Origin of the sequence: Sphaerochaeta pleomorpha str. Grapes, from assembly GCF_000236685.1 — a bacterium.
GTDB classification, from domain to species: Bacteria; Spirochaetota; Spirochaetia; order Sphaerochaetales; family Sphaerochaetaceae; genus Sphaerochaeta; species Sphaerochaeta pleomorpha.
In genome coordinates, this window is record NC_016633.1 from 2352463 (window position 1) to 2409654 (window position 57192).

Annotated in this window: 55 protein-coding genes (1 of these 55 only partly in view); 45 read left to right on the plus strand and 10 right to left on the minus strand. The window is 46.6% G+C overall.

Annotation, left to right across the window (positions count from 1 at the left end):
• The 11 genes from rplO to SPIGRAPES_RS10775 all read left to right on the plus strand — a co-directional run.
• On the plus strand, window positions 1-356 hold the 3' portion of the coding sequence (rplO, locus tag SPIGRAPES_RS10730; protein ID WP_014270770.1) for a 50S ribosomal protein L15. 76 nt of this gene lie to the left of the window's left edge; 356 of the gene's 432 nt are visible here — the last part of the coding sequence; its start codon lies beyond the left edge, outside the window; it ends in the stop codon at window positions 354-356.
• 14 nt (window positions 357-370) lie between these two features.
• Complete coding sequence (gene secY / locus SPIGRAPES_RS10735) at window positions 371-1687, plus strand: preprotein translocase subunit SecY (RefSeq protein ID WP_014270771.1); 1317 nt, start codon at window positions 371-373, stop codon at window positions 1685-1687.
• Window positions 1688-1704: 17 nt separating this feature from the next.
• A complete protein-coding gene (gene rpmJ / locus SPIGRAPES_RS16860) occupies window positions 1705-1818 on the plus strand; it encodes a 50S ribosomal protein L36 (protein WP_014270772.1) in 114 nt (37 codons plus the stop codon).
• A gap of 53 nt (window positions 1819-1871) precedes the next feature.
• Window positions 1872-2237: a 30S ribosomal protein S13 gene (gene rpsM, locus SPIGRAPES_RS10740; RefSeq protein WP_014270773.1), complete on the plus strand. Its 366-nt coding sequence runs from the start codon at window positions 1872-1874 to the stop codon at window positions 2235-2237.
• Between the two features lie 14 nt (window positions 2238-2251).
• Window positions 2252-2629, plus strand: coding sequence for a 30S ribosomal protein S11 (gene rpsK, locus SPIGRAPES_RS10745; protein ID WP_014270774.1), 378 nt, complete (start codon window positions 2252-2254; stop codon window positions 2627-2629).
• 17 nt (window positions 2630-2646) lie between these two features.
• The gene (rpsD, locus tag SPIGRAPES_RS10750) at window positions 2647-3288 is read left to right on the plus strand and encodes a 30S ribosomal protein S4 (protein ID WP_014270775.1); all 642 of its coding nucleotides are present in this window, start codon (window positions 2647-2649) and stop codon (window positions 3286-3288) included.
• Between the two features lie 9 nt (window positions 3289-3297).
• Window positions 3298-4350, plus strand: coding sequence for a DNA-directed RNA polymerase subunit alpha (locus SPIGRAPES_RS10755; RefSeq protein ID WP_014270776.1), 1053 nt, complete (start codon window positions 3298-3300; stop codon window positions 4348-4350).
• Window positions 4340-4843: a 50S ribosomal protein L17 gene (gene rplQ, locus SPIGRAPES_RS10760; RefSeq protein ID WP_014270777.1), complete on the plus strand. Its 504-nt coding sequence runs from the start codon at window positions 4340-4342 to the stop codon at window positions 4841-4843. The genes SPIGRAPES_RS10755 and rplQ overlap by 11 nt, the downstream gene beginning before the upstream one ends.
• A gap of 227 nt (window positions 4844-5070) precedes the next feature.
• Entirely contained in the window at window positions 5071-6603 is a 1533-nt protein-coding gene (gene rny, locus SPIGRAPES_RS10765; RefSeq protein ID WP_014270778.1) for a ribonuclease Y, read from the plus strand.
• 8 nt (window positions 6604-6611) lie between these two features.
• A complete protein-coding gene (locus SPIGRAPES_RS10770; protein ID WP_014270779.1) occupies window positions 6612-7412 on the plus strand; it encodes a TIGR00282 family metallophosphoesterase in 801 nt (266 codons plus the stop codon).
• Complete coding sequence (locus tag SPIGRAPES_RS10775; protein WP_014270780.1) at window positions 7412-8188, plus strand: TlyA family RNA methyltransferase; 777 nt, start codon at window positions 7412-7414, stop codon at window positions 8186-8188. Before SPIGRAPES_RS10770 ends, SPIGRAPES_RS10775 begins: the two co-directional genes overlap by 1 nt.
• Here the strand turns inward: SPIGRAPES_RS10775 and SPIGRAPES_RS10780 are convergent.
• On the minus strand, window positions 8163-8729 hold the full coding sequence (locus SPIGRAPES_RS10780) for a GerMN domain-containing protein (protein ID WP_014270781.1): 567 nt from the start codon (window positions 8727-8729) through the stop codon (window positions 8163-8165). The genes SPIGRAPES_RS10775 and SPIGRAPES_RS10780 overlap by 26 nt on opposite strands.
• Window positions 8730-8805: 76 nt before the next feature.
• Between SPIGRAPES_RS10780 and ptsP the strand changes: the two genes are divergently transcribed.
• The 15 genes from ptsP (at window position 8806) to SPIGRAPES_RS10855 (ending at window position 28596) form a co-directional block, all read left to right on the plus strand.
• On the plus strand, window positions 8806-10539 hold the full coding sequence (ptsP, locus tag SPIGRAPES_RS10785) for a phosphoenolpyruvate--protein phosphotransferase (RefSeq protein WP_014270782.1): 1734 nt from the start codon (window positions 8806-8808) through the stop codon (window positions 10537-10539).
• Window positions 10508-12088 carry a ribosome biogenesis GTPase Der gene (der, locus tag SPIGRAPES_RS10790; protein WP_014270783.1) on the plus strand — a complete coding sequence of 527 codons (1581 nt, stop codon included), beginning with the start codon at window positions 10508-10510 and terminating at the stop codon, window positions 12086-12088. Before ptsP ends, der begins: the two co-directional genes overlap by 32 nt.
• Window position 12089: 1 nt before the next feature.
• On the plus strand, window positions 12090-12794 hold the full coding sequence (locus SPIGRAPES_RS10795; protein WP_014270784.1) for an HAD family hydrolase: 705 nt from the start codon (window positions 12090-12092) through the stop codon (window positions 12792-12794).
• 18 nt (window positions 12795-12812) lie between these two features.
• On the plus strand, window positions 12813-14087 hold the full coding sequence (locus SPIGRAPES_RS10800; protein ID WP_014270785.1) for a SpiroCoCo family coiled-coil protein: 1275 nt from the start codon (window positions 12813-12815) through the stop codon (window positions 14085-14087).
• A gap of 168 nt (window positions 14088-14255) precedes the next feature.
• On the plus strand, window positions 14256-14855 hold the full coding sequence (gene grpE, locus SPIGRAPES_RS10805; protein ID WP_014270786.1) for a nucleotide exchange factor GrpE: 600 nt from the start codon (window positions 14256-14258) through the stop codon (window positions 14853-14855).
• Between the two features lie 87 nt (window positions 14856-14942).
• Window positions 14943-16874: a molecular chaperone DnaK gene (dnaK, locus tag SPIGRAPES_RS10810; RefSeq protein ID WP_014270787.1), complete on the plus strand. Its 1932-nt coding sequence runs from the start codon at window positions 14943-14945 to the stop codon at window positions 16872-16874.
• A 102-nt stretch (window positions 16875-16976) separates the two neighbouring features.
• Window positions 16977-18113, plus strand: a complete 1137-nt coding sequence (gene dnaJ / locus SPIGRAPES_RS10815; RefSeq protein ID WP_014270788.1) for a molecular chaperone DnaJ — start codon at window positions 16977-16979, stop codon at window positions 18111-18113.
• Window positions 18114-18196: 83 nt separating this feature from the next.
• Window positions 18197-18958 (plus strand): 23S rRNA (guanosine(2251)-2'-O)-methyltransferase RlmB, encoded by a 762-nt coding sequence (gene rlmB, locus SPIGRAPES_RS10820; protein WP_014270789.1) that lies wholly within the window; start codon window positions 18197-18199, stop codon window positions 18956-18958.
• A 188-nt stretch (window positions 18959-19146) separates the two neighbouring features.
• Window positions 19147-20373 (plus strand): DUF3798 domain-containing protein, encoded by a 1227-nt coding sequence (locus SPIGRAPES_RS10825; protein WP_014270790.1) that lies wholly within the window; start codon window positions 19147-19149, stop codon window positions 20371-20373.
• 170 nt (window positions 20374-20543) lie between these two features.
• Window positions 20544-22175 carry a sugar ABC transporter ATP-binding protein gene (locus SPIGRAPES_RS10830; RefSeq protein WP_014270791.1) on the plus strand — a complete coding sequence of 544 codons (1632 nt, stop codon included), beginning with the start codon at window positions 20544-20546 and terminating at the stop codon, window positions 22173-22175.
• A complete protein-coding gene (locus SPIGRAPES_RS10835) occupies window positions 22172-23233 on the plus strand; it encodes an ABC transporter permease (RefSeq protein WP_014270792.1) in 1062 nt (353 codons plus the stop codon). Before SPIGRAPES_RS10830 ends, SPIGRAPES_RS10835 begins: the two co-directional genes overlap by 4 nt.
• Window positions 23230-24342 carry an ABC transporter permease gene (locus SPIGRAPES_RS10840; RefSeq protein ID WP_014270793.1) on the plus strand — a complete coding sequence of 371 codons (1113 nt, stop codon included), beginning with the start codon at window positions 23230-23232 and terminating at the stop codon, window positions 24340-24342. Before SPIGRAPES_RS10835 ends, SPIGRAPES_RS10840 begins: the two co-directional genes overlap by 4 nt.
• The gene (locus SPIGRAPES_RS10845; RefSeq protein ID WP_014270794.1) at window positions 24342-24824 is read left to right on the plus strand and encodes a DUF6672 family protein; all 483 of its coding nucleotides are present in this window, start codon (window positions 24342-24344) and stop codon (window positions 24822-24824) included. The genes SPIGRAPES_RS10840 and SPIGRAPES_RS10845 overlap by 1 nt, the downstream gene beginning before the upstream one ends.
• A 186-nt stretch (window positions 24825-25010) precedes the next feature.
• Complete coding sequence (locus tag SPIGRAPES_RS10850; protein ID WP_014270795.1) at window positions 25011-26777, plus strand: hypothetical protein; 1767 nt, start codon at window positions 25011-25013, stop codon at window positions 26775-26777.
• A gap of 103 nt (window positions 26778-26880) precedes the next feature.
• Window positions 26881-28596, plus strand: coding sequence for a capsule assembly Wzi family protein (locus SPIGRAPES_RS10855; protein ID WP_014270796.1), 1716 nt, complete (start codon window positions 26881-26883; stop codon window positions 28594-28596).
• A gap of 13 nt (window positions 28597-28609) precedes the next feature.
• On the opposite strand, the gene SPIGRAPES_RS10860 is transcribed toward SPIGRAPES_RS10855, so the two are convergent.
• From SPIGRAPES_RS10860 to SPIGRAPES_RS10880, 5 genes are all read right to left on the minus strand, one after another.
• Entirely contained in the window at window positions 28610-29617 is a 1008-nt protein-coding gene (locus SPIGRAPES_RS10860) for a lactonase family protein (protein WP_014270797.1), read from the minus strand.
• Window positions 29618-29697: 80 nt separating this feature from the next.
• The gene (locus tag SPIGRAPES_RS10865) at window positions 29698-30039 is read right to left on the minus strand and encodes a DsrE family protein (protein ID WP_014270798.1); all 342 of its coding nucleotides are present in this window, start codon (window positions 30037-30039) and stop codon (window positions 29698-29700) included.
• A gap of 185 nt (window positions 30040-30224) precedes the next feature.
• A complete protein-coding gene (gene purD, locus SPIGRAPES_RS10870; protein ID WP_014270799.1) occupies window positions 30225-31481 on the minus strand; it encodes a phosphoribosylamine--glycine ligase in 1257 nt (418 codons plus the stop codon).
• Window positions 31482-31539: 58 nt separating this feature from the next.
• The gene (gene dusB / locus SPIGRAPES_RS10875; protein ID WP_014270800.1) at window positions 31540-32541 is read right to left on the minus strand and encodes a tRNA dihydrouridine synthase DusB; all 1002 of its coding nucleotides are present in this window, start codon (window positions 32539-32541) and stop codon (window positions 31540-31542) included.
• Window positions 32538-33320 carry a TatD family hydrolase gene (locus SPIGRAPES_RS10880; RefSeq protein ID WP_014270801.1) on the minus strand — a complete coding sequence of 261 codons (783 nt, stop codon included), beginning with the start codon at window positions 33318-33320 and terminating at the stop codon, window positions 32538-32540. The genes dusB and SPIGRAPES_RS10880 overlap by 4 nt, the downstream gene beginning before the upstream one ends.
• 197 nt (window positions 33321-33517) lie before the next feature.
• On the opposite strand from SPIGRAPES_RS10880, the gene SPIGRAPES_RS17460 reads away from it, so the two are divergent.
• The 12 genes from SPIGRAPES_RS17460 to SPIGRAPES_RS10940 all read left to right on the plus strand — a co-directional run bounded on the left by SPIGRAPES_RS17460 (window position 33518) and on the right by SPIGRAPES_RS10940 (window position 45149).
• Window positions 33518-34642 carry a PSP1 domain-containing protein gene (locus tag SPIGRAPES_RS17460; RefSeq protein WP_014270802.1) on the plus strand — a complete coding sequence of 375 codons (1125 nt, stop codon included), beginning with the start codon at window positions 33518-33520 and terminating at the stop codon, window positions 34640-34642.
• 125 nt (window positions 34643-34767) lie between these two features.
• Window positions 34768-35052, plus strand: coding sequence for a 30S ribosomal protein S20 (rpsT, locus tag SPIGRAPES_RS10890; RefSeq protein ID WP_014270803.1), 285 nt, complete (start codon window positions 34768-34770; stop codon window positions 35050-35052).
• Window positions 35053-35135: 83 nt separating this feature from the next.
• Entirely contained in the window at window positions 35136-35456 is a 321-nt protein-coding gene (locus SPIGRAPES_RS10895) for an HU family DNA-binding protein (RefSeq protein ID WP_014270804.1), read from the plus strand.
• A gap of 29 nt (window positions 35457-35485) precedes the next feature.
• The gene (lnt, locus tag SPIGRAPES_RS10900) at window positions 35486-37144 is read left to right on the plus strand and encodes an apolipoprotein N-acyltransferase (protein ID WP_014270805.1); all 1659 of its coding nucleotides are present in this window, start codon (window positions 35486-35488) and stop codon (window positions 37142-37144) included.
• 2 nt (window positions 37145-37146) lie between these two features.
• Window positions 37147-38412, plus strand: coding sequence for a nicotinamide-nucleotide amidohydrolase family protein (locus tag SPIGRAPES_RS10905; RefSeq protein WP_014270806.1), 1266 nt, complete (start codon window positions 37147-37149; stop codon window positions 38410-38412).
• A gap of 159 nt (window positions 38413-38571) precedes the next feature.
• Window positions 38572-40527: a transcription termination factor Rho gene (gene rho, locus SPIGRAPES_RS10910; RefSeq protein WP_014270807.1), complete on the plus strand. Its 1956-nt coding sequence runs from the start codon at window positions 38572-38574 to the stop codon at window positions 40525-40527.
• Between the two features lie 71 nt (window positions 40528-40598).
• Window positions 40599-40802 carry a 50S ribosomal protein L31 gene (rpmE, locus tag SPIGRAPES_RS10915; protein ID WP_014270808.1) on the plus strand — a complete coding sequence of 68 codons (204 nt, stop codon included), beginning with the start codon at window positions 40599-40601 and terminating at the stop codon, window positions 40800-40802.
• 193 nt (window positions 40803-40995) lie between these two features.
• Entirely contained in the window at window positions 40996-42165 is a 1170-nt protein-coding gene (locus SPIGRAPES_RS10920) for a galactokinase (RefSeq protein ID WP_014270809.1), read from the plus strand.
• Entirely contained in the window at window positions 42162-42962 is an 801-nt protein-coding gene (gene surE / locus SPIGRAPES_RS10925) for a 5'/3'-nucleotidase SurE (RefSeq protein ID WP_014270810.1), read from the plus strand. The genes SPIGRAPES_RS10920 and surE overlap by 4 nt, the downstream gene beginning before the upstream one ends.
• A complete protein-coding gene (locus SPIGRAPES_RS10930; protein WP_014270811.1) occupies window positions 42955-43320 on the plus strand; it encodes a CxxCxxCC domain-containing protein in 366 nt (121 codons plus the stop codon). The genes surE and SPIGRAPES_RS10930 overlap by 8 nt, the downstream gene beginning before the upstream one ends.
• Before the next feature lie 63 nt (window positions 43321-43383).
• Complete coding sequence (locus tag SPIGRAPES_RS10935) at window positions 43384-44544, plus strand: cysteine desulfurase family protein (RefSeq protein ID WP_014270812.1); 1161 nt, start codon at window positions 43384-43386, stop codon at window positions 44542-44544.
• A complete protein-coding gene (locus tag SPIGRAPES_RS10940; protein WP_014270813.1) occupies window positions 44541-45149 on the plus strand; it encodes an iron-sulfur cluster assembly scaffold protein in 609 nt (202 codons plus the stop codon). Before SPIGRAPES_RS10935 ends, SPIGRAPES_RS10940 begins: the two co-directional genes overlap by 4 nt.
• Before the next feature lie 64 nt (window positions 45150-45213).
• Here SPIGRAPES_RS10940 and SPIGRAPES_RS10945 read toward each other — a convergent pair whose 3' ends face one another.
• Window positions 45214-45675, minus strand: a complete 462-nt coding sequence (locus SPIGRAPES_RS10945; RefSeq protein WP_014270814.1) for a hypothetical protein — start codon at window positions 45673-45675, stop codon at window positions 45214-45216.
• A 135-nt stretch (window positions 45676-45810) separates the two neighbouring features.
• Here SPIGRAPES_RS10945 and SPIGRAPES_RS10950 point away from each other — a divergent pair, with 135 nt between their 5' ends.
• Both SPIGRAPES_RS10950 and SPIGRAPES_RS10955 read left to right on the plus strand, forming a co-directional pair.
• Entirely contained in the window at window positions 45811-46734 is a 924-nt protein-coding gene (locus SPIGRAPES_RS10950) for a helix-turn-helix domain-containing protein (protein WP_014270815.1), read from the plus strand.
• A gap of 117 nt (window positions 46735-46851) precedes the next feature.
• A complete protein-coding gene (locus tag SPIGRAPES_RS10955) occupies window positions 46852-47937 on the plus strand; it encodes an alpha/beta hydrolase (RefSeq protein ID WP_014270816.1) in 1086 nt (361 codons plus the stop codon).
• On the opposite strand, the gene SPIGRAPES_RS10960 is transcribed toward SPIGRAPES_RS10955, so the two are convergent.
• Window positions 47934-49625 carry a nucleoside kinase gene (locus SPIGRAPES_RS10960; RefSeq protein WP_014270817.1) on the minus strand — a complete coding sequence of 564 codons (1692 nt, stop codon included), beginning with the start codon at window positions 49623-49625 and terminating at the stop codon, window positions 47934-47936. The genes SPIGRAPES_RS10955 and SPIGRAPES_RS10960 overlap by 4 nt on opposite strands.
• Before the next feature lie 166 nt (window positions 49626-49791).
• Between SPIGRAPES_RS10960 and SPIGRAPES_RS10965 the strand changes: the two genes are divergently transcribed.
• A complete protein-coding gene (locus SPIGRAPES_RS10965) occupies window positions 49792-51552 on the plus strand; it encodes an aldehyde ferredoxin oxidoreductase N-terminal domain-containing protein (protein WP_041384624.1) in 1761 nt (586 codons plus the stop codon).
• On the opposite strand, the gene SPIGRAPES_RS10970 is transcribed toward SPIGRAPES_RS10965, so the two are convergent.
• Window positions 51531-52070 (minus strand): metallophosphoesterase family protein, encoded by a 540-nt coding sequence (locus tag SPIGRAPES_RS10970; RefSeq protein ID WP_014270819.1) that lies wholly within the window; start codon window positions 52068-52070, stop codon window positions 51531-51533. The genes SPIGRAPES_RS10965 and SPIGRAPES_RS10970 overlap by 22 nt on opposite strands.
• A 562-nt stretch (window positions 52071-52632) precedes the next feature.
• On the opposite strand from SPIGRAPES_RS10970, the gene SPIGRAPES_RS10980 reads away from it, so the two are divergent.
• The 4 genes from SPIGRAPES_RS10980 (at window position 52633) to SPIGRAPES_RS10990 (ending at window position 56326) form a co-directional block, all read left to right on the plus strand.
• Window positions 52633-53505, plus strand: coding sequence for a helix-turn-helix domain-containing protein (locus SPIGRAPES_RS10980; RefSeq protein ID WP_014270820.1), 873 nt, complete (start codon window positions 52633-52635; stop codon window positions 53503-53505).
• Window positions 53506-53811: 306 nt separating this feature from the next.
• Window positions 53812-53943, plus strand: coding sequence for a hypothetical protein (locus SPIGRAPES_RS17465; RefSeq protein WP_014270821.1), 132 nt, complete (start codon window positions 53812-53814; stop codon window positions 53941-53943).
• 211 nt (window positions 53944-54154) lie between these two features.
• A complete protein-coding gene (locus SPIGRAPES_RS10985) occupies window positions 54155-55081 on the plus strand; it encodes an alpha/beta hydrolase (protein ID WP_014270822.1) in 927 nt (308 codons plus the stop codon).
• A 3-nt stretch (window positions 55082-55084) separates the two neighbouring features.
• Window positions 55085-56326, plus strand: a complete 1242-nt coding sequence (locus tag SPIGRAPES_RS10990) for a YihY/virulence factor BrkB family protein (protein ID WP_014270823.1) — start codon at window positions 55085-55087, stop codon at window positions 56324-56326.
• Here the strand turns inward: SPIGRAPES_RS10990 and SPIGRAPES_RS10995 are convergent.
• Complete coding sequence (locus SPIGRAPES_RS10995) at window positions 56323-57114, minus strand: ZIP family metal transporter (protein ID WP_041385289.1); 792 nt, start codon at window positions 57112-57114, stop codon at window positions 56323-56325. The two genes, SPIGRAPES_RS10990 and SPIGRAPES_RS10995, sit on opposite strands and share 4 nt — an antisense overlap.
• Between the last annotated feature and the right edge of the window lie 78 nt (window positions 57115-57192).

Below are 57192 nucleotides of genomic sequence, written 5' to 3' on the forward strand. Positions count from 1 at the left end.
GTACTTGCGGTAGGGGCCATGATGGACAGAATCAGCGTTCTGGTGGTGGTGTCCGTCTTGGCTTTGAAGGTGGACAGATGCCTTTGTATCGCCGTGTTGCGCGCAGAGGCTTTTCTAATGCAAAGTTCACGCAGGAATACCAGATTGTATCCCTCGATGTTCTTTCCGCCAACTTTGAAGACGGTGACGTGATTACCCTTGATGTCCTGAAGGACGCTGGGTTGGTGAAAGGGTTCAATGTTCAGGTCAAAATCTTGAGCAATGGCGAACTTTCAAAGAAGGTAATCATTGATGGGCTAAAGGTTTCCGCAAGCGCAATCGAAAAGATTACTGCTGCGGGTGGCGAAATCAGATAACAAAGAAGGGCTTTATGGCAAACTCCTTAGTTGAGATGTATAGAATGAAGGATCTTCGCAAGAAGATTTTCATAACCCTAGGCCTGCTGATTGTCAGCAGGTTGGGGGCAGTGATTCCTATTCCCGGTGTCGATCCCGAAGTTCTAAAACTGTATTTTCTTTCACAGAGCACTAGTTCCAATGTAGGTCTTACCGAATATTTGAATTTTTTCTCTGGTGGTGCATTTGCGAACTTCTCTCTCTTCATGCTTGGCGTAATGCCATACATCAGTACCCAGATTATTCTCCAGTTGCTGATGCTTGTTGTACCTACATTGAAGAAACTGGCAGAAGATCCGTCTGGACAGAAGAAGATTCAGCAGTACACCAGATATGGTACGATTGTCGTTTGTCTGATTCAGTCTTATGTGGTCACAATTTATGCCAAGTCAATTCCTGGCGTACTGACCATGGGGATCGTACCCTTTACGTTAATTGCAATGCTCACCGTTACAGCCGGTGCCATGCTCCTTGTATGGCTCGGTAACAAGATCACACAGTTTGGTATCGGTAACGGTATCAGCCTTCTGATTTTCGCCGGTATTGTTGCAAGAATTCCTGCAGCGATGGTGACTTTGTTCAAGAGTGTCTCCGCGGGCACTTTGAATCCCATTGTCGTTGTAGTAGTCTTTATTATGTTCATTGTGGTCGTCGCTCTCGTCGTGTATGAGGAGCAAGGTGTTCGCAAGATTCCCGTAAACTACGCAAAACGCGTTGTAGGCCGAAAAATGTATGGTGCCCAGAGTACTTACATTCCAATAAAGCTGAACCCGTCAAACGTAATTCCGGTAATCTTTGCATCCGCATTGCTTTCCTTCCCATTACAGATTGCGACTACTTTGGGACCAGAGGTGAAGTGGCTTGCCACATTCTCCAATTGGCTTAGTCCTCAGGGTGCCCCCTATCTGATCATCTACGCCCTGTTGATTATAGCGTTTGCTTTTTTCTATACACAGGTGACTATGAATCCGGTCGAGATGGCCAAGCAGATTCGTGAGAACGGTGGATCCGTACCAGGCGTACGTTCCGAAAAACTGGAAGAGTACCTTTCAAAGGTCCTTAACCGTGTTGTTCTCCCTGGATCAATATTTTTGGCTTTCATTGCCTTGATTCCCACACTGGTACAGAAATTATTTAGCTTTCCTTCTTCTGTTGCTATGTTGTTCGGTGGAACGTCGTTGATTATTCTCGTCGGCGTAGACCTTGATACCATGAGGCAGATTGAAGGGGTTATGAAAATGCACCACTACGATGGGTTCAATGTGGGTAGCAAAAAGTCGAAACACATTTAGGCTTTAGGAGCTAGAACATGAAAGTAAGAGCAAGTGTCAAACCGATTTGTGACAAGTGCAAAGTAGTCAGACGGGCTGGGGTTGTCCGAATCATCTGTGAGAATCCCAAGCACAAGCAGAGACAGAGATAACAGGGTTCGGCGGAAGCCTTCCTACTCTATAAGAGAAATTCAGGAGGCCATGAATGGCGAGAATTGCAGGTGTAGATTTGCCGAACAAGGCAGTAAAGATAGCCTTAACGTATATTTACGGAATCGGCAGGGTTTCGGCCGTTGATATTTGTGAAAAGACAAAGATCAATCCCGATACAAGTATCAACACCCTTTCCAACGACGACCTAGCGTCACTTCGTAAAGTCATCGAGGAAGAGTACAAAGTCGAGGGACGTCTTCGCACAGAAGTCGCCCTGAATATTAAGCGCCTTATGGACATTGGTTGCTACCGCGGCCTTCGTCATCGTAAGGGTCTTCCAGTACGCGGTCAGAGGACTAAAACCAATGCCCGTACTCGCAAGGGTAAGAAGAAGACCGTTGCGTCTAAGAAGAAATAAGGAGCAGGTAATAAATGGCTAATACAAAGCGCAAAGTGAAGAAGACGGTATATGAAGGGAATGTCTATATTCAGGCTACCTTCAACAATACCATTGTCACCGTTACCGATCTTAACGGTAATGCTGTTTCCTGGGCCAGCGCAGGCGGACTCGGGTTTCGTGGTGCCAAAAAGTCCACTCCTTATGCAGCACAGACCACCGCAGAGAAAGCAGTTAAAGCAGCTATGGACTCTGGCCTTCAGGAAGTAAATGTTTTCGTGAAGGGTCCTGGTGTTGGACGTGAGAGTGCAATTCGTACCTTGGGCGTGCTTGGGTTGAAAGTCCGGTCTATCCGCGACGTTACCCCCATCCCGCACAATGGATGCAGACCTCGTAAGAGCAGACGAGTCTGATTAGGAGCTAGAAATTTATGGCAAGATATACAGGACCGAAATGCAGATACTGCAGAGCCGAGAGGACCAAATTGTTCCTTAAGGGTGAAAGATGCCATTCCGGCAAATGTCCGATGAATGATCTCAAATCAGCCGGCCTCCCTGGAAAAGACCCTAGGGCACGTTCCAAGAAGCCGACCGACTACGGTCTTCAGCTTCGTGAGAAGCAGAAGCTGAAAAGAACCTATTGCATGCTTGAGAAGCAGTTCAAACTGACTTTCGATGAAGCAGCAAGGGTTCCCGGAAAGACTGGTGAAAATTTGATCATGTTGCTTGAATGCAGACTTGACAACGTTGTCTATCGTTTGCACTTTGCAAGCAGCAGGAGTGAATCCGCTCAGTTGATTAACCATGGACATATCCAGGTTAACGGCAAGCGCGTTACCATTCCTTCCTACCGCCTCAAGCCCGGTGACGTTGTCTCCGTTGGCCCACGTGGACAGAAAATGATTTCAATTAAAGAAAACTTGAAGGAATACTCCAAGTCTGGTGTTTGCCAGTGGCTGACATTGGATGCAGATGCAATGAAGGGTACCTTTGTTGCTGTTCCTAGAAGAAGTGAAGTCACCGAGCTCGAAAAGATTAACGAGCAGTTGATCGTCGAGTTGTATTCCAGATAAGGAGTAACCATGGCACGCAAAAACCTTCTGAAGGGCTTCAAGAAGCCCAAGGGGATAACCTTCGAACACAGCGCTATTGAATCTAATTTTGGAAAATTTATTGCCTATCCGTTTGAGAGAGGCTTTGGAACCACAATTGGCAACACGCTTAGGAGGGTTCTTCTCTCATCTATCCAGGGGTATGCCGTCACTGCCGTGAAGTTCACTAGCTTCAATGAAGATGGTGTACCGCACTTGATTTCAAGTGAATTCGAGCAGCTACCCGGTGTCCGTGAGGACATTGCGGATATTATTGCTGCTCTGAAGAAACTTCAGATCAGGATGCCCGAGGACTCAGAAGGAACAAATCTCCTGATAGAGTGTAAGGGTCCCGGCGTAATTACCGGTGCAAACTTCGAGCGTGACCAGGTTGAAATCACCAACAAGGATTTGGTCCTCTTTACAATGATGGATGATGCCAACATTGAGATGGAAGTCCAGATTGACCTTGGTAGGGGCTATGTCCCGTCTGAAATCAACGAGAAATATGTGGAAGAGATTGGTACTATTCCTATCGACGCCACTTTTTCACCGGTTACCCGCGTAAAGTATTCGATTGAACCTACCCGTGTTGGCTATCGTAGTGATTACGACAAGTTGACATTGGAGATTTACACCGATGGTACGATTGCTCCGCAGAATGCCTTGGCCGAAGCAGCGAAGATCGCGAAGGAATACTTCCAGATTTTCATTAACTTTGACGAGACATTAATTAGTAACAATGACGAGGTTGACGAAGAGGAAGAACGGGTTCGTAAGATTCTCGGTACTTCCGTTGAGGAACTTGAATTGACTGTAAGGTCTAGCAATTGTCTCAAGAACGCCAACATCAGAACGATTGGTGACTTGACCAAGAAGACTGAGGAAGAGATTGCAAAGACGAGGAACTTCGGTAAGAAGAGCCTCTCTGAGATTAAAGACAAACTCAAAGAATGGAATCTCAGCCTCGGGATGACGGACTACAGTGTTTTGAAAACTGCAGTTAAAGTACCAGGGAACAAGGAAGAAGAGAATGAAGCATAGGATTGGATTCAATGCGCTAAGTAGGAATTCCGCCCAGCGGACAGCTTTAAAGCGCAACATGGTGACCTCCCTGTTCAGATACGAGAGGATTGAGACCACCAAGGCAAAGGCTCTTGAAGTTCGTAGAATGGCTGAAAAAATGATCACCCGTGCCAAGGTTGATAACGTACATAATCGTCGTACTGTTGGCAAGGATCTTTTTGATGAAGGCATTCTGGCGAAGCTTTTCACAGAGATCGCTCCTTTGTTTGTTGAGCGGAAGGGCGGTTATACCCGCATCCTGAAGACCGGCAATCGTCTCGGTGACGCAGCTGAGATGGTCATCCTTGAACTGGTTGAGAAAACCGTCAAGGTTGATAAGAATGCTGAAAAAAAGGCAGAGAAGAAAGCTGATAAGAAAGTAGCTGATACCTCCGCTGCAAAACCTGCAAAAGCCAAGGCTGAAAAAGCCAAAGCCAAAGCAGAAGAGAAGAGTGCAGAAGAGGTCAAATAAGCCCCTTTATAGCATCTTCGAAGACTGACTGACCCGTAAGGGTGAAGCCGCTGTTGTTCTAACGGCGGTTTTTTTTATTTCAAGAGGCTGTTGGACTGGATTTCAGAGAAAATAGTTTGACAGATTGTTTATAAAACAATACCCACAGCCAAACTTTGAGTATAAGTTAGCCTTGACAAGTAACTATCCGGTTCGTATGATTGAAACATTACAATAGGGGGTAGTATATGAATGTTATACTAATTATCCTCCTTAGTTGTTTATTTGGTATCGTCTTAGGTTGGTTATGCCGTTGGCTGTATGCGAAATTTAAGCTTACCTCGGTCGAACAGAGAGCTGTCAGACTGAACAAGGAAGCAATAAAGGAAGCGGAAGCAAAGAGCAAGGAGCTTTTGCTTGAGACTCGGGATCAGTTGTTGAAAGAGCAACAACAGCAAGAACGAGAGGCTAGGGAAAGACGGATTGAATTGCAGCGTTCCGAGAGGAGACTTCTTCAGAAAGAAGAGAATCTGGAACATAAGCAAACTGAATTAGATGTTATCAGAAAGCAACTAGGAGATAGAGACGCAAGTCTTTTAAAGAAGGAACAGGAAATTTCCTCTAAAGAGGGAAGCCTGATAACTGAATTGGAACGTATCGCAGGCATGACTTCGGAAGAGGCCAAGACCAATATCATTGAGGCTATGCAAAATGATGCGAAACGTGATGGCCAGCTCTTGATCAATAAAATTGAGCAAGAAGCACAGCTTACTGCTGACAAGAAGGCACGCGATATCGTTGTGACTTCCATTCAGCGGCTTGCAACTGAAGTTACCAGTGATGTTACTATCAGTTCGGTCAGTCTTCCGAGTGATGAGATGAAAGGTCGGATTATTGGACGTGAGGGAAGAAATATCCGCACGTTGGAGACGCTGACAGGTGTCGATGTCATTATTGACGATACTCCTGAAGCTGTTGTCATTTCCTGTTTCGATCCTGTACGAAAAGAAATTGCAAGGGTCTCGCTTGAAAGACTGGTCCAAGACGGCCGGATCCATCCTGCACGGATTGAAGAGGTCGTCAATAAAGTCACGAAGGAAATCGGAAGGATTATCGCCGATGAAGGCGAAAAAGTTGTTTTCGATCTCGGGGTCCATAACATGGGACAGGAGACTATTCGTGCCTTGGGTCGTCTTTATTTCCGAACAAGTTATGGGCAGAATGTTCTTAACCACTCCAAAGAAGTGGCGATTTTGTCTGGTATGATTGCAAGTGAAGTTGGAGCAAATGCTGAATTAGCTATGCGCTCAGGACTTTTGCATGATATCGGCAAAGGTATCGAAACCGAAAGTGATGCAAACCATGCAGAACTGGGTGCAGATATGGCAAAACGCCTCGGTGAGGATCCTCGAGTTGTTAATGCAATTCTGGCCCACCATAGCGATGTCGAACCAACGACTTTGGAAGCTGTTATCGTCCAGATTGCTGACGCCATCAGTGCTGCCCGCCCTGGCGCCAGACGTGAGACTTTGGATAATTATATCAAGCGTCTTGAGTCACTCGAGCAGATTGCCGAAAGCTTTGTCGGTGTAGACAAAGCCTATGCTATCCAAGCTGGACGTGAATTAAGGATTCTTGTTAACAATGATACCGTTTCTGATGATGGTGCCAAAGAGATAGCGAAGGGAATCGCAAGCCGCATTGAAGCAGAATTGCGATATCCAGGAAGAATCAAGGTGACCATTATCCGTGAGATGCGGGTAGTAGAATACGCTAGGTAGGTTTTGCAGTGTCTGATTCAAAAACACTGGCCGTTCTGTTGTTGGGTGATGTCTGCGGACAGCCCGGCTGCAGAGCGCTCTTTATGGGTCTCGGGTCGTTAGTCAAAGACTTTCGTGCTGATTTGGTCGTAGTCAATGGAGAAAACGCAGCCAATGGGTTTGGCCTTTCTTCCCGTCTCATGGATCAGTTTTTTGCTTTGGGCGTACATGTCATTACCAGTGGCAACCATATATGGCAACAGGATGACCTGTTGCCGTATCTTGACAGCGAGCAACGATTGCTCAGGCCTGCGAACTATCCTCCCCAGGCTCCCGGACACGGATCGACAATAGTCGATTGCAAGGGGTACAAAGTCGGAGTCCTCAATCTACAGGGAAGACAGCAGTTGGTTTCGATCGATTGCCCCTTCAGGGTTGGTCTGGATCAAGTCCAGAAATTGCGGAAGCAGACACCTATGATCCTTGTTGATTTTCACGCAGAAAATACAGAGGAAAAAGAAGCGCTTGGTCTCTATCTTGATGGTAAGGTATCAGCCTTTGTAGGTACCCATACCCACGTGCAGACTGCAGATGAGAAAATCCTTCCCCTCAAGACTGCCTATATAACAGATCTCGGCCTTTGTGGCCCAAGTGAGAGTGTCATAGGATCTGATCCTGTCGGGTCCATTGCCAAGCAGATTTCCCAGATGCCGCTGAGAAGCGAGATTGCCGACCATCCTCCTGTTTTGCAGGGCGTCTTTGTCACGATTGAGGTGGATACCGGCAATGCTGTCTCAGTCGAGCGGTTTACCCGTACTTTTGCACTGTAATGAAGACAAAGAAACTTCCCCTGTTGCAGCTTTTAGGCAGACAATACCGCCAATATACGAAAGATCAATTAACAGCTTTCATTGCTTGTCGGAATGTATATGCAAATGGAACGCTTGCAACTGATCCAAAACAATTACTTGCTGTTGAAAGCGAATTAGCTTTCACCTTTGACAAGTATGTCTCAAGGGGTGGATTTAAGCTCGAGCATGCCTTGGATGCTTTCCAGATTTCCGTCGACGGTTTGGTTATGCTTGATGCCGGATCATCTACCGGAGGCTTTACCGATTGCCTCCTGCAGAGGAACGCCCGCCTTGTTCACAGTGTAGATGTGGGGTATAACCAGCTTGACTGGAGACTGAGAACCGACAAACGGGTTTTGGTCCATGAAAAACAAAATATCATGTTCCTGGAAAACCTGGAACCAGCATGTGATGCAGCGGTCTGTGATTTGTCTTTTCGTTCGATCGGCGGGGCTGCAAGCCATATTCTGCAGCTATGTACGTCAAAATGGCTTATATCGCTTATCAAACCCCAGTTTGAGCTTCCCAAAGGTCAAAAAGGCTTTTCAGGTGTTGTCGAGGACAAGGCTTTGCTCAAGGAAGTAATGATTACTGTCTATCGGTTCCTCTCTGATGAGCAGGTTGGGATCCATGGTCTCTTGAAAAGCCCAATTACAGGACATAAGGGAAATACGGAATTCCTTGCCCTGTTGAAGCCCAGTCAAGGGATGGATATTCTCGCTTACTCAGCTAGGTTGGATAGTCTTCTTTCCTAGGCAGTTCACTTCCTTCAACCAATATGATGACATCCTTTACCCTGCTGAAATCAGTAGCGGTGAGCTTGATCTGCCGATATGCTTTTTCAAGATCCGGGCTTTTGAGGAACTCCTTGGAGAGATCGATATACAGGACCCCATTTGAGAAGGTAAGGCCGATTAAAGATGTTTTTGGTGCAATGAACGTTACAGCACCCTGCGAAAGCGCCGTATAGTCAGGTCCGGAGAGCAGGCTTTCTATACAATCATGGTATACCGACCCTCCCAGGGGTTTTTGTTTCTGGGAGTATAGGACAAATGATCCATCGTATGAAACAAAACATGCATCTACCGTTCTTTTGCCTGAATCTTTCTGTATTTCAGATTCCTCGGCCATTAATTCCAAGATTCCGCTATCTTTGACCGCCTCGATAATCGATGGCCCGGTTAGGGCGAACATCGCAATGCTGAAAAGAACCCAAGCAATCCAGGCAACCAACATTTTCTTTTTTTTGGCTTGTGGGGCTTCATTGTTTTCCCCTTGGTCTTTTTCCCTGTCCATGGGGTTCATTCTAGTCTGAATAGGGTATTGTTTCCAGCTTTACATGGGAGGATAAAGTCCGTATAGTACATTACATATGAGGATATTCAAAGGAATTGCTGCCTCGGAAGGACTTGCCAAAGGGAAAGCTTTGCTGCATGTCCATTCTAAGATGGTTGCAGAAAAGCATCACATTTTACCAGAGGCTGTCGAAAGCGAGCTGGAATCCTTCAGGGTTGCCGTTAACAAGGCTAGGAAAAATCTGGAAAAGCATTATGTTCCGGATGTGTCCTCATTGCCTGGGGAAATTTTGGAAACCCATTTGATGATGCTTTCTGATCCCGAGTATATTTCACAGATAGAAGACTATATTGTAAAGAAATTATTCTGTGCCCAGTGGGCAGTCGATACCGTAACAAACTCTATGATTGCCTTATTGGAAGCCTCTGACAATGCTGTACTCAGGGAACGGGTAATTGATTTCAAAGATGTAGGGCTCCATTTGGTTGAAGCCCTCAGTGGAGAATCCAGCCAGGATATCTCCGCCTTGAAAGAGGATGTAATCCTTGTCGCTGATACGCTTATGCCTTCAGAACTCTTTGCCATGGATAAAACCCATGTCAAGGGGATAGCCTTGGATGGAGGCGGAAGGGCAAGCCATGTGGCAATCCTTGTAAGGGCTTTCCAAATACCTGCCGTCCTTGCCCTCGGGAATGCTGCTGCAAAAGTGAAAGATGGCGATGAGGTAATCGTGGATGGGGTATATGGAGAATTCTATGTTCGCCCCGAGTTGACTGCTGCCCAGAATCTTGGTAGAAGATATGTTCTGTGGCAACACCACGAAGCGGAGTTGCTGAAAATGGTAGATCTCCCTACAGTTATGAAAGATGGGCATAAGCTTTCTTTGCAAGCGAACATCCAGACCGATGGGGAAGTGGATGCGGCAAAACGCTATGGTGCCGGCGGAATTGGGCTGTTCCGTTCCGAATTTCTGTTTATGGATACCAATGACAGCGCTTCGGAGGAACACCAGTTCAATGCCTACCGAAAGGTAGTTGAGTCCATGGCTCCCAAACCAGTAACAATCCGTACCATCGACGTAGGTGGCGACAAGATAGTTAAAGGTATGGGAATTGATGAAAAAAACCCTATCCTTGGGTGGAGGGCTGTACGTTTTTGCCTTTCCAGAAAGGATATCTTCACCATTCAGCTCCGGGCTTTGCTCCGCTCGAGTGTGTATGGAAAATTGCAGATCATGTTCCCAATGATAAGCGGGGTCGAGGAACTGGACGCCGTATTGCATTTGTTCGAACATGTGAAAGAGGAATGCCGTGCAGAACATATTCCCTTTGATCCCGATATCAAAGTCGGGACAATGATAGAGGTTCCCTCTGCGGCGATGTGCGCCGATATCCTTGCAAAAAAAGTTGACTTCTTCTCGATCGGAACGAACGACCTTATCCAATATACGATAGCCGTCGACAGGGGAAACGAGAAGATTGCGTATCTTTACCAGCCAATGCATCCAGGAGTGCTCCGCTCTATCAGGATGATCATCGAAAAGGCCCACCAGGAAAATATTCCTGTGAGTCTGTGCGGTGAAATGGCTGCCGATCCTCTCTATTCCGTGCTGTTGGCCGGACTAGGGTTGGATGAATTCAGTATGGGCCCCCAAAGCATTCTCCAAGTGCGCAAGATTCTCCGTGAAGTCTCCTATCAAGAGGCTAAACAACTTGCCGAAGCAGTGATGCAAATGGATTCATATCTAACAATTACTACATACATAAGGGAGTGGATGCATGACCGATTCGATCATTTCACCACCATCTGAGACGGACAATGAACTGGTTGGCGCAGTTGCCACCAAGCTTCCCGTCATCGTAATCATCGGAAGGCCCAATGTGGGCAAATCGACCCTTTTCAATCGCCTTATCAGGAAGAGAAGGGCTATTACCGATCCCACGCCAGGGGTAACCCGCGATCCGATCCCAGAGCGCTGGCTACTGGGAAACCATCCTGTGACCTTGGTCGACTCGGGTGGAATCAAAATCGAGCGAGAAGGTCTCGACGACCTGGTATCAGAAAAAAGTTACAGTCTGCTTGAAAAGAGCGACGTAATCCTCTTTATGATGGATTGCACCGAAGTTACAGCAGAAGACCGGGAAATCATGGAACGCCTTAGAGTCTACGCAGACAAGGTGGTTCTCGTTGTCAATAAAATCGATGATGTAAACAGGAGTGATTTAATCTGGGAATACTATAGTTATGGTTTCCAGAGGATCGTAGGCATTTCTGCAGCCCATGGGCACGGGATCGAAGACCTTGAGGAAACTCTCTTGGGCATGCTTGAGTTGGAAAGCCTTCTCGACGCACCTGAGGAGAACCCTTCCATTAAGTTGGCTATCCTTGGAAAACCGAATACAGGAAAAAGTACCCTTGCAAATCTCTTGGTAGGGGATGATATTTCCATCGTGAGTGATATTGCCGGGACGACACGTGATGTTGTCCGTGGAGGATTCGCTTACAAGGGCACTGACTTCACTGTTTTGGATACAGCGGGTATCAGACGCAAAAGCAAAGTCGATGAAGATGTAGAGTACTATTCGGTAAACCGTGCAATCAAGACCATTGAGGATGCTGATGTCGTTTTGCTCATGATTGACAGTATTGAAGGTTTGTCAGACCAGGACAAGAAGATTGCCCAACTGATTGTACGCAGGGGAAAAGGTGTCGTACTTGTATTGAACAAGATTGACTTGCTCCAAGGAATCGGGAATCAGCTGGAGGCGATCAAGGACCGAGTCAGGTTTTTGTTCCCTATCCTCTCGTTTGCGCCCATGTGTTCCATCAGTGCAAAGAACGGGCAGGATATCGGCAAATTGCTCGATACTGTCTGGGCCGTATGGAAACAGCTGAACAAGCGTATCGATACGTCCACTTTGAATGAAGCCCTCAAGGGATGGGGAGAAGCGTATCAACCCCCACGAGGAGCGGTTGGTCACTTTAAAGTCTACTATGGTACCCAGATCAGCGCCATGCCAGTCAAATTTCTGTTTTTTGTAAACCATGACAAGAATTTTCCCCAGGTGTATATCCAATACCTGAAGAACTGTATTCGCCGTGATTTGGGATTCACTTCAATTCCTCTGGAAATCGACCTCAGGGAGCGGAGAAGGAATGCATCACTCAATGATAGGCCGGCAAAGGTGTTGAAACCTGCAGGGGCTTCGTCGAGAGATACTGTTTCCCGGAAAGCTACGGGGGGTAAGGCTACTGCAAAACCAAAGTCCAATAAGCCCGGGAATAAGGCTGCAATGGGGAAATCTGTAATACGTTCTGCAAAACAGGCTCGTAATACTACCTCAAAGAAGCGAGGGTAACATGGGATTTCTCCTTGATCAGGGAATCAAGGCAATTTGGCTTGATATCGATGGAACACTTTATCCGAAAAGGATGCTCAACTGGCGAATGGCCAAGACGGTGTTCCCTTCGGTTCGCCTTGGTTTGCTGTTCAGTTCAGTGAGGAAAGAATATCGAATTCGCCAGGATCTTGTCGCAACAGACCCTCCCAGCAGGGAGGGGTTGCTTATTCGCCAGTCAGGGCTTGTCCTTGAAATGATGGGTAAGCCGATAACCCCTGAAAACCTTGAGACCATGAAGCATAGGGTGAATTCCCAGTTTTATGCGAAATGGGAAAAATCCTTTCTTTCCATCAAGCCTTTTTCGAAATTACGTGATGCCTTGTCTCTCGCAAAGTCCCAAGGCATTTTTATCGGGGTGTTTAGTGATTTCCCGATTGCAAAGAAACTGCAGACCCTGGGCATAGATGACTTGGTTGAAGTAGCGATAAGCTCTGAAGATAGCGGATACCTCAAACCTAGCAAGAGAGCCTTCAAGTTTCTTCTTTCCCACATAGACTTGAAACCAGAGGAAATCCTCTATGTAGGGGATAGCTATGACAAGGATATTTTGGGAGCTAAACAAGTAGGAATGCATGCGTGTTTGCTCTCTTCTTCCAAAGGTCCTTTTCCCGAGGCTGATTTGGTTGTCCGCTCCTGGGAGGAATTTTCTTCCCTAGTGCTTTGATTCAGAGGGAGGTCTGTTATGGAATTGCTGTTGCCGGTTATACTTTTTGCCCTTACGCTGATACTTATTTTTTCACTTCGTGCAGAAGATAAGAGAAACCGCCGTCTGGATCTGATGAAAAAGAAGCTGCAACAGTATTCCAGGGAAGTCGAAACAGTACAATCCCAATTCAAGGAAACCTCCCAGCAGGCTGAAGAGAAAATCAACCGTAAAGTACAGCAAGCCAATCAAGTCGTTTTAAATCTTGAAGAACAGATCCTGGATTTGCAGTCACGTAGTCAGGATTTGGCAAAACTCCAGGAAGTGCTGAATAATTACAGGGATGTTTTGAAACAACTTGGGAACACTACTGAACAGGCAGAAATTCGTATCGGCCAGGTAAAGAAAGAAATCGACCGTGTTGAAAAAGTGCGGGACACGCTGGATTCTTTCGATGGACGCATAGCGGACTTCAAGACAGGGTTTGCAGGAACGCTTACCGAGACAAATGAAGCAATGTCCCATTTTAGGGAAGATCTTTTCAGATTGCAGGAAGCTTCCTTGGAAAAAATGCAGACATATGCAGAGGAAGTGCGGGAAACCGAACGTAAAAACCAAATTAGGATTGCGTCTCATGCAGAGGTCTTGAAAGCCAATGAGGAAGCTTCCTTGGAAAAGGTTTCCCTGTTTACTGAAAAATGCAGGCAACTTGCCGATGAGGGGGAACAATCCCTTGGTTCCTTCAAAGAGCAGGTAAAAAAAGAGCTCGAAAAAGCTTCAGAAGAACTCCATGAACGTCAGGAAAATCTCGAACAGGTTAAAAAACAGTTAGATCAGGCTTTTGAGGCATACCTTGGAAGGCTTGCAAGTATAGATGAAGAGGCAAAAGGTCGTGCCGAGGTCTCCCTTGAAACATTTGCAAAAGAATGTTCTCTTCGGATGGACCGGTTATTCGAAAATTCTGTCGGCCGAACTGACCTTGCTTTCCGATCGATGATGGAAATCATCAGCCAGTTTCTTGATGAGCTTGGCAATCGCATTGAGAAAGCAGAGTCCCTCATTCTCCCTGAAGGGGAGTCTAGCCAGGTCCTGGGTGCAATTAAAAACGTGCAGGACAGTATGGTGGAAAACGAAGCAAGGGTAGATGCAAGAGATGAGACGGCCAATCCTGCATTAGAAACTGAAGAGTTGACTGAAATCGAAGACCTTGCAGAAAGCTCTACTGAAGATGGTTCTCTGCCTTGGATTGAATTTATTCCCCAGGGAGAAGAAGAAGTCATCAATCTCGATGACGAAGAAGAGAAAAATACTTGACGCTTCCAATCTTGTGTATGTATGTTATCGGCATGCCCTGGGGTGGGCTACTCATTATTTTATTTAGGTTAACAGTATTGGCTCGATTGCAGGGTTTCCTGTTTTCGGTCTTACAAATATGCATGTGCTTCGTCTACGGGCTAAAGCAATGCAAAATTGGGGAATTGAATGGACACGAAAGAAGAGAAAGAGGAAGAAATGGGTAAAAAGGTAAAACACAGTGAGGTTAAAGCCGAAGAGGCAAAAACCGAAGAAGCAAAAACCATTTCTGATGCCGAGAAAAATGATTTTCAAATCGCTGCATTGCAGGCGAAGCTTGAAAGTGCAGAAGCTGAGTTGTCTTCCTTGAAGGACCAGATGCTACGTGACCGGGCTGAGATTGAAAATTTCCGGAAACGTTTGGCTAGGGATAAGGATGAAGCAGTAAAATATGCGAACTCAAACCTTATCAAAGACCTTTTGCAACCTTTGGATGATTTCAATCGCGCCCTTGATGCTGCCGAGTCAACCAAGGATTTTGCAAAAGTACATGATGGGGTACTTATGGTAAGCTCCCAGCTGTATGGCCTTCTTGAAAGAAACTGGGGCCTTGAGAAAATCGAGGCAGTAGGAAAAGAGTTTGACCCGGAGGAACACGAGGCCTGCATGGTTGTCGAGGATCCCTCCCTTTCGGTTGAGACAGTCCTCGAAGATTTTTCTACGGGTTATAAATTGCATGGGCGTATTCTCAGGCCGTCAAAAGTAAAAGTTGGGAAGCCAACCGTTTGACGATTTGATTTTGTATGATTACTTTAAGAGCAAAGGTTTAAATCCTTTTATTAATTTGATGGATGTTTTGGAGAGGAGATATATAAAATGGGTAGAATAATTGGTATTGACCTGGGTACGACTAACAGTTGCGTAGCAGTAATGGAAGGTAATGACCCAATGGTTATCGCAAACAGCGAAGGACAGCGCACGACTCCTTCTGTAGTTGGTTATACAGCCAAAGGCGATCGTTTGGTCGGTCAGCCTGCAAAGAACCAGATTGTAACAAACGCCGAGAATACAGTTTATTCGATCAAGCGTTTCATGGGAAGAAAATACAGTGAGGTTCCTTCTGAATTGGGTAGGATCCCCTATAAGGTATATGCAGGTCCATCAGGCGAAATCAAGGTTGATATCAGGGGTGAAGCTCATTCTCCCCAGGAAATATCTGCAGCTATTCTCCAGAAAATGAAAAAGACAGCTGAGGATTATCTTGGTGAACCCGTTACCGAGGCTGTTGTTACCGTTCCCGCATATTTCAATGATGCACAGCGCCAGGCTACAAAAGATGCCGGTAAAATCGCTGGCCTTGATGTAAAGCGTATTGTCAATGAACCTACTGCGGCTGCATTGGCCTATGGGTTTGGCAAAGATTCCAGCAAGGAAGAGAAAATCGCCGTCTATGACCTTGGTGGTGGTACCTTTGATATTTCCATCCTTGAGCTGGGCGACGGGGTTTTCGAGGTAAAATCTACCAACGGCGATACCCACCTTGGTGGTGATGACTTTGATCTGAGAATAATTAACTGGATGGCTTCCGAATTCAAGAAAGCCAACGGCATTGACCTTACCAGTGACAAGATGGCATTGCAGAGACTGAGGGAAGCAGCTGAGAAGGCAAAGATTGAGCTTTCCAACTCAACCAGCACCGACATCAACCTTCCGTTTATCACAGCTGATGCTTCCGGCCCGAAACATTTGCAGATGACCCTTACCCGCTCGCACTTTGAGCAGTTGGTTGCCGACTTGATCGAAAGGACCAAGATTCCTGTACAGAATGCTCTCAGGGATGCCGGACTTACCGCTGCGGATATCAACGAGGTAGTGCTCGTTGGTGGTTCCACCCGTATTCCTGCTGTTCAGACTATTGTCCGAGAACTTTTCAAGAAAGAACCTCACAAGGGTGTTAACCCTGATGAAGTAGTTGCCATGGGTGCTGCCATCCAGGGTGGTATTCTCGGGGGAGCCGTAAAGGATGTCCTCTTGCTTGATGTTACCCCGCTTTCTCTCGGTATCGAAACCCTCGGTGGTGTCAATACCCGGTTGATTGAGCGCAATACTACCATTCCTACCCGCAAGAGCCAGATTTTCTCAACCGCTGCCGATGGACAGACCGCTGTTAGCATCCATGTCCTGCAGGGCGAACGTGAAATGGCCTCCCAGAACAGGACCTTGGGGAAATTCGATTTGATCGGTATTCCTTCGGCACCTCGTGGGGTTCCTCAGATTGAAGTTACCTTCGATATCGACGCAAACGGTATCGTCCATGTATCTGCTAAGGATCTTGGTACAGGCAAGGAACAGAAAATCCGGATTGAGGCTTCTTCAGGTCTCAGCGACTCGGAAATTGAAAAAATGGTCCGGGATGCTGAAGCCCATGCAGAGGAAGACAAGAAGGAACGCGCAAGGATTGATGCCCGTAACGAAGCCGATAGTCTCGCATATTCCACCGAGAAGTCTCTCAAGGATTATGGTGATAAGATTGGAGCAGACGAAAAAGCAAAGATTGATTCCGCACTTGCAGAACTGAGGACTGTCCTCGCCAACCAGAGTGCTACAGCCGAAGAGATCAAGGCAAAGAGTGAAACCTTGCAGCAGGCTGCTTACAAGCTTGCCGAGGAAGTCTACAAGAATGCTTCTGCTTCCCAGGCGACCGAGGGAGCCGCTCCTGAGCAACCTTCCGAACCTAAAGAAGAGCAGCCCAAGAAACACACTGGCAAAGACGGTGTCGAGGATGCTGATTACGAAGTCGTAGACTAACGTTTCGTAAACAGGTTAGTATAGGAAAAAGGCTTTACATCATGTCGGCTTTAGGCCGGCATGATGTTTCTAGAGTACATTTAGTTCGAAGGAAGTCGCACCGTGGCGAAACGTGATTATTATGAAGTGCTTGGCATTGCAAAGACCTCGACACTGGACGAAATAAAGAAAGCATACCGGAAACTTGCCATTGCGAACCATCCGGACCGAAATCCGGGAAACAAGGAAGCAGAGGATCGTTTCAAGGAAGCTACTGAAGCCTATGAGGTTCTCAGTGACGAGAAGAAACGACAGACCTACGACCAGTTTGGATTTGCCGGGATCGATGGGGCGAATGGGGCTGGGCATGATTATTCGAATGTCTACCGCGATTTCAGTGATATTTTTGGCGGTGGTTTCGGTGGTGGTGGGTTTGAAGATATTTTCAGTTCCTTCTTCGGTGGAGGTTCTTCACGTTCCCAGTCCAGGGGGCAAGGCGGCCCCGATGTAGGGTCTTCCCTGCGATATGATATAGACATTGATTTCAAGGATGCCGTTTTCGGTACCAAGGTTGAAATAGCTTATTCCCACCAGGTTTCCTGTGATGCCTGTCAGGGGTCAGGGGCAAAAGGTGGTTCGGGTACAAAGGTTTGTCCGACCTGTAATGGAGTTGGGCAGGTAAGAAGGAACAGTGGTTTCTTCTCGGTTGCCAGCACCTGTCCGACCTGTAATGGTACGGGTAGGGTCATTGAGAATCCTTGTACCGATTGCCATGGAACCGGTTTGAAACGAAAGCAGCAGAAGGTCAAAGTGACCATCCCTGCTGGCGTTGATAATGGAAGCCGGGTTGTTTTGCGTGGTATGGGGGATGCAGGGGCCAATGGCGGTGCCAAAGGTGATTTGTATGTCTATGTCAGCGTAAAACCCCACAAATACTTTGTTAGGCAGGATTATGACCTGTTCTGTCAGATTCCCATATCGATTACCCAGGCTTCGCTTGGTACTGATATTGAGGTTCCGACAATCGACGGGCAGAATATTAAAGTCTCTGTTCCCTCTGGGGTTCAGAGTGGCAAAATGCTGAGAGTCCGGGGACGTGGTGTCACAAAATTGAATTCCACAGACCGGGGTGATATGTATATAAAACTGTTGGTTCAGGTCCCGAAACGCCTGGGGTTGAAAGCCAAGAAGATAATGCAGGATTTGTCGGAAGCGTTAGGTGAAGATATCGCTCCCACTCCGGTTCCATTCGAAGATTGACAAGTAGGCTACTTCAGGATTCTGTGGTAGCCTTTTTTGTTGTAATGAAGTAAGCTACGAGAATCAGCAGTTAGGAGAATAGAATGGGTGAGAAGATCTTTGGCTTTCACGCGATTGAAGAAAGCCTGAAACAGGCCCCCGCAGGCTCGACGCTTTATCTGTGTCGTGGCATGGGTGGCCATACCTCGGCCTTGGAAAGACAGGCCATGCTTACCGGAAAGGTAGCAATCAAGAAAATAGCAAGTGTAGAAATGGACCGTTTGGCACCGGATTGCGACCATAGAGGGGCTTTACTGGATTTGGGTGGTTCAAGGGCCATGTCTTCAAAGGCAAAGGCTATTTCTGTAAAAGAGTATTGCCAGGGCCTCGGTGAAGATGACTCTGCGGTTGTTTTGGTACTCGATGAGATCACAGATCCCCAGAACCTTGGGGCAATCCTCAGGTCTTGCGATCAGTTTTCGGTATCTTTGGTGATTATTCCCGAGAGACGGAGTGTGCAGGTCAATGAGACTGTAGTAAAAGTCTCCTCAGGGGCAGCACAATATGTACCCGTATCGATAGTGACGAACGTCAACAGGGAATTGGAATATCTGAAAGCCAACGGGTTTTGGGTATATGGGGCTGATATGGAAGGCAAAGCTTCCCACAAGACGGTCTTCCCGAAGAAAACCGTGCTGGTAATGGGAAACGAGGGAAAAGGGCTTAGCCGACTGACCCAGCAGCTGTGTGATATGCTCGTATCGATTCCAACCAGTGGGCATATCGATTCTCTGAATGTATCTGTGGCAACTGGGATTTTGCTCTATGAAATTCGTAGGCAGCAAGCTGTGACAATACAGCAATAATTGTTTTTTTGACATAATTATACTATTTGTATAAAGGATTTGTTGTTTTTTTTCACAACAAATCCTTATTTTTGTTTTTATATCCAATATTTTGTTATGAAAGTGCATATAAATTCATTCTTTTCTTGCAAGGTGAACATCTTTTACGTATCATAATAGTTACTATCTTTAAGGAGAGAGGTGAACGTATGAAAAAGACTGTTGTTATGATGCTCTGTCTTGCTATGGTTTGCGGATTTGCTTTCGCAGCCGGAAGTCAGGAAGCTGCTCCCGCAGCAAAACCAACTGCTGCTGCTACCGCATTTCACATTGGGATCGTTACCGGTACGGTATCCCAGTCTGAAGATGACCTCCGTGGTGCTGAACGCCTGATCAAAGAATATGGTTCAGTAGCCGATGGTGGAATGATCCAGCATGTAACCTATCCGGATAACTTCATGGATGAAGCCGAGACAACCATCAGCGTTATCGCTGGTCTTGCCGACGATCCTTTGATGAAGGCTGTCATAGTAAACCAGGCTGTCCCAGGTACCACTGAAGGTTTCCGCCGCATAAAGGAGAAACGTTCCGATGTTCTCTGTATCGCCGGTGAAGCCCATGAGGACCCAGGTGTAATCCAGAGTGCTGCAGACTTGGCTGTAAATAATGATTTCGTAGCCCGTGGTTACCTTATCATTCGTACTGCCCATGAGCTCGGTTGTGATACATTTGTACACATTTCTTTCCCCAGACACCTCAGCTATGAGACCATGAGTCGTCGTGTAGCGATCATGAGAGCTACCTGCGAAGAACTCGGTATGAAGTTCGTAATGGAAACAGCTCCTGATCCGACCAGTGACGTCGGTGTTGCCGGCGCACAGCAGTATATCCTCGAGAAAGTACCAGCTTGGATTGAAGCTTATGGCAAGAAGGCTGCTTTCTTCTGTACAAATGATGCACATACTGAGCCGTTGCTGAAGCAACTGCTTGCTTACGGCGGTTATTTCATCGAAGCCGACCTTCCCAGTCCTTTGATGGGATATCCTGGGGCTCTCGGTATTGACCTTTCTGCAGAAGCCGGGGATTTCCCTGCCATTCTCAAGAAAGTTGAATCTTCAATCGTAGCAAAGGGTGGCGCAGGCCGCTTCGGAACTTGGGCATTCTCCTATGGTTATACCACTACTGCCGGCTTGGGCCAGCATGCCATCAACGTTCTCAAAGGCGAGAGCCAACTGTTGAAGCTTTCTGACCTGATGAAGGCCTATGGAAAGTTCACTCCTGGTGCAAAGTGGAATGGTTCTTTCTATTCCGATGTCAACACTGGTGTTCGTGCAAAGAACCATGTATTGATTTATCAGGATACCTATATGATGGGCAAGGGTTTCATGGGCAATGCAGATATCGTTGTCCCTGAAAAGTATTTCTCTATCAAATAGTTGGTTTTCAAAGTAAAATTCTTCGGGGGGGGTGTTACACGCTCCCCCCTTGTAATGACCCTATACCTGGTATGGTATACTTTTTTTGTATGTATTGAGAAATTGGCTTGGTTGGGACCGTTTCGTTCAGGGACGAAAGGCTCACAGCCAAGAATGAAAGGAATTGTAAAATGAATGAAAAAGAAATTCCGTTGCTAGAGATGCGACATATCAGCAAGGACTTTTTCGGAAACCAGGTATTGAGTGATATCAACTTCACCCTCAAGAAGGGTGAAATCCTGGGGCTTGTTGGGGAAAATGGTGCCGGAAAGTCGACCTTGATGAAAATTCTCTTTGGAATGGATGAAATCCATCAGACCGGAGGGTTTGGTGGTGATGTTTTACTTTCTGGTGAGAAAGTTGTTTTTAAGACGCCTATTGATGCATTGGCAGCTGGTATTGGGATGGTTCACCAAGAGTTTTCCCTTTTGCCCGACTTCACTGCCACTGAAAATATTTTATTGAACAGGGAACCCCTCAAATATAATGTATTCTCGGAATTGTTTGGTGAACGGATGAACACGCTGGACCGGGAAAAAATGGAGGGAATCTCCAAAAAGGCTATCAGTCGACTTGGTGTTACCCTCGACTCTGAGATGCTTGTATCTCAGATGCCTGTCGGCCATAAGCAATTCACAGAGATCGCCCGGGAACTCAGTAAGGAATCCTCAGGCCATACCGGTGAAATTAAGCTGCTTGTCCTTGATGAACCTACCGCAGTTCTCTCCGAGCAGGAGGCCGATAGCCTTCTGAAGGCTATGCGGTTGCTTTCCGAAGCGGGAATTGCAATTATCTTTATAAGCCATCGACTACAGGAAATCATTGATGTGTGTGATACCATCATGGTTATGCGTGATGGCAAGATAATTAAGACTGAGCCTTCGAAAGGGGTTGTAATTTCTGATATCGCCAGATGGATGGTGGGACGTGAAGTCAATACCGCCGCAGGCCAGCACCGTATCTTTGCATATGAGGGAAAAGATAAGATTCTTTCCATACAGAACCTCTGGGTTGATATGCCGGGAGAGGTCGTGAGAGATGTTTCCCTGGACATTTACAAGGGAGAGATTATCGGGATAGGGGGAATGGCAGGCCAAGGCAAACTGGGTATTCCCAATGGAACCATGGGTCTCTTTCATTCCGGGGGAAAAGTGGTTTTCGAAGGAACGGAAATTCCCTTGAACGCCCCACGGAGCTTCCTGGATGCAGGAATGGCTTTCGTAAGTGAAGATCGCCGGGGTGTAGGCTTGTTGCTTGATGAGACACTTGAGTGGAACGTTTCGTTTACTGCTATGCAAGTCCAGGAGAAATTCCTGAAAAAGTATCTTGGCTTTGTAAAATGGCGAAGCCAACAGGAGATACAGGATGCTACCGAAGGGTATGTCCGACAGCTGGAGATACGTTGTACCAGTACAAAACAGAAAGCCAAGGAACTGTCTGGTGGAAACCAGCAGAAAATCTGTCTTGCAAAAGCCTTTGCCGTTGCTCCTAAACTGTTATTTGTCTCTGAACCGACAAGGGGCATAGACATCGGGGCGAAATCCTTGGTGCTGAAAGCCCTGAGGAAATACAATGAAGAACAGGGTACGACGATTGTCATGATTTCTTCCGAGCTGGAAGAACTGAGGACAATCTGTGACCGCATAGCCATTATCTCCGATGGGAAGGTAAACGGAATCCTTCCTGCTACTACGGACAGTGCCGAATTCGGCCTCTTGATGGTCGGGCAGAAAAGTGAAAAAATCACCGGAGGTACTGTATGAGTAAAGAATCAATGTTTTCCTCTGTTAAATCAGCAGTAAAATCATTTGGATTACCTCGAATCATAATTGGGCTGTTTCTCTTGTTGCTCTTTATCCTAGCCCCCTTTGTAGGGGTAAAAATCAGCACAAGTCTTTCTGATACCCTCAATAGATTTGGTATGAACTGTGTCATGGTTTTGGCTATGGTTCCCATGATCCATAGTGGCTGCGGTTTGAATTTCGGTCTACCTCTGGGGATTATCGCCGGCCTTTTGGGTGGTACGATCTCAATGCAGTTAGGCTATACTGGATTCACCTCCTTTCTTATGGCAATGGTATTTGCAACGCCATTTGCCCTTATCCTGGGAGAGGCTTATGGAAGGCTTCTCAACCGTGTAAAGGGTGGGGAGATGATGATTGCAACCTATGTAGGTTTCTCTTCGGTTGCCTTCATGTGTATCATGTGGCTCTTGCTTCCCTATAGCAACCCTACCATGGTCTGGGGCTTCAGCGGGTCTGGGTTGAGAACGACAATTTCTACCGAAGGGTATTACCTGCATGTTCTCAATGATTTCCTTGCAATCAAGATTAACGATCACCTGTCGATTCCCACGGGTATGATTTTATTCTTTGCTATCCTTGCTTTCCTTATGTGGGCTTTTTTACATACGAAGACAGGAACTGCAATGACTGCCGTAGGGTCGAACCCTGTTTTTGCCAGGGCAAGCGGTATCAATGTCGATAAGGTGCGCTCTTTGAGTGTCGTTATGTCTACATGGCTCGGTGCCATGGGTATCTTGGTGTACCAGCAGAGTTTTGGTTTTATTCAGCTTTATATGGGACCTTTCTACATGGCCTTACCGGCGGTTTCTGCCATCCTTATAGGTGGTGCTTCGGTAAATAAGGCTTCTATTACCAATGTCATTGTCGGTACATTCCTGTTCCAGGGAATTCTCACAATGACCCCCTCGGTCATGAACTCCATGATTCACACTGATATGTCTGAGGTTATCAGAATTGTCGTTTCCAACGGCATGATCCTGTACGCCTTGACGAGAAAAACGGAGGCTATCCGATGAAGCTCCAGAGAACAAACACCCAGAAACTGGTGAGGTTTTTGGGAAATAATACCGTTCCTGTCTTGTTTTTGATAATATGTGCATTTGGAATTCCACTCAGCGGATATTCCCCGAATTATCTGATCAGTGAAATTGTCGTGCGAATAGCGCGTAACTCCTTTTTGATCGTAAGCCTGTTGATTCCTATCCTTGCAGGTATGGGATTGAATTTCGGTATGACCCTTGGGGCCATGGCTGGCCAGATCGGCCTGATTTTTATCAGTGACTGGGGTGTCGTGGGTATCCCAGGCATACTTCTGGCAATGATCATCTCGACACCGATTTCCATTCTGCTCGGACTTTGGTGTGGTAAAATCCTCAACATGGCGAAAGGCCGGGAAATGGTTACCAGTTATATCATCGGCTTCTTTATGAATGGTATCTATCAGCTGATAGTCCTATACGGGATGGGGAAGGTAATCCCTATCCGTTCGGCAGCCCTTATCCTTCCGCGTGGCTATGGTATCCGTAATACGGTAAACCTGATAGGCATACGAAAGACGCTTGACAACCTGGTGACTGTAAAGATTTTCGGTATTCCCATTCCCTTGGCCACTATCGTTATCATTACGCTTCTTTGTCTCTTTGTCCTCTGGTTCAAAAAGACCAAACTGGGTCAGGATATGAGGGCCGTCGGTCAGGATATGGAAGTGGCACGTGCCGCAGGTATCAGGGTCGAACATACCCGCATTGTTTCCATTGTGATGTCAACGGTATTTGCCGGGTACGGAATGATCATTTACCTGCAGAATATCGGGACGCTCAATACTTATAATAGCCATTCCCAGATTGGTATGTTCAGTGTTGCCGCCCTATTGGTCGGTGGAGCTTCTGTAAGCAAAGCAAATATCCGAAATGTGTTTTTAGGTGTCATCCTTTTCCATCTGATGTTTATTGTTTCCCCTATGGCAGGAAAGAATCTGATCGGTCAAGCCCAGCTTGGGGAATACTTCAGGGTCTTTGTCTCGTACGGCGTCATTACTGTGTCGTTGGTCCTGTATGAGGTAAGGAAGAAACGGGACCTGGGTATTGCAGGCCAGGTGCTTGCAGCTGAACAGGGGGAAGACTAATGAAAGTGAAATTTGACAGACGGTTTCTCATCCGGACCGTTGCCGTGGTGCTTGTTCTTCTGTTTGGTGTGCTCATGTATTTTGTGGGCAGACAACACACCATCCTTCTCGATAACAAGACAGTTACCGTTGGTGGACAGGAACTCATGGCCCTGCAGATTGTAGAGGTCCAGGTTGATAACCTGGAAGAACTGGAGCTTGCTGCCAGAGACAGGGATAAGGCAGTCGTAACAAGACAGAGCCATAGGATTACCATAACCTATACCGATTCCGACTGGAATGAAATTTCGTTCACCAGGAAGTTCAAGGTACCGGTAGGTGAAGATATGAGCATTATCTCGATTCCGACGCTTGTAGCCAATCCTGATGCTCCCCAGAGCCTCTGGTTGACGCGGTATGAGTTGCCGACGATTGCCGTAGCGCCAGCTCCGGAGGAAATTGAAATTGTCACTGATGACCTTTCGGCCTTGGTGTCACTGTAAAATAAAAGAGCATATAAGCCTGGAAAGCACCTGAAAGGGTGCTTTCTCTATTGTCTGGCAAAAAAAATATGCCGTGAAAGTAAAAAAAATATCGTTAAAAGCCAAACAAGGTTATAGTGTAGAGGGTCATATATTTGTGAAATAGGAATAGATTTTGTACTATATGTACGTTTTTGGAGGTCTTTGATGAAGATTAGGCGGTTTCTTTTTAGTGTCTTGATTACAGTGTTAGTCAGCTCTGTTGTGTTTGCAGCCCCTTATGCCAACAAACAGAAAATATTCAGTCTGGATAGCGATGTCTATGAGGCTATTGCCTCTTTGTACGTAATCCAGGGTTTGTCCCTTCCTTCAACGACGGGGCCCTATAGTGAAGCAGAGTTGCTCATGATGCTGGAGAAGGTAGATACCGGTAGATTGAACGGTGCAACAAAAGCAACGTATGACTACATTGCCAGCCAGTTGGATGTACAGCCAAAGATGCAGACAAAGGGGATGGGATTATCCTGGAACTTTGACGCTAATCTGGAAACCTACACCCATACAAACACCACTGAGTTTACCGGTAGGGAAAACTGGAACAGGGGGTATATCAGTCAGAAACCCCTGCTGTCCGTTGGCCTTGAGACCTGGCCTTCCGAATCCTTCTATGGCTATTCCGAATTATCAATCGGCAATACCTATACACTGGAAAACGCCTTTGGTTCGATTCCTTTCAGCACCAATCTGATAATCCTCTCCCCTGCCACTCTCATGGATCTCGATTTCAATATTCCCTACCGGGCCTTTGTTGCCATGGGCGGGGATGGGTGGACTTTCCAACTTGGCCGTGATCGCATGAGCTGGGGCGCTGGCGAATCGGGGAACCTCATGATGGGTGACAACCTCAAATACCACAACATGGCCCGTTATACGGCCTTTGGCGAAAAGTATAAGTATACGTTCGTAACGTCCTTCTTCCCGCACCCGAGTTCCTATCTGGGAGGTGGAGATGGAGCTGTGGTAGGAGACGGGCAAGAGGATATTCTCAGTGGCCTGAATATGTTCATGGCACACCGCCTGGAGTGGCGCATGTTCTCTGACAAGGTAGGCCTTGCCCTTACCGAGAGCATCATGTACCAGAGCGAGGAAAACCTGCTTGACCTTCGGGTGCTCAATCCTGCCATGATCTTCCATGACAATTATATCCGCAGCAATTCCAATTCCCTGCTGGGTCTGGAACTGGATTACACCCCTGTCAAGGGTGTGAACCTCTATGGCCAGGCTGTGGTCGACGAGTTCTCTCTTCCCGGAGAACCAGTTCCCAGTGCCACTGAAGTTAATTACCCGGTCACCTTCGGCTACCTTGCCGGGGTGAAGGCCGTTGCCCCGATCGGCAATCTGATGGGACATGCCTCTCTGGAGTTTGCCTATACCGACCCGTTCCTGTATCTGCGATACCAGACTAAAAACGATGCCTCAGCAACCTCCGGTGATGCCTATAGCTTGAATTTCGTAGGCACAATCAGGGAATTTACCAATAAAGACGGTACTCGGTACAATGCAGAGTTCATCGGGTACGAGTATGGTGGCGATGCCTTGGTTTTCAACCTCAATGGCGGGGTAAAAAAATATGGCAAGTGGAACGTGGAGGCAAACGGATTTTTCATGCTGCACGGAACCTTTGACATCTATACCATGTGGAGCCGAGTCGGGGGGAGTTCTGGTGTTCCCTATGATATCTCCACCCCTACCACCGACCATCCTACGGGAAACTACAACGACCCCACCGCACAAGCTACCCGTGACAGTGTCTCCCAGACGCTGGTTGTCGGTGTCAGTGGATCGTATGAAATTACCCCTTGTTTGAAGGCTTTTGGCCAGGTCGACTACATCCATATCGGTAACTATGGCAACGTGTCAGGTACTGTTGTCAGTGATGTGCAGTTGACGCTTGGCGTTACCTATCATATCTAGAAAACGCTAAGAAGAATCGGTCCTTGACCCTGTTGGCCAGGGACCGGTTGCATTAAATGATTATTTGGCTCTTTATGTAGGCTTTCCCTGGAGGGGCTTTTTCATGAAACGAGTATTGTGTCTGGTTTTTCTTCTTTTCCTGCCCCTCTGTGGAATCTTTGCAGTCACAGCCCAAGAGGTCATCCCCTTGGGCTCTGCAGTTTATACCGATATGGACAACCTGTATCTGGTTCTTGGAATCGGGACCCCTTCCGATGCCCGTCCCTGGACGAAGGGCGAGACAAGGGCCATTCTTTCCGTTGTCGAGGGTAAAAACCTGAATGGCGTCGCCAAAAAAGTGTACGATACCCTTGCAAGTACCCTTGCCGAAGAACTGCGATGGACCTTTCCCGATGGTTTTTCCGCAGGAGTGAACCTGGACCTGTGGGGTGAACTGTATACCCATACCAATACAGACGTTTCACAGGGTTTTACCTCCCATGAGGATTGGAACTACGGCTTTGTCCAGAGAAAACCACTGGAAAGGCTGCGCCTCGATATGGCCGTGTCAGATTTTTTCTACACGTATTGCGACCTGCAGTACGGGTATGGCATCGCCCTGTATTACGATGAGCTCAAAACCTTGAGTGAAAGCGGACATTCCCAGGTAGGCTCGCTGACTACAGAATCAGGTTTGGTTATTGTCGACGGGGATTCTGTGCTATCCCAGTATACAAATGCATTCTCGACAAATTTCATCACCAAGAGCCGCGATTTTGACTTCCAATGGCCCAAGCGGGCCATCATTTCTGTCGGGGGTGACCGTTGGAACGTAACAGTCGGAAGGGATAAACTGTCCTGGGGAAATTCCCATATCGGGAACTTTATCTACGATAACCACGTCGATTTCCAGGAATTCGCTCGTTTCTCGGTCTTTTCGGAATATTTTAAATACGAAGCGGTGAATCTGTTTCTCGATACTTCCTATAGCTCTGAGAACTTTTTCCGTATGATGATGTCCCATCGGCTCGAGTTCAAGCCGTTCCATGCATTCACCCTGGCAGTAAGTGAAAATGTGATGTACAAGGATGATGTATTGGACCTTAGGTTCCTCAACCCCGCCTTCATCTACCATAATCTCAACGAGCGGGAAAAATTCAACGCAATAGCCCATCTGGAAGCCAGTTATACAATGGCACCAGGTCTGAACCTATACGGGCAGTTCAGCCTCGACCAGGCAGTCGCACCCAACGAAGATGATGATGAGTCAACAGCATGGGGAGCGCTTCTGGGCATTGAATATGCGAGGGTACTCAAAGAGGGGATCTATGCTACGGCCTTCGAAGGGGCAATGACCCTTCCGTGTCTGTACCGCCGTGACGGGATTGATTTTCTCATGGGCAGACGCTATGCAGGGCTGGATGGCGTGGAAAATTCCCACTGGTATACCCAGAAGTTCGATTATATCGGATTTCCCTATGGAGGGGATGCCTTGGTGTTCAAATGGGACAATTCCTATCGGATACCTTCCTATGGTGCAGTGGGATTAACCTTTACAGCTCTTTGGCATGGGAATATGGACATGTATACGAATGTCTCTATCGATAGCAGCTATGCCAATTATGGCTCGACCATGTTTATAGGTGATACGATAGCAACTACTGTTACGACAACAATCAACGGAGAATATGAACTCAAGGGTTTTGGTGCCCGGGTTTCTGCAAAGGTATATACCCAACTCGACTGGATCGTACGGTCGACATATACCAAGGCTAGCAAAACCTACAGCGATTTTACCCAGGACTTGCAATGCAGCTTTGGTGTTGGGCTCTCGCTGTAGGGCCTTACAACTGTCAGACGACTTTGAATTGAAGGCAGGTAGGACTGGGGCCTTCCCAGACAACCTGCCCTTGGGAAAGTGTATTGTCTGCAGAGAGGGTATACGCGACAATGCAATCGGAAAGCTGGTTTGCAATGAACAGAGTGTGCCCATCCAAGGCAAAAAACCTTGGACACTTGCCTTTGCAGTCATACCAGCTGTCGTTGTTTTCAGTATGTACGAGGATACTGTCTTCCCCTCGGGTGGAAACAATGACCCTTTCTCCCAGTACTTCCAAATGGGCAGCGGTAGCCTCCCTGTTCGCATGTTGCAATGTAGTGCAGACAAGTGCAGTTTCACCGGTGTCTGGGTTTACCTTCGATACCGAATTCGCCAGCTCATTGACGACGTACAGGAATTTTTTGTCAGAGGAAAGCCGCATAAGCCTTGGCCCTGAGCCTAGGGGGAGGCGAAGATCTTTGATAAACCTGGCTGGTTCGGTTTTGTCCGCTTCCCAGGCATATTGGTGCAGACGGTCGGTCCCCAAATCGGCAACGTAGAAGCAGGAACGCTCTTCATCGAAGAGGATGCTGTGGGGGTGTGGCCAAGCCTGTCTGTCCTTGTTTGGCCCTGGCAAACCAAAGAACTGGAGGGTCTGTACGGCAAAAGAGGGTATTCCTGCTTTCGATAGGGGAAAAATGGCAACAGTACCACTGCTGTAGTTTGTCGTGAGCAGGAACTTCTTTGAGGGATCGAGGGTAAGGAAACAGGGGTCTTCCCCACCGGAAGGGATGCTTCCTATCTCCTGCAAGGAGGGAAGGAGATAGGTTTTCACCAACCCTTCACCTTGGTGCATTGCCAAGTTCTGCTCATTGACTACATACAGCAGATTGGTATCAGAGAAACATAGATAGGAAGGCCTCACCCCTGCCTTGGCAGATGCAAGAAGCTTCCATCGGTTTTCGTCTTCGATCTGGTAGACAAAGATATTGTCTGAATCCTCATTGCCATAGCCTCCGATTGCAGCAAGCTTTTTTGCCATGGAAATGCCCCCTTTCTTCTTTGCAAGTATACTGGCAATCTGAAGCTATTGTCAGGCGCCTGTTGCTGTATCTCAGGTATCTAGATGGTGAGAAGCGGCTGTGCGTCTTTAATGAGCTTTGTAAGGGGTTCTCCCCAATAGAGTACCTCCACCCCCATTGCAAGGAGCTGGTCTGTCGTACCGAGCTTGTCGGCACAGGCCTTGCAGGCGCTGAAATGCACCCCGCTTTCGATTCCATCCTGTATCAAGCTTCTTAATTTCTCGTCTTCCACGGCAATCTTTGCAGTTGCTCCCCAGATAATAACGGTTACCTCCTCCCACCAGTTCTTTTTCTTTGCATTGATGGCATAGAGCATAACCATATTCTCTGCGGTAAGGACATTGTCATTTGTCCAGAGGATGTGCAAGTGATTTTTTCCCATGTAGGCCTCCCTGATGTAATATGTCTGCAAGGTTCTTGGTTTTCACCTATGCCCTGGGAAAATCATCCTTTTCCCAGGTCTCCAGGTTGTATGGAAAACCAAACAAAAAACGGCTACCCATTTAGGCAGCCGTCGCATATGGTAAAAAAAGGCTGCCCATGATTGAACCCACCTTTTATAAACACTCAGTTCTCAAAGAAACTATCACCGATATCGGCACGGTACCAGCTTCCAGGGAAAGAAATGAATTTTACCCCTTTGTAAGCATTCTTGTTGGCATCCATGATGTTTTTCCCGATTCCAACAACTGTGACGCATCTTCCTCCGGTTGTCAGCAATTTGCCATTCATGGCATTTACTCCACCAAAGAAATAGAACGGGGCGCCTTGGAAAGCATTGAGCATCAAGGCAGCCGGAATGGGTTCCAGTTCCTTTCCTACGACAGGTTTCTCAGGATAGCCTGCAGAGGCTACTACCAGGGCAACCGAAGACTTGGTAGACACTTCCAGCTTGAGATCAGAGAGGGTATCGTTTTTCATTGCGTTGAGAATGTCAATGATGTCAGTCCGGACCAGAGGCACGAAGGCCTGGGCAGCGGGATCGTTGAAGCGAACATGGTAATCGACGAGAATCGGACCTTTTTTTGTGATGATTACGCTGATGGTCAACACACCCTTATAGGCCATTCTTTCCACTTTCAAGCCATAGAGGGTAGGTTCTATGATGGTCTCGACAAGGGATTTGAGAACCTCCTCCTGCAAGGGAACGGGACAAATGGAACCCATACCACCGGTAGGAAGACCGCCTTCTCCGGCTTTCATGTAGTCGCTGGAGGGAGGGAGCATCAGATAGCCGTTGTTATCGAGCAGGAGTGTAATGGTGACAGGAAGTCCTCCCAGATGCTCTTTCAGCATTATTGAGCCGGTAGGGAACAGGGATTTTGCAAAATTCATGAGAGCATCATAATCTGAGGAATCAATCATTACCCTGCTTGGTGCAATGGTATTGCTTTTGACTACAAAACGTTCTCCTGTGTGTCGTTTCAGATAGGCAGCGAGGGGTTCCTCGGCCTCGAAAACATGATGGGTAGGGGTGGGGATGTTATGTCTGTCCGTGAATGTCCTTGAAAAGTTTCTATCCCCTTCAAGTTTCAAAGCCCGGCTGGGAGCTCCGAAGGTATCGATTCCCCGCTCATTGAGGTAGTCGATCACCCCGGTAAAAAGAGGTGCCTCCGTACCGATGAACACATAGTCGATAATGTTTTCCAGACAGGCCTGGTACACCTCTTGGGGCGAGGATGGATTGATTGACAGATTGGTTGCAATTGATTCTGTTCCCACGTTCCCGGGAGCAACGAACAAACCGTCGATAAGACGGCTCTGAGAGAACCACCATGCAATGGCATGGTCCTTGGCGCCCGAGCCCAATACTAGTATTCTCATTGCATTTCCTTCTAGTGAAATTTACTATGGTAAACGTACCATTTTACCGGTTGAGTGGTCAACAAGTACTATGGAGCATTTCGAGTGCACATATATAATCCTGACGGGAAACTGCTTTTACCACAGCTTGTTTTACAGGCCCTGTATGGGCGATTCCCTTTAGATAGGAACATGTATGTTTTCGCATCTGCATGCAGGCACTTTTTTCCCCGTAATGGGCAATCATCAAATCAAGGTGTGTGATGATTGCTTCAATCTTTCTGTCGAGGGTAATCGGCTCGATTTCCCGGCCACTGAGCAGCTGTTTTGTCTGGGAGAAGATGAAAGGGTTTCCGACTGCCCCGCGGGCAAACATTACCCCGTCGACACCGGTTTCCTCAAACATCCTTTTTGCATCTGTGGCAGTAAATAGGTCTCCCGACCCGATTACAGGTACTTCATAGTGGTGGGAAATACAATAATCTTTCAATTCCCGTAACTTATCCCAATGGGCAAAGGGTGCGTATCCCTGGGCTTTCGTCCTTGCATGCAAGGTAAGCATGGAGGCGCCCCCGTCGAGTGCGGCCTGTGCAAATGCCAAGAAATTCTCTGAATTGGAGTCCCAGCCAGTCCTGAATTTTACAGAGACAGGAACCTCGGTATTGCTGACGATGAGCTCTACCATCTTTGTTATCAGTTCGGGGCTTCTCATGATACTGGAGCCTGCCCCTGTTTTTGTAACCTTGGGAACGGGACACCCGCAATTGATGTCAATAAGGGTGGGTTTGTAGGGCTTTAGGCGGTCCAAGGCTTCCTTGATCGGGTCGAGGGCCCCCATGAACAATTGGACCGCATACTGTTCCTCGTTGTCTGCCCTTGCCATCAGGTCAAGGGTTTTTTCCCCGTCGCGCGAAAGGCCTTCGGCACTTACCATCTCCGTGAAAGTAAGGTCAGCCCCCTCTTTGATGCAGAGAGAGCGAAAGGGGATATCGGTAAAACCGGCCATAGGGGCAAGGAAGAGATTTCCTTTGATAGAAACCTTTCCCAAGTTTATGCTGTGATAATAGGTGTTCTCGTTCATACGTCCTTTGGAAGGGAGAAAGCCCTCAGGCTGTTAGCATAAAGGGTTTCGCAAAGCTCTTCAAGGTAGGTTTCCCTGATTTCGCTGAGCGTTATTGCAGTTTCAATGATATAAGCAGGTTTATTTCTTTCCCCTTTATAGGGATAGGGGGTCATGAAGGGGGCTTCGCTCTCGATGACAAAACGGTCGGCAGGTAATTTCTTTGCAACTTCTTGGATGGCCCGGCTATTTTTGAATGTGACATTCCCGGCAAAGGAAAAGGTCACGTTCAGGTCGAGGGCCTTGCGTGCAAAATCCCAGTTCTCCCCGAAACAATGGAGAATTCCTCCCTTGGGTGGGAGTTTTTCCTTGAGGATGGTCAAGAGGTCTTCCCCCGCATCCCTGTTATGGATGATTACCGGCAAGTCAAGGTGCCTTGCTATGTCCAGGTGTTTCAGGAATAATTCGATTTGGATGGATTTGTTTCCTCCGAACATATGGAAATAATCGAGACCGGTTTCCCCGATTGCGATGACCCTGGGCAAATTGGCAAACTCAATCACTTTTTCTTCCCAGTCTCTCCCTGGGTTTGCAACCTCGGTTGGGGAAACACCTACGGCATGGAAAACATCCGAAGCGCTTTCCAGGTTGGTATAGGTATTTTCGAAATCGGGAAGACTGTTGCAGATACTGACGATGTGTTTGACCGACTTGAGTTTTGCAAGCTGGACAGCCATTAGTTGTTCCATTTTTTGGTTATGGAGCAACCCTAGATGAGCGTGTGTATCAAACAGTTGCATACTAGCTCCTTGAGGTCGATTCCTGCATGTATGATTTATAACCTAAATATATCATGGGTATTTACAATCGTCAACAAACGTAATTCAATCAGAGATAATTACTTATATGTTATTGAATACGGTTTGACAATTTTGTTTACTCGTGATAGCGTAAGCTTAGCTCAGAATTGCTCGTCCCTTGCGGGCAAAGGATTTGCATGAAGAAAGATCGTTTAAGGGCGTGTGAAAGTGCTCCTGCTCAGAACAGGCCCTCTACCGCCTATATATATTTAGTAAAAAATCCCAGTTCCAATGAGATTTCTGTGTGCGCCTGGGACTCTGTTTTGTATCCGGGAACGTCGGTGGTTTCCCCTACGAGATATGGGTTGGACCTAGGTGTTGTCGTCGCAAGTGCTGATAAAATCGGCAGGGAATATGAAAAAGGAAACGACCAGATCCAGGGAGCTTGTCTCCATGGGGGATGTTGTTCCCCCGCAGACGATGAGGACCTTGTGGCAATAGGGGACTTGGATGAACAGGGGGAAGTGATCCTTACAGGGGATAACTCCCCTGTGTGGAGTGAAGAGCCTGATGAAGACCCCTGTAGTTCTTGCCCTGGTTGTTCTGCCCACCCTCCTGTCGATATGGTTTCCCTTAATGGGGATACTGTCTGGATAGACCGCTTGGCAACTCCTTCCGATTTGACCCGATATCAGGAATTTTCCACCAAGGAAGATGAGGCCATGAGGGTTTGCAGGGAAAAGATTAGTATGCACAAGCTTGACATGAAACTTGTGACTGCACATTTTTTGCTCGGGGAACCAAAAATAATATTTTTCTTTACCGCTGATGTCAGGGTCGACTTCCGCGAACTTGTGAAAGATTTGGTCTCGGTGTTCAGGATTCGTATTGAACTCCGCCAGATTGGAGTCCGTGATGAAAGTCGTGTGCTCGGTGGCCTTGCCGTTTGCGGGAGGGACTATTGCTGCCATAGCGTTACCGATAAATTGAATCCAGTCTCAATAAAGATGGCAAAGGAGCAGAATCTTTCTCTCAATTCCATGAAAATCTCAGGTCCCTGCGGACGGTTGCTGTGTTGCCTTTCCTATGAATTTGATTTCTATGTGGAAGAAAAACAGAAATATCCTGCAGAAGGAAGCCGGCTGAAAGTAGGTTATGACTTGATGAAAGTAACAGAGGTGAACATTCTTTCAAAAAAGATATCGCTATCAGGATCGGAAGGAAGAATGCTTTCCATCCCCTGTGAAGCGGTTTTTTTCAGTGAAGAAAACAGCCGATGGGAGATAACTGACGAGTATGCAAGTGAATTTTTGTCAAATTGAAATAAAGCATTGTATTGACCGATTTTACAGTCTGTGATATTTTGTTAGACCGTCGGCCATGACCGACGAACCTATAATTCAAGAGTGAAAATACGTATTCAAGGTAATATGTTTGGAGGTGTTACGTGATTAACAAGTCTGCTGAGAAAAGAGAGCGGCAAAATAGCGTTCGTAGAATGAGGAACCGTGCTGCAAAGAGTACTATGCGCACTGCAATCAAAAAGTTTGATGCTGCCATTGTTGCCGGTGACAAGGACGCTGCCGCTTCTGCAATGGATTTAAGCTTCAAATTGCTTGATTCCACTGCAAGCAAGGGAATCATCCATAGCAACACTGCCAGCCGCAAAAAGGCAAGGCTGCATGCCCGGTTCAATAAGCTGAACAAGGAACAGACCGCAGTTCAGGCCTAAATTAGCTTGTTGGATAGTATCTGCCGGCATTGGAATTGCCGGCATTAGCATGTATTTTGTAGAGAAGTGTTGAAGGAGAAACCATGGCAGAACCTAAGTTGACTAAAGCAGCTATAATTGAAAGTCTTCATGAAAAGCATGGGCTTAATAGGTCCGATATCCATATGATTATTGATGAGTTCTTTGAAGAAGTAAAAGAAGGACTGAAGCATGACCAAGTAATCGAATTACGTGGTTTCGGAACGTTTGAAGTAAGAACCCGTAAGGGCCGCGAGAAAGCTCGTAATCCAAAGACTGGAGCAATTGTTGCCGTGGAAACCCATGGAGTTGCAATTTTCCGTCCGGGAAAAGAGCTCAAGGATTATGTCTGGGACTTGCGTGATAACAAGCCAATCAATGACTAAGTGTTTCTTGTCCTTTAGGAGAAATTCTCTTGATTGAATTGCAAAAAAGACGGAGCCTCAGGACAGTATGTTCTGAGGTTCTTATTTTATTGGCGGCGGCCTTGGTTTTTTCATTTGCTTTCCCTGGTTTCGCCACAAAAAATGGATTCGGGTTCATTGCTTTCTTTGCTCTGATTCCCGTATTTGGCATCATAAGAAATACTACCTGGAAGTTGACCCCCCTTTACGGGTTCCTTTTCGGGTTTATTTTCTACATCTGCTTCAACTATTGGCTGAAGACCTTTCATCCGCTTGCAATCTTGATTGCACCGATAATCAAGGGCTTTGAGTTGTTGCTGGCATTCCTTTGCCTCAAAGCGGTAGATACGTTATTCAAGAAATATGGATATCTAGCCCAGGCTGTGGTTTGGGTTGCGTATACGTACCTGAGTCAGAATTGGTTTGCCGGATATCCCTATGGGACGCTCGGTTACGCAATCTATCGGTACCTCCCCTTGATACAGATAGCATCAATTGTCGGGGTGTGGGGAATTACTTTTTTAATGATTCTTCCCCAGACATTTATCGGGAACTGGCTCTGTGATTATTACCATAAGAGGGCAGTACCCTTCCGACAGTACCTGCGATTGAACCGTATTGCGGTTTTTGTCTATGGGCTGCTTGTCCTTTCCTCAATAATTTTTGGTTTCACCAGCATACATTACTGGAACAACCAGACACCTGACCGAATCTGGCGTGTTGCAACCGTACAGCACAGCGCCGATACCTGGAAAGGCGGTTATACAACCTATAAGCAGAATTTCAATACCTTAAGGAAACTGAGCCTTGAAGCCTTGCAGGAAGACCCTGATATGATAATCTGGTCTGAAACTGCCTTTGTCCCTTCAGTCTCCTGGCATGAGAAATATCCTTCAGACCCTGAAACCTCCGCTTTGGTAGAGGAGTTCGTCAACTTCGGAAAATCACTGCCGGTACCCCTGCTTACGGGTAATCCCGAAGGTGTGATCGATGATGCTACGAAACCTGCCCTTACGGATGATGGGTCCTGGAACAGGAAAGACTACAATACCGTTATTTTCTTTGAAAACGGAAAAATCAAAAATACTTACAGGAAACAGCACCTTGTACCCTTTACGGAACATTTCCCGTATGAAAAGCAATTGCCTTGGCTGTACAACTTATTGCTTGCAAACGACTATAACTGGTGGGAGACTGGGTATGACCCAGTGGTTTTCAAAACCGACCAAGGTGTCAATTTTTCAACCCCGATCTGTTTTGAGGATGTCTTTGCCGAGTTGAGTGCCAAGTTTGTACGAAACGGGGCCGATGTCATTGTCAATATGACCAATGACGGCTGGTCAAAAGCGGTGTCGGCGGAGATGCAACACTTGGCCATGGCCGTATTCAGGTCTGTTGAGAATCGTAAGACAACCGTCCGCGGAACAAACAGCGGAATGACCTGCCTGATCGACCCGAAAGGGAAAATCATAGATCCGATGGAACCCTTCAAAGTCGGCTGGCATATTTATGATGTCCCCGTCTATTTGGGTGAAACCCAGGGAATGACAATCTATACCAAGTATGATGATTGGTTTGCCTTCCTTGCAGTCTATCTGTCGTTGGTTTTGCTCCTTGGCGGTGGGGCCTATAAAGGCTACACGATTATCAAAAGCAAAAAAAAGGACTGATTATGCTCTATAAAAGTGTCTCGGTATTTGTAATCGGTACAGAACTGACCAGAGGGGTCATTGCCGATAAGCATTGTCAGGTAATAGCCTCCCAGTTAACGCAACTGGGATATAGGATTGACCGGATGGTTCTCGTTCCTGATGACGGGACTATCGATGCAGTCATCCGGGATTGCATCGATACTTGTGATGTCATTTTGCTTACCGGGGGGCTTGGCCCCACCAGTGATGACCTGACTCGGAGTATTGTTGCCTCCATTGCCGGAGTAACACTTGTAAGGGACCAGGAATGCTTTGAAACGTTATATAAACGGATTGGGGATCGAATCTGGGGTGCAAATGAGCAGCAAACTATGATTCCCCAGGGGTTTGAACCGGTTCCTAATCCGAACGGTACAGCACCTGGTTTCAAAGGTTTTATCTCCAAGGGGGACCGTTTGGTCGCCTGTTCTGCCATGCCTGGGCCTCCCCGGGAAATGGATCCGATGTTTTTCGACCAGATATTGCCTTGGCTTGCAGAATTGAGAGGCCATGATGATTTCTCCCGTGATGAATATTCAACCTTCATGATACCCGAGGCCAAGCTGGAAGAACTCTGCAAGAGTGTCGCCGGGGAGGGCATCCAATGGGGTACTCGCTTTCAGGATTTGAAAATCAGCCTGTATCTGGTCGGTAGTTCCAAAGAAGCCAGAGATGCAATGGCCGAACGGCTCCAGCGATTGGTAGGCCCGTCTCTGGTGGTGCCGGGGGAAGTCTTGCCCCTGGACCTTTTGACCGGGGTGTTGAAAAAGAACCATCTTACTGTCAGCTGTGCCGAGAGTTGCACCGGTGGCTACGCAGCAAAGCTATTGACTGATGAAGCAGGTAGTTCCTCTTGGTTCTGGGGTGGGGCAGTCACCTATGCCAACGAGGCAAAAATGGCCCTCTTGGGAGTCAAGGAGCAGACCCTTGCAACCTTTGGCGCCGTGAGCAGTGAATGCGTATTGGAAATGGCAGAGGGAATTCGTTCTGTTTCCCAAAGCGATGTTGGTTTTTCTGTCAGCGGGGTAGCCGGACCTTCAGGAGGAACCGAAGAAAAGCCGGTCGGCACAGTCTGGTTTGGTTTCTCGATGAAGGATAGGGCTAACCAGGCAGTCAAACTACAGATTTCTTCCTGGGGAAGAGATTCTGTGAGGCGAAAGGCCACTGTTATTTCCCTGATTCTCACCAGTCTGTATATCAACGGAGATGACTTGCTTGACACGGTTCGAAAGTGGCAATATATTTAACATACTAACTAACAGCGGGAATTGAATTAGTTTTTATTCGTTTGCCATTCCCGCACATTCTTAACAATATGTTTATGATTAGGAACAGGAATTGCTACCGTACCTTGGCGATGCTTTTTGGTATCGGTGAAGGCATACCTTTCCGCTGGAGTTTATCCTATGTCTTCCGAAGAAATAATGAATGAGCAAAATGACGTAATGCCGGGTTCTGAACAGAATTCTGAAAAGAAATCGGTACGACGTATTACACGAAAGAAAGGTGGGCTCGTGGTCAAAGCCTCCGAATCGACTCCAGCAGTGGAAGAAAAGGTAGCTTCTCCCGAACCTGCCTCCCCTGTTTCCGAACAGAAAAAACGTAGGGGCCGTCCAAAGAAAGCTTCTGTAGCCAAAACAGAAGAGCCTAGAGAAGAACGGATAGAAAAAAGCGAAGAGAAGAAACAAGAAAAAAAACATGATAGAAATGTACAGATTGAGCAACCCCAGCTTGATTTTGTTGCAACGGAGAGTACACAGCAAAACTCACCTGCTTCTCCTGCTTCACCGACTCCAACTACTCGTTCAGCGCAACCTTCTTCTGAGAGCGACAGGGATTACCAACAGACTCCTAGCCAGAACACAGGCAGTCAAAACCAACAAAGCAATCCAAACCAATATAGAAAGAATACTGCACAATATAGCACCCGAAATGGTAGCAGGCCCCAGCAGAATCGACAGCATCCCCGGGGAAATTACCAGAAAAACCAACCGTATCAGCAAAATCGCGGGATGCGGCAAAACCAACAGGATGATTCACTCAATGATTTGAACATTGAAGACCATCCGGAAGCACCCATCCTCAATGTGAATGATTACGCCTCGCTTCCGATTGAGGATTTGCGAGAAGTAGGAATTGAGAGAGGGATGAATCCTGAAACCATTCTGGACCTTCGAAAACAGGAGATTCTTGCTGAGATCCTGAGGATTCACAGTGCAAAGGGTGGTGTTATCGTTGGGATGGGCACCCTTGAAATCCTTCCTGACGGGTTTGGCTTTCTTCGGTCCTCGAATAACAGTTATCTGTCCGGTCTTGAAGATATCTATGTTTCCCCTGCCCAGGTCAAATCCCTCAGTCTCAAAACAGGGGATGTTGTATATGGCCAAGTCAGGACTCCCCGTGACAGCGAGCGCTTTTTTGCGATACTGAGAATCCTGAAAGTAAATGACGATGAGCCGGTAGTTGCAAAAATGCGGGCTCCTTTCGATAGCCTTACCCCATTGTTCCCTGACGAACGGCTTCGCCTGGAGACCACAGAGGAAGACATGTCCACCAGGATTATCGATATGTTCTGCCCAATCGGAAAAGGACAGAGATCTTTGATTGTTGCTCCTCCCCGCACCGGTAAAACAGTCCTTATGCAGAAAATTGCAAACTCCATCAGCACCAACTACCCAGAGGTTGTCCTCATGGTCCTGCTCGTTGATGAGCGACCTGAGGAAGTTACCGATATGCGTCGCCATGTCAAAGGCGAGGTTATTGCCTCTACCTTCGATGAACAGGCTTCACGGCATGTCCAGGTGGCAGAAATGGTGATCGAAAAGGCAAAGCGCTTGGTTGAGCACAAAAAAGATGTAGTGATACTGCTTGATTCAATTACCCGTTTGGCCCGTGCGTATAACCAAACGGTTCCCGCAAGCGGTAAAATCCTCAGCGGTGGTGTTGACTCAAATGCCTTGCACAAGCCAAAAAGGTTTTTTGGTGCTGCAAGAAATATCGAGTTTGGAGGAAGCCTAACCATTATTGCTACCGGTTTGATCGAGACCGGGTCGAGAATGGATGAGGTCATCTTTGAAGAGTTCAAAGGCACCGGTAACAATGAGATTATCCTTGACCGCCGTTTAGCTGACAAACGACAGTTCCCGGCAATAAACATCAAGAAAAGTGGGACGAGACGTGAGGATCTGTTGCTTCCTGCTGATGAAGCTGCCAGGATTTGGCTTTGCAGAAATGCTGTCAATGACATGGATGATCAGGAGATGACTCCTTTCCTCATTGACAAAATTCGGAAGACAAAGGATAATGAGGCGTTCTTACGTTCGATAAATACAGGTATTCCTACGAATTCTGCAGGTTATTAGGACGGAGACGGCAAACGAAACTTGTCTGCTGTATTTCCAGCAGAAACTACATATTCCTGGAGGGAATCATTATGAAAAAGGGAATTCATCCCCGTTATGAAATTGCCGAGGTCCGTTGCTCTTGCGGTAATGTGATTAAAACCAAGACGACATCAAAGAATCTTGAAGTCGAAATTTGTTCTGCCTGCCATCCGTTCTTTACCGGAACCCAGAAAATGGTTGACACCGCCGGACGTATCGAACGCTTTAAGAGAAGATACAGTCTGGAAAAATAAATCACGGAATAAACAAAAAACCACCAGTAATGGTGGTTTTTTGTTGTATAATGGACTTGCTTGCAAGTGTTTGTTGCTACTGTGTCAATAAGTATTTACCCTTTACTCTGCAATGATTTCTACAAAAAGTGGTTTTTTGTTGCATTATAAGAGTAAGTATCCTAAAATTACTGCATAAAAACTAGGTTGGGGCATGGATAACGTAATAATTCAGCATAAAAATGAGTTTGGCGAAACACCATTGGTCGTAGTCGAAGTGCCCGGTGCTTGCACCTTGCTCGGGTGTTATGCCGATGCTTGTAAAGGTTGGTCCATTGTTGGGACTGGCGAATCTGTTTTGTACGTAGCAATATCGTTTAGAGACGACCAGATGGTACGTCTCTCCAATGCCACCCTCAATGATCGCAAACGTTTTGTCCTGGGAAATATTAAATTTCGCAAAGAAGACCGCTGGGGAAATTATATAAAAGGGGTAGTGGCAATACTTGCCAACGAAGGCGTTGAATTTTCAGGTTTGAACGTCACGGTTGAAGGATCCCTATTACTCAGCGATAACCAAATGATCAGTACTTGCATAGCTTTGGGTGTCTGCCTTGCCCTTGATAAGCTCATGGACTTACAGCTGAGCATTCCTTCGATTATCCGCATTGCTTACCAGGCAAATACGGTATTTAACAATGAAATATGTAAAATAAGTGATCTTTTGACGATAATTAATGCAAAAAGGGGAAAGGTACTCTTTTTTGACCTCCAGCATATTACCTTCCAGGAGATTGATTTTCCCTTCTCAGACACCAATGAAGAATATATTGCCCTTATTGTTGATAGCAAAATTTCCCCCAATGCCATGCGGGAAGAAGTCAGTCTTAAACGAAAAGCGACTGAGCTTGCTTTCACCAAACTCAAGGAATTCAAGCAGAGCGGATTCATCCGTGATTTCCCTGAAAGCGAATTGTCAGCAAGGATAGTCCCCCTCGATGAGGACTCTCGTCATATTTGCGAATATATCTTGATGGAATCCCATTTGACCAATGACTCTGCGACGCTTTTAAGCCAAAAAGAAGCTCTGCTCTATGGCAAGACCATGAACCGGATACAATCGGGGCTCCGTGATCTCTTTGAGGTTACATGCCCGGAAGTCGATTGGCTGACCAAGCGTGCAGCCGAAACCTCCGGATGTCTGGGGGCCGTGCTTATCTGTAACGGTTTTAGCGGTAATGTTATGGTCCTCTTGAGCAAACAGTCCCTTCCAAGCTATATTAACCGTCTGGAGGAATACGAGCACATTTTCGGTTTTCATCCCCGATGGTATATATTCCAAAGTGGTGGCTGTGCCAAAGTTGTGTTCCCTGAGAATGCATGACAATATTGCTGACAAATGATGATGGATATAAGAGCGAAGGAATAGCGATTCTTGAATCGTTCCTTAAACGCGCAGGCCACGAGATATGGGTCTGTGCGCCTTCTCATGAAAGAAGCGCAAGCAGCCATTCGATGACCCTCAGGGGTGAAATCATTGTCACCGAGTATTCATTGATGCATTATCATTGCAGCGGAACTCCTTCTGATTGTATTCTGTATGCCCGTAAAGGCAATTTATTTCCCCGTATTCCCGACTTGGTGATTAGCGGGATTAACCACGGGTACAATATTTCTACCGATATTCTCTATTCCGGCACAGTGGGGGCTGCAAGTGAAGCCGCCCTGATGGATATGAAGTCCATTGCTATCAGTTGCATGAAAGATTCTCAGGGACAATTCCCTTTTGTCCATGCAGCCCAGTTTCTGGTAGATCATCTTTCCTCCTTCTATCCGCTATGCAGTGCGGAAACGATCCTGAATATAAACATGCCTCCCAACTGGAACGGAAACTGGAAAGCCTGTGGAATGAGTCACCTTGATTATCACGATGCAGTGGAGAAACAACAAAACGCCGACCAGAAGACGTACGACACCAATGGTGTTCGTTTTGGAACCTCCATCATCATGTCCTTGAAGGGTGGTATTCCCCCTGTACAGAAATGTGACTCAGAGGGGACCGACTTCCAAGCTGTTACCGATGGGTTTGCAAGTGTTTCCGCCCTTTCTGTGCTACCCCCGCTCAATACACCTGTGCAGGAGAAGCTTGTTGCAATGGGCAAGAGGTCGATCCATGTGTAAGTCCTGTAATTCCACCTGGGAGCAGAAATGTTCTCGCTGTGGCCTTTGTTGTCACGAGAAAGCAGTATATGGGCATCTTCTGGTAATTGATCTTGATTCCTGGTGTGAATTCTTTGATCCCAAAACCAAGCAATGCAAGGTGTATACCCAGCGTTTTGCAAAAAGTACACGTTGTAGAAAAGTAAATTATCTCAGGGCAATGTTTTCTTCTTATCTGCCCAAGAGCTGTGCCTATGTCCAATGGGCAGCGGAAAACCATATCAGATTTTCCCCAAACCGGATGCTTCGGCTTATTCATAGCAAGACCTGTCCCCCAGACGAAATTGACAAAGACCTCTACGAAATCTTTAGGGCATAAGATGTAGGTAGCTTGACCATAGGCGTCAAGCATGAGTATTTTTGGCAATGAGGTTATATTATTATGGATAATCAGATTATATATCTGGATAACAATGCGACAACCCGCATGGCTGACGAGGTCATACAGGCTGTTAGCGAAGCATTGGTTATATACGGGAATGCCTCGAGCATGCATGGCTTTGGCCGTGATGCTGCGGCGGCTATCGAACAGGCGAGGCATCAGGTTGCCTCGTTGATAGATTGTGATCCCAGCGAAGTTGTATTTACCAGTGGAGCAAGCGAAGCAAACAACACAGTTTTCAATATTTTCAGGGATAAGATAGATTTAGGTTCAAAACGGAACAGGATTGTAACAACGACAATTGAGCATCCCTCGATTATCGAAACCGTTAAATTTCTCAAATCGCGCGGGTATTTGGTGGATGAAGTTCCCGTGGATAAAACGGGCAGGGTAGATCTTGCTACCCTTAAAACCTATCTGGGCGAAGATGTTGCATTGGTTTCGGTAATGACCGGAAACAATGAAACCGGGACTATCCAGCCGATCGAAGAGATTACAAAGCTGGTCCATGCCGTGGGAGCCTACATGCACACGGATGCTACCCAGGCTATTGGGAAAATCCCTGTATCCATGAAAGACTGGGATGTCGATTACATGAGTCTTTCCGGGCATAAATTCTATGGTCCGAAAGGTATTGGGGTTCTTGCCGTAAAGAAAAAGGTTCCTTTCGAGACATTTATACACGGGGGTCACCAAGAAGGGGGGAAGCGTGCCGGTACCTATAACACCCCCTCGATCGTAGGGATTGGCGTTGCTGCCGAGCTGGCAGAGAAAAACCTTGAGAGCGAGAGCAAACATCTTTGGCACCTCAGGGAAATGCTTCGTCTCGGAATTGTGCAAACCATTCCAAACGTTGTGGTCAATGGCAACCAGGAACACTGCCTGCCAGGGACCTTGGATGTTTCGTTTCCGAGTGCAGAGGGGGAGTCGATTCTTCTCTATCTCGACTTGGACGGTATTGAGGTTTCTACGGGAAGCGCCTGTGCCAGTGGTTCGCTTGAGCCCAGTTATGTACTGCTTGCTTCCGGTGTAGATATTGAATTGGCCCATGGTTCTATCCGATTCAGTTTCGGGCACTACAATACGGAAGATGACGTGAAGTATGTGTTGCAGAAGTTACCGCCGATTATCAAGCGCTTAAGGGAGTTGTCAACAAGATGAATAATTTTATGAGCCAGTGGGTATATACCCCAATAGTAAAAGACCATTTTATGAACCCTCGCAATACCTGGAGGGAAGACGAGCATTTTGAAGCCGATGGAGTGGGTGAAGTTGGTTCGCTTGCCTGTGGAGACCAGATGAGAGTCGCTATCAAGGTTAAGGACGATGTAATTTCTGACCTTCGTTGGCTGACGTACGGTTGTGCCTCTGCAATAGCAAGCACTTCAATGATGAGCGAACTTGCTATTGGCATGACACTCGAAGAAGCCTATCGCATGACCCCTGATATGATTACAACGGCCCTTGGGGGGCTTCCTGACCATAAGTTCCATTGCTCAGTCCTTGGGGACAAGGCCTTGCGTGCAGCGATTGATGATTTTCTGGAGAAACAGGGAAGAGACAACCCTTTCAAGAAGACCATCGCCAAGGTAATCTGCGAATGCAAGAATGTTACCGATATCAAAATTGAGGAGCTGGTCAAGAACGGAGAAGCCAAGACCTTGGAAGATCTGGAAAGACTGACAGGGTATGGTACCGGTTGTGGCAAATGCAAAGCACAGGTCTCCGATTTGTTTGACGAGTTCAAGCATATTTACGATAAGTAACAGAAGTATCTGTTTACCTCAAGATAAGGCGGCGAAAGCCGCCTTTGCTTTTGATCCTTCATAATCATGGGTTTTCGATAAGATCGACAGCGTAATTGATTTTTCCTGTAGCCCTGTACCCAATGGCTTTTATTAAAAATTCGCCATCTCCTTGGTTGAAGGTCTGATTAAAAGGCCCTACCTGGTCTGTGATAGTCGTAACTCTCCCATCGGTTTTTCTGACCAGAACCAGTTTGAAGAGCCCTGTTGTTACCTGCTCGAAATTTCCTGAGATTCTCAGGCTTTTACCTTCGCTTACTGCTTCTTGTTGCAGCGTGTCACGTCCGAAGAAACCCTTGAATTCCAATCTCCCCTCCGATACATTGCGAATAGTATAGGAATACCTGTCTGCAGTCTGTGCCAGTACCGCATCATCATAGAATTCTTCTCGAGAATAGCCATTATCGAAATTGCATCCTATCATTGAACAGGAAATCATCGTCATACACAAAAGAATAAAAATAATCAGCGGTAATTTGTTTCCCATAGAAATTCCCCTTCACTTTTTTGTCCCAATTATTCCCTGGTTTTTGCGATTGCCCAATACGAATAACTACGTAATTTGCAATAATCAGTACACTTTGATTGTGTCCATCGGCAAGCGATGGTACAGTTCTAAAAAATGAAGCACATTATTCTGTTCACGTATATATTGATTTTCTCAACTGGCTTCGCAGCTCTCGTTGCGCTCATAATCCTTGATATACGAAAAAAAGGGATGTTTGTTCATCGTATGATCGTCGTACAGGCTTTGTTTATCGCAAACCTTGCACTAGTTGCCGTGTACTATTACCTCGACCAGGTAGTAGGCTTGGTGAGCGTAGAGGGTTCATCTCTGGAACAAGGTATGGGGGCTTTTGGGGCATTGCTGAATATAGCTCTCTATTTTTCGATTCTAGGGGTCCTCTCCAGTAAAGAATTTGCATTAGTAAAGAAATACTTACTTTCTGTGGCACGGTTGCTGAATGTTTGTTCAATCATTCTTTTGACAGTCAACCTGTTTTTCCATGTGTTTGGAAACGGGATCAACTCGCTTGTTTGGTCAGTTATTCTCTATCTGCTGATTGCGTTGACTATAGGATTCTTCGGTTTAATTCTCTTGCTCGCCGATTCTTACCAAACAAGCCAATCTCTAAAGACTCTGGTAAGAGGAATTGGATGGTGCTCTGTTGCGTTTGTCCCGCTCGGGCTGGGTGAATTTGTTCTCAATAGGTTTACCGCGAACATGTATCATCCCTTGTCGTTGGAGTATCTCTATTATCTCGGATGTAACGGTGTCATGATTGTTGCATCCCTTCAGTCACTTGCAAAGAGGGCGTCTGCTGAAACTGCCTTCGGGATTCTCAACGAGGAGGTTGCAGCCAAATTTTCCCTTACCGGAAGGGAAAAGGAAATGGCAAACAAAATTGCACAGGGAAAATCGAATAAGGAGATTGCCTTCGATTTGGGGATTTCTGAAGCCACGGTAAGGACGCATATCTACAACCTGTACCAGAAAGTGGGGGCGCAGAGTAGGATTGAACTGCTCAATCTCCTGCATGATTGATTTCTACGACACTCTTCGTAGCCTTTGCAACCTGAACTCATAGCAATCTCCGATAGGATGATGCCCTCCAATAGAGGAAACTACCCTTGCCAGCAGATGCCTGGCAAGGAGTAGTACATGAAGAAAAATAGAAAAATTGGTTGGATAGTCGGATATTTGGTTTGCTTGGTTTTTATCAGTGTTGGTACGTCTTGCGCACATACTGCAAGGTTGGTTGACGAAAGTGGTAATCCCCTTGCGCTGGCGGTAGACTCCAGGGAAAAAATCGACCTCAATGGAACCAAGCAAAGAATCTATATAGCAGGAGCCTCTGAGGATAATCCAGTTATTCTTTGGCTTGACGGAGGACCCGGTGGATCGGAAGTCGGTTGGGTTCGGACGTATCTTGCTCCATTACATGAGCAATTCACGATAGTTTGCTGGGATCAGAGGGGGACAGCGGGAAGTTATGCTGCTGCAAAGGATGGCCTGCTGGTCGAGCAATACGTTCAAGATGTTATAAGCCTTTCTAATTATCTTGCCGATCGGTTCAATCAGGAAAAAATAGTTCTGATGGGCCATTCCTGGGGATCAGTAATCGGCTTGCTCGCTGCACAGGAGAATCCTGGACTCTTTCATGCCTATATCGGAGCAGGCCAACAGATCAATTCAATCGAGAACGATACTCTTGGATGGCAGATGGTCCTGAAAGGGGCCCGTGCGTCTGAAGACCACAAGACGGTTGCGCTGATGGAGAAAATTGGACGTCCCCCCTATTTGAAAACCCTTGAGGACGGATCTGTCGTCCCTGACGGGCAGAAATATTTTGAAGTCCTCAGTCGTTTGTTCGAATTCAGTCCACATGCTCCCGCTGATGCTTCTTTCCGTTCAGAAAAAATGTTCCTCGCGCCTGAACATTCGTTTGCAGATCGAATCAACCTGGTAAGGGGTTTGCTCAGGGGAGTCAAGGAAGTGTACCCGCAACTGGCATATCTTGATTTTGAAAAAGACGTGAAGCGTCTTGATTGCCCTCTTTTCCTTGTCAATGGCCGATACGATATGAGTTGCGTTTCTACAATCGCGGAACGCTGGTTCAATACGGTGGAGGCCCCGTATAAGGAGTTGCTGTGGCTTGAAGAATCTGGACATAATGGAGTCTATACCGAAAGCAAAAAGTTCATGGAATTTATGACAGAAAAAGTACTTCCCTTGGCAACGACCTAGACAACATCGAATTCGCTTCCTCCTATGAATTCCCTGAGCAAGGAGTCTTGGGGAACCAGGGTGTCTGCAATAGGGTTTACATTATCAAGGAACCTGAGGAGTCGTCTGGCTGTCTCGTAGGTCATCTCCTGGGAAGGCTTTACCATTTTCAATAGAGGTTCGGCAAACGGGGCTAGGACTCCCAGTTCATAATCCAAAGCAGAATTGATCATGATATCTGCGTTGTTCTGGTAAGGGAATATGTAACGGTTCTCCCCTCTCTGTACCGAAGGCCACATGGAGAGTGTAGTCTCGGCGTTGGTTCCCCGGGTCCTGTTGTCCCGAACCATTCTTCTTATCAAGCGGTTGTCAGTGGTACTGATCCTGTTATGGTCATCGAGATTCAATTGGGTGAGCGCAGATATATAGATCCTGAATACCATATCCCGGTCAATCGAACTGATAAGTTGTGGGTTCATCCCATGGATCCCCTCGATTACCAAGAGGGTCCGCTTATCCATGGTAACAGCTTCTTTCTCATAGGTTCGAGTGGCATTCTTGAAGTTAAAAATAGGCAGATGGACTGAATTCCCTTCACTGAGAAGTCCAAGGTCTTTCTGGAATTGGGCGACATCGATAGCCTCCAGGGCTTCAAGGTCGGGTTTGTTATATTCGTCTTTGGGCACCTGCTTGATATCCAGGTAATAATTATCCAAGGAGATCTTTACAGTTTTTTTGCCAAGTACCTGCAGTTGGGTACAGAGTTTGTAGGCAAAGGTGGTTTTACCAGAGGACGACGGTCCTGCAATGAGGATGAATTTTACATTTCCATGCTCATTGATTTTATCGGCAATGCTGGAAATCTTTTTCTGCTGCAAGGCTTCGGCAAGCCTGATAAAGGACCCTACTGTATTTTGGTTTCCCATTCTATTCAGTTGCCCAAGCGATTGTACTTTGAGGATTGTCCCCCAGGCTTTGTATTCCTTGAAAACAGAGAATAACAGCGGATTGTCCTTATAGGTGTCGAGTTTCAAGAAATCATAGGAACGGGGATAGCGCAACAGCATCCCTTTTTCTTGGTAGGGTTTTAGTTCCCATACCTGCAAGAGACCGGTTTTCCCAATCAGGGGTTCGTAGGATATATCCAGATAGCCACTCAAACGGTACAGTTCGACGACAGGGTCATTGCGGGTGGATAGCAAGGCAGATGTCTGCTCAAAATGCTTTTCATTGAAATAGGCAAGGGCTTCACTGTAGGGTAGGCTTATTTCCTCGATGGGGAGATTTTGTTCGACAAGGCTTTGCATGGTAGAGGAAATTGCGGCGATGTCCCGGGTTTCAAGTGTATATTCATCGTCGAAACTGAAGTAGTACCCATCACCCAAAGAATGGCCGATAACCAGTTTCCTGTCAGGGAAAAGCATAGAGACAGCACTACAGAGAAGGTAGCAGATGGTGTGCCTGTACATTCTTTTTCCCATGTCGCCAAAGAGTCTGACTGGTTCCAGGGAGCAGTTGCTCGTCAGTATTTTGGCACAGGATTGTAATTCATGGTTAACCAAGGCACCGATATAGGGATTGTCGAAGTAGGAATGGCCGGTTGAAGTATCAATATAGTTTGTTGCAATTAACAATTCTTCAACTGTTGTTCCCATTGCAACCGTTTGTATTTTTTCCCCGATAGTGATCTGTATATCTTTCATATTCATAATAATACTTCCAAGGAAAGCCAAGAAACAAGAAAAAAGAATACAGGAAGCATTTTGCATATTCTTATGGCAATAAAAGAGAACTATTGGTTATATATTTACTTGATATGGTATATTCCTACCTGCAACATTGACACTCTGAGTTGCAATGGATACATTTTACTGCATGGAACAAAAGCAACATATGGCGTTTCCTTATCGCCAGCGCTTCATCTTGCTGGTTGATGTTGGACAGGAAACCTGGGAAAAAATCCCCCTATCAGAGAGTGAATCCAAAACAATGCTGGGTGGAAGGTTGCTTGCGCTCGGACTCTGGGACAAATATGCCGAATACGAGAATCTTGGAAGCCAAGCCTATGAAAGTGGTAATCCGATTGTTATAGCTGCCGGTTCAGCCTCAGATATTTCGTTGGCATGTTGCGATTCCTTTACCTTGGTGACCCGTTCTCAGCTAACCGGACAGCTTTCTGTCAATACAAGCAATGGCCCCCTTGCCCGGGCCCTGCATGGGTGCGGTTATTCTGCTATGGTCATCGTCGGGCGTTTTCGGAGACTGTCTGGGTTTGAGATAGATTTTAATTCCGTACAGTTTTCCAATGCGGAAAAATTCCACGATTTTACAACCAAGGAAGTAGCAACACACTTTTTGGGAAAAAATCTGATAGCGCTTGGACCCGCTGGGGAACATCAGGTACCGTATGCTTCGATCTGGTCCGATGGTACGAATTTTGGCCGCGGGGGTGTCGGAACTGTTTTCGGCTTGAAAAATATCAAGTATATCACCCTTGCCCCCTCGGTATCGGGGCGCGAGTCCTACGACCCGAAACAACTTGGGACAACTATTCAGAAATATCAACGTACCCTGCAAAAAAGCAAAGTAGGCGATTTGATAGCCAAGGAAGGCTCTGTTACCCTTATAGAGCAAGCAAATCGCTATGGATGGGCTGCTGTTGATTGTTTTTCGCTTAGAAGAGACGGCCGGCTTTGGGGCCTTTCCTCCTACCGGGACTTCAAGGCCGCGGACCCTGCAGTGCAGGGGTGTGCCGGTTGTCCGAATGGCTGTGCCCATTCTTCCGGGGAAGGTTCGGTTTTCCCGGATTTTTCAATGGGGTTGGCCCTTGGTGCCAATCTTGAGCTTTTCGATTACCAAAGTGTTTCCCTTCTTATGGATCGTTGCTCGGAAACCGGTCTGGATTATTATTCGATAGGGGCAGTCCTTGCCTGGGCGCGAAAGACCAGACCTGAAGGGACACTCTCGTTCCTTCCTGATCTCAGTCGTGCAACAGTCCATCAATACCTTCATCTTATCGATGCAATGGCCTACAGAAAGGGTACTGGGGAACAACTGTCCCATACCTTGGACAAACTGGTTACACTATACGGTGGTGCCGAATACGCCTATGCCGTGAACTCTATTCCCCTTGCTCCCTATGACTTGAGGGCCTTGCCGGCCCAGGCACTGCTCACTGCGCTTGGTGATGACACGGTTGTAATCAGGGAGTTGTTGTCAGGCAACCATTACAGGAGAGGAAAAGAGCGCCAGATTGCAATGTGGGCAATGTTTTCGCAAGACCTCCGGTATGCAATGGAGTCGCTAGGCCTTTGTTATTTTTTCTCCCTGCCCTGTTTTGATAAACCCTTTCTTTGGTATCCTTTTAGGTTTTATAGGAAGTCAATGTTTTCGTTCTTTGCAGAGCTGGTTTCCGTAACTGAGGGGTATACAGTAACCGGTAAACAGGTGGCTTCCTATGGAAGGGACGCTTGGGCCTTGCAAAGGAAGATTGACAAAATGCTATTGAAGGGAGAGCCTGTGGGTACGTTGCCAGATCAAGTCCTGGTGAATGCTTCGAGCAATTTCCCTGCGGCCCAAGTGGTTCCCCTGGCCAGACTCCTTGACACCTACTATCAGATGAGGGGCATAAAATAGTACTGTAAATCTGGGAGCGGGATATCTGTTGCCAAAGAACGGATTTCAATTTTACCATTTTCAATAATGCCATAGGTTTCCCCATAGCTGCTTCTCGGGTAGGAGGGGGAACCTGGGTTTACATAGATTACGCCGTCTCCTCCAATTGTCAGGCTAGGGCAATGGGTATGGCCACTCAACACTATGTCCTGGGGCCTCAAGCCTAATTCCTCTGGGGAGAAATAACGGTCGCCATGGATCATGATAATGGTGCGTCCTGAAAAGGGGAATCTCCTGATTAACGGAGGCAAGGTCAATCCTGTAGCATGGAAGGCATACTGAGTGTCACAATTACCCCTAACCATGACAATAGGTACTATACTGGTTCTCAATATCTCGCTGAACGTGCTTCCTTCCGACGGACAAGTGTCCCCTGCCAGTAGGAGGGTTTTAGCTTGGAAGGTGTTCGCTTTTTCCAAAAGAGTGGTAAGTTTTGAGGAAGATCCGTGCAAATCTGAACTGAAAAGCAATGTATCCATGAAAATACTCTACCATATTTTGCATTTCCTTTGTAATTCGGTTACTGCAATAAAAGGTTCTTGTCGATCACCGCTCATGCTGGTACGAGAATACAAGAATCCTGACTTCTACAATAAAAAATCAAAAAAAATAACTGCCATATGAATACAATGCAAGTAATTATCAGCAGTTTTCTTTTCCGTACTTTCAAGCGGAATGTAATATATCAGTCAATATTCTTTGTACTGTTTTTTTTCGGCCTCAGTTCCTGCCTCGGAGAAAACTTTTGTAATTACCCAAGCCCCTCAATAAGCCTATCTTCTTCAGCAAAAGCTCGAGGCAGTAGTTCCGGTATAGGGTGTCCTTCACCTCGAGGTAGGATTTGGTGACCTTGGACGACTGCTCGGTCTTTCGCAACCCGCGGTACATTGCTTTTGGAATCCTAAACTCCTCTTCTTGCTGTCTTTTTGTTTTTCTGCCTTTACGCTTTCTGCAATACGAAAAGAGAGATAGAATAGCAAGGAAAGTCAAGCACGTATCGTTTTTCTGTATTAGCATCAGGATAGAGGAAGTTCTTAGCGTATGGATGATTTCCAAAGGAATGCAGTAAAGCAGATGCTCGATTACATCGAATCCCATCTCTCTTTTCCGATCAGCTTGTACCAGCTTGCACAAACTGGGGGTTATTCAGCTTGGCATGCTGCCCGGCTGTTCAAGGAAGCTACTGGGACCAGTCCGTTTTCTTATATCCGTAGCAGGCGTTTGGCTGCAGCTGCACACCAGCTTGGAGTGGGAAAGCAAAATATCATCGATGTAGCCATGGATTTTGTGTTTGACTCTCATGAAGGATTTACGCGTGCCTTTACCAAGCAGTTCGGCATGAACCCATCTGATTTCCGCAAAGCCTTGGCAACCTACCATGCAAGAACTGCCCAATTAACGATCAGTGAAGGAGAAAAATGTATGGAAACGGTATTTGTACAAGTAATCGATCGTATGGAACGTAAAGCCGTGGTTAAGTTTGCACATAAGGCTTCGGACTATTTTGAATACTGCGAAGAGGTTGGATGTGAGATCTGGGATACCTTGGGTTCTATCAAAGGTGCTTTATTTGAACCGATTGGTATGTGGATGCCTAAAAACATGCGCAAGTTGGGTACCGGTGAATATGTACAAGGTGTTGAAGTTCCTGTGGATTACAAGGGAGAAATTCCTGAAGGATTTGATAGTATTACCCTGCCAGCGTGCAAGATGATGGTTTTTCAAGGTCCTGCTTATGAAGATGAACATTTTGAACAGGCCATCACAAATCTTTGGGAACTCATGAAAACCTATGATCCCAAGCTCTATGGCTTTGAGTGGGCTGATGAAGATGGCCCTCGGTTTCAATTGGCACCTATGGGGTATCGCGGCTATATTGAAGCAAGACCGGTTAGGGCTTTGAACCAGAACTAATGGCGATTCGTCTCCTTCCAATAGTTGGTAGGAGACGTTTGAATTCCTTTTTATACCGGTCAGTCTTTTTTCAAGTGGAATACTTACTCCTAAACTGCTTTTTTTATTAGGAAGCGAGTGAAAGCAGTTTGTGGGATTTTGTTATTTCCCTAAAGATCTCTTGGATTAGTATCTTGCTGTGGTTGTAAGTACACATTGTATCTATTGGTACATTCGGCTGGGTTCATCACCTAAATCAGCCAATCCCTTTTCACATTCAGCTATCATGTTCGAATATCAGTGAAAAAAGAACATGGAGGTAAGAATATGATTTCTTGCAAGGATGGCTTGATCTTGAGTGAGCAAGGCCTCAATATTACACAGATCAAAGGTAAATTGGGATATGACCGAAATACCCTTTTGGGGTCATGCAAGGGTTTGCTGGGTTGCCTGGTTTGAAGGACTGCAGAATTCTGGAGACGCAAGGGGTTTTAGAAAAGAGCCGTGCAAATCTGAACTGAAAAACAAGGTATCCCTGCAAATACCCTAGCATATTTTGCATTTCCTTTGTAATTTGGTGAATGCAATAAAAGTTTCTTGTCGCTTAAGAATAATGCTGTTACTATGATATAAGACTCATATAAAATTGCTTTTTTTAGGAGGGTTGCCGATGTCTGACATCAGGGAGTTGACCTGCAGTGACGGGCATGTTTTGTGCTATCGTGTATGGATACCCCAAGGTACACCTGTAAAAGCGGTATTGCATATTCTCCATGGTATGGCTGAACATAGTGAACGGTATGACCGGTTTGCAACGTATCTCAATGCAAAGGGTATAGCAGTCTATGCGCAAGATCATCGCGGCCATGGTTTGACAGCCAAGAAAGCCAATGGACAGCTTGGATGGTTTGACGAAAAGGATGGATGGATGCGCGTTGCAGAGGATGCCTCCGAACTGTCCAATGTAATATCTTCCGACTTTCCCAAGCAATCATTGTTTTTAATGGGCCATAGTATGGGGTCTTTCCTTGCAAGGACCTTGATGGTACAGCATTCGGATGTATACGATGGGGTCATTATCATGGGTACAGGATGCTCCCAGGGGCTCCTTGGAAAGATTGGCAAGGGAATTGCCCGCCGGCATGTGAAAAGGAACGGCATGCATTTTGTCGATGAGCAAATCGATAAGATGAGTTTTGGCTCCTATAACAAAAGAATCCAAAATCCTGCTACCTCTTTCGATTGGTTGAGCAGCGATACAGCTGAAGTCAAGAAATATATTGATGACCCGTTCTGCGGTTTTGTCTGCACCTCCAAATTCTATGAAGATATACTTGATGGGATAGAATTTGCCAATGATGGTGAAAAGGCGCGCAAAATTCCCAAGGATTTGCCTCTTCTCATTATCAGTGGAGATATGGATCCCGTGGGGAACTATGGTAAAGGGGTTCAGAAGGTATTCGATATGTATAAGGATGTAGGAATCTCTGATATCAGCCTCTACCTGGTTAAAGACGGAAGACATGAAATCCTGAATGAAACCTCTCGCAATGAAACGATGGAATATCTATATTCTTGGTTGAAGAAGAGAATCTAATCGATGGGAATTTTGAAAGCCATAAAAGGTAAGTTTGCATCTGCAGGAAACATAGCATCGTTGGCCATGAATCAGGCAATGCATGATAACGTATTTCAATCGGCATCGAGTATGGTGTATTCGACGTTGATGGCAATAGTCCCGGGTTTGACGTTCATCTTTACCTTTTTCGGCGCTTTCGGGGTGCTGCAACCGGTTATAGATTTTCTTGCCCAATGGTTTACGGAAATATTTGGGCCCGAGGCAGGGACCCAGCTTCTCTCTCTCTTGGAAAAATATACCGCCAATGCGACGAGTCTTGGGGTTGTTGGCTTGATTTCCTTTTTGATTACCATGGTTTTGTTGATCAATAAAGTCTGGTCGGTAATCAATCAGATTTTCCGCACTTCCCAAAACAGGAACCCTGTAAAACGATTTGCGGGTTTTGTCACGTTTCTGATTATTTCCTGTCTGCTTGCCGCCGCGTATGTAAGTGTGCAGTCACTTATGAATTCCTGGTATTCCAAATTACTGGGAGTCTCGGTGGAAGGGTGGTCAAAGGTAATAGGCATTGCTGTTCCCCTTTTGATCATTTGGGCAATCTTTTTCTTGTTGGCCTATTTTGTTCCCAATATCAAGGTCCATTTTTCTTCTGCCGGTATCGGGGCCTTTGTTGGAATGCTTCTGATTATGGGTTTCAGTAAGATCATGTCAAAATTAACAGGAATGGCAACTAATTTTTCGGTAATCTATGGTTCGCTGGCTGCTGTGTTCCTCTTTCTTTTCTGGTGTTACTATTTTTGGACCGTTGTCTTTTATTGTGTTGAATTGACCTATGTCCATCAGTTCAGGCCAGATAAGCAGGTCTATAAGGGGCTTCCCCAGAGTCCAGCCCTTCAATTGTCTGAGGGTGCGAATATCATGATGCTTATCGGAAGCAATTTCCATAATGGGAACGGGGGAACTACCACCAAGGAAATAATTGAGCGGCTGGCTATACCGGCAAACCGCCTCTATGGTTTTCTGGAGTTGCTGTCACGACTCGGTTTTATTACACCTACGAATAATGGAAATACTGAGTTCATTCCCAAACAACCTTTGGAAAACATGAAAGTGCTCGATTTGGTGACCTCTCTCTATGGTTTGGAGAACATGTCCTCAGATGAACACAATACAGTGGGAGAGGCGATTGCCTTGCAGGTAAAAGACCATGGGATCGCTTCCTTGGGAAGCCTGACTATCGAGAATCTGTTGCAGAGGATCTAACCTAAGGCAACGTCAAGGACCATCATGATTGCAAACCCCAGCATGCATCCGATGGTTGCATAGTGGGTTCCTTCATGGTTGTTTCCCTGGGCTTCCGGGATCAATTCCTCAACAACTACATAAATCATTGCCCCGGCAGCAAAGGCCAAGGCATACGGGAGAATGGGCCTTACCTGGGTAACCAGGAGGGCTCCTAAAACACCTGCCACAGGTTCCACGAATCCTGAGGCTTGCCCATAGAAGAATGCCTTTGACCTACTGAGTTTTTCACCTCGCAAGGGGATGGCTACCGCGGCCCCTTCCGGCAGGTTCTGGATTCCGATTCCGATGGCCACGACTATTGCGCTCGCGAGTGCCTGGGTATTTCCTGCCGTTATTGCCCCAAAGGCAACTCCGACAGCCAATCCTTCCGGGATGTTGTGCAGGGTGATGGAAAATACCAAGAGGATGCTTCTGCGGAGGTGAGAGGGTAATCCTTCAGGGCTTTTCGAACCGATATGGGTATGGGGAAGCAACTGGTCACTGATCCAGAGGAAAAATCCTCCGGCCAAAAATCCTATTGCCACTACCCAGTGGGCGGCTAAAGGGCCCCCGTCAGCCAATTCTATTGCAGGGGCCAAAAGCGACCAAAAACTTGCAGCAATCATGACGCCGCTGGCAAATCCGAGCATACTGTTTAATACATGGGGTTTTATCGTCTTGAAAAAAAATACCAATGCTGCACCCAATGCAGTCATTGCCCAGGTTCCAAGGGTTGCCACCAAAGCCATCACTATTGGATTGTTCATAGGAATACGATAAAATACCAGTCTTTCTAGGTCAATAGAAATATCGCTTTTCATAGCGTTTGTTTCAGGGATACCTAT

Bases quoted from the DNA above. Each gene is read 5' to 3' on its own strand.
- secY (WP_014270771.1), top strand. From the start codon at position 371: ATGGCAAACTCCTTAGTTGAGATGTATAGAATGAAGGATCTTCGCAAG.
- rpmJ (WP_014270772.1), top strand. From the start codon at position 1,705: ATGAAAGTAAGAGCAAGTGTCAAACCGATTTGTGACAAGTGCAAAGTA.
- rpsM (WP_014270773.1), top strand. From the start codon at position 1,872: ATGGCGAGAATTGCAGGTGTAGATTTGCCGAACAAGGCAGTAAAGATA.
- rpsK (WP_014270774.1), top strand. From the start codon at position 2,252: ATGGCTAATACAAAGCGCAAAGTGAAGAAGACGGTATATGAAGGGAAT.
- rpsD (WP_014270775.1), top strand. From the start codon at position 2,647: ATGGCAAGATATACAGGACCGAAATGCAGATACTGCAGAGCCGAGAGG.
- SPIGRAPES_RS10755 (WP_014270776.1), top strand. From the start codon at position 3,298: ATGGCACGCAAAAACCTTCTGAAGGGCTTCAAGAAGCCCAAGGGGATA.
- rplQ (WP_014270777.1), top strand. From the start codon at position 4,340: ATGAAGCATAGGATTGGATTCAATGCGCTAAGTAGGAATTCCGCCCAG.
- rny (WP_014270778.1), top strand. From the start codon at position 5,071: ATGAATGTTATACTAATTATCCTCCTTAGTTGTTTATTTGGTATCGTC.
- SPIGRAPES_RS10775 (WP_014270780.1), top strand. From the start codon at position 7,412: ATGAAGACAAAGAAACTTCCCCTGTTGCAGCTTTTAGGCAGACAATAC.
- SPIGRAPES_RS10780 (WP_014270781.1), bottom strand. From the start codon at position 8,729: ATGGACAGGGAAAAAGACCAAGGGGAAAACAATGAAGCCCCACAAGCC.
- ptsP (WP_014270782.1), top strand. From the start codon at position 8,806: ATGAGGATATTCAAAGGAATTGCTGCCTCGGAAGGACTTGCCAAAGGG.
- der (WP_014270783.1), top strand. From the start codon at position 10,508: ATGACCGATTCGATCATTTCACCACCATCTGAGACGGACAATGAACTG.
- SPIGRAPES_RS10795 (WP_014270784.1), top strand. From the start codon at position 12,090: ATGGGATTTCTCCTTGATCAGGGAATCAAGGCAATTTGGCTTGATATC.
- SPIGRAPES_RS10800 (WP_014270785.1), top strand. From the start codon at position 12,813: ATGGAATTGCTGTTGCCGGTTATACTTTTTGCCCTTACGCTGATACTT.
- grpE (WP_014270786.1), top strand. From the start codon at position 14,256: ATGGACACGAAAGAAGAGAAAGAGGAAGAAATGGGTAAAAAGGTAAAA.
- dnaK (WP_014270787.1), top strand. From the start codon at position 14,943: ATGGGTAGAATAATTGGTATTGACCTGGGTACGACTAACAGTTGCGTA.
- rlmB (WP_014270789.1), top strand. From the start codon at position 18,197: ATGGGTGAGAAGATCTTTGGCTTTCACGCGATTGAAGAAAGCCTGAAA.
- SPIGRAPES_RS10825 (WP_014270790.1), top strand. From the start codon at position 19,147: ATGAAAAAGACTGTTGTTATGATGCTCTGTCTTGCTATGGTTTGCGGA.
- SPIGRAPES_RS10830 (WP_014270791.1), top strand. From the start codon at position 20,544: ATGAATGAAAAAGAAATTCCGTTGCTAGAGATGCGACATATCAGCAAG.
- SPIGRAPES_RS10835 (WP_014270792.1), top strand. From the start codon at position 22,172: ATGAGTAAAGAATCAATGTTTTCCTCTGTTAAATCAGCAGTAAAATCA.
- SPIGRAPES_RS10840 (WP_014270793.1), top strand. From the start codon at position 23,230: ATGAAGCTCCAGAGAACAAACACCCAGAAACTGGTGAGGTTTTTGGGA.
- SPIGRAPES_RS10845 (WP_014270794.1), top strand. From the start codon at position 24,342: ATGAAAGTGAAATTTGACAGACGGTTTCTCATCCGGACCGTTGCCGTG.
- SPIGRAPES_RS10850 (WP_014270795.1), top strand. From the start codon at position 25,011: ATGAAGATTAGGCGGTTTCTTTTTAGTGTCTTGATTACAGTGTTAGTC.
- SPIGRAPES_RS10855 (WP_014270796.1), top strand. From the start codon at position 26,881: ATGAAACGAGTATTGTGTCTGGTTTTTCTTCTTTTCCTGCCCCTCTGT.
- SPIGRAPES_RS10860 (WP_014270797.1), bottom strand. From the start codon at position 29,617: ATGGCAAAAAAGCTTGCTGCAATCGGAGGCTATGGCAATGAGGATTCA.
- SPIGRAPES_RS10865 (WP_014270798.1), bottom strand. From the start codon at position 30,039: ATGGGAAAAAATCACTTGCACATCCTCTGGACAAATGACAATGTCCTT.
- purD (WP_014270799.1), bottom strand. From the start codon at position 31,481: ATGAGAATACTAGTATTGGGCTCGGGCGCCAAGGACCATGCCATTGCA.
- dusB (WP_014270800.1), bottom strand. From the start codon at position 32,541: ATGAACGAGAACACCTATTATCACAGCATAAACTTGGGAAAGGTTTCT.
- SPIGRAPES_RS10880 (WP_014270801.1), bottom strand. From the start codon at position 33,320: ATGCAACTGTTTGATACACACGCTCATCTAGGGTTGCTCCATAACCAA.
- SPIGRAPES_RS17460 (WP_014270802.1), top strand. From the start codon at position 33,518: ATGAAGAAAGATCGTTTAAGGGCGTGTGAAAGTGCTCCTGCTCAGAAC.
- SPIGRAPES_RS10895 (WP_014270804.1), top strand. From the start codon at position 35,136: ATGGCAGAACCTAAGTTGACTAAAGCAGCTATAATTGAAAGTCTTCAT.
- SPIGRAPES_RS10905 (WP_014270806.1), top strand. From the start codon at position 37,147: ATGCTCTATAAAAGTGTCTCGGTATTTGTAATCGGTACAGAACTGACC.
- rho (WP_014270807.1), top strand. From the start codon at position 38,572: ATGTCTTCCGAAGAAATAATGAATGAGCAAAATGACGTAATGCCGGGT.
- rpmE (WP_014270808.1), top strand. From the start codon at position 40,599: ATGAAAAAGGGAATTCATCCCCGTTATGAAATTGCCGAGGTCCGTTGC.
- SPIGRAPES_RS10920 (WP_014270809.1), top strand. From the start codon at position 40,996: ATGGATAACGTAATAATTCAGCATAAAAATGAGTTTGGCGAAACACCA.
- surE (WP_014270810.1), top strand. From the start codon at position 42,162: ATGACAATATTGCTGACAAATGATGATGGATATAAGAGCGAAGGAATA.
- SPIGRAPES_RS10930 (WP_014270811.1), top strand. From the start codon at position 42,955: ATGTGTAAGTCCTGTAATTCCACCTGGGAGCAGAAATGTTCTCGCTGT.
- SPIGRAPES_RS10935 (WP_014270812.1), top strand. From the start codon at position 43,384: ATGGATAATCAGATTATATATCTGGATAACAATGCGACAACCCGCATG.
- SPIGRAPES_RS10940 (WP_014270813.1), top strand. From the start codon at position 44,541: ATGAATAATTTTATGAGCCAGTGGGTATATACCCCAATAGTAAAAGAC.
- SPIGRAPES_RS10945 (WP_014270814.1), bottom strand. From the start codon at position 45,675: ATGGGAAACAAATTACCGCTGATTATTTTTATTCTTTTGTGTATGACG.
- SPIGRAPES_RS10950 (WP_014270815.1), top strand. From the start codon at position 45,811: ATGAAGCACATTATTCTGTTCACGTATATATTGATTTTCTCAACTGGC.
- SPIGRAPES_RS10955 (WP_014270816.1), top strand. From the start codon at position 46,852: ATGAAGAAAAATAGAAAAATTGGTTGGATAGTCGGATATTTGGTTTGC.
- SPIGRAPES_RS10960 (WP_014270817.1), bottom strand. From the start codon at position 49,625: ATGAATATGAAAGATATACAGATCACTATCGGGGAAAAAATACAAACG.
- SPIGRAPES_RS10965 (WP_041384624.1), top strand. From the start codon at position 49,792: ATGGAACAAAAGCAACATATGGCGTTTCCTTATCGCCAGCGCTTCATC.
- SPIGRAPES_RS10970 (WP_014270819.1), bottom strand. From the start codon at position 52,070: ATGGATACATTGCTTTTCAGTTCAGATTTGCACGGATCTTCCTCAAAA.
- SPIGRAPES_RS10980 (WP_014270820.1), top strand. From the start codon at position 52,633: ATGGATGATTTCCAAAGGAATGCAGTAAAGCAGATGCTCGATTACATC.
- SPIGRAPES_RS17465 (WP_014270821.1), top strand. From the start codon at position 53,812: ATGATTTCTTGCAAGGATGGCTTGATCTTGAGTGAGCAAGGCCTCAAT.
- SPIGRAPES_RS10985 (WP_014270822.1), top strand. From the start codon at position 54,155: ATGTCTGACATCAGGGAGTTGACCTGCAGTGACGGGCATGTTTTGTGC.
- SPIGRAPES_RS10990 (WP_014270823.1), top strand. From the start codon at position 55,085: ATGGGAATTTTGAAAGCCATAAAAGGTAAGTTTGCATCTGCAGGAAAC.
- SPIGRAPES_RS10995 (WP_041385289.1), bottom strand. From the start codon at position 57,114: ATGAACAATCCAATAGTGATGGCTTTGGTGGCAACCCTTGGAACCTGG.